The organism is Streptomyces sp. NBC_00075 (assembly GCF_045041225.1).
Lineage (GTDB): Bacteria > Actinomycetota > Actinomycetes > Streptomycetales > Streptomycetaceae > Streptomyces > Streptomyces adonidis.
Map to the genome: position 1 here is coordinate 6714233 of NZ_CP108243.1, position 57201 is coordinate 6771433.

Sequence of the window (57201 nt, forward strand, 5' to 3'; positions counted from 1 at the left end):
AGTCCGCGCTAGCCCTGCACGAACTGCGCGGCCTGATCGCCGCCACGCAGGTAGTAGCCGCGCTCTCCCTCCTCGCCGTCGACGGCTCGCACGAGGCGTACGCCGCCCCCGTGCACGCCGCCCGTCCGCACCGGGGATCGGTCGAGGTCGCGCGCCGGATGCGGGCGTTGATCGGCTCGGCGGACCGGCCCACACCTCCCCTCGGCCGGATCCAGGACCCGTACGGCTTCCGGTGTCTGCCGCAGATCCACGGCCCCGCGCACGACGCGGCGGACGCGCTGGAGGGGGTGCTCGCGATCGAGATCAACGCCGCCGCCGAGAACCCGCTCATCTCCCCCGAGGACCTCACCGCCTACCACCACGGCGGTTTCTACCAGGCCCAACTCGCCCTGGCCCTGGACCACTTCAGGCTGGCGGTCACTCAGGTGGCACGCCTGTCCACCTCTCGCCTTTCCACCCTCAACGAGCCCGCCTTCACCCGCCTGCGCCCCTTCCTCGCCGACCACGAGCCCGCCGCCTCCGGCGTGATGATCCTGGAGTACGCCGCCGGCGCGGCCCTCGGTGACCTGCGGGCCTTCTCCGCGCCCGCCTCGCTCGGGCACGCTGTACTCTCCCGGGGCGTCGAGGAACAGGCCAGCTTCGCCTCGCTCGCCGCCCGCCAGACACTGCGCGCCTGCGACGCGTACCGTCTCGTCGTCGGCTGCGAACTGGTCGCCGCGGTTCGGGCACTGCGCCAGCGCGACCTGCGCCCGGACCCGGACCTGCCGGTCGGCCGGGCAATGGAGCTGGCCGAGTCGGTCCTCGACGCCGACTCGACCGACCGCCCGCTCACACACGACGTGACGGTGGCGTCGGCACTGCTGGACCGGTTCACGGAGATCTGGAGGGGGAGCGGGGAATGAGCACGCCGGGTGCGGAGGAGTGCGGGGGCGCGGGAGCGGGGGCGCGTACTGGTGCCGGTACCGATCGGGGTGCCGGGGCGGGCTCGGGCGTGCGCGCGGACGCAGGTTCGGAGCGGGGCGTGGGTGTGGAGACGGGCTCGGGCGCGGGTGGGGATGCGGGCGTGGGTGTCGGCGGGGGCACAGGCGTGAGCGGGGATGGGGACGCGGGCGTAGGCATGGGCATGGAGGCGGGCGTGGACGGGGACGCGGGCACGGGTGCGGGTGCCGAGGGGGGCGTGGAAGGTCGCGGGGACGCGGGCGTCGGCGGGGAAGTGGGTGCGGGCGGGGCCGCAACCGGCGCCGCCGACAGCGGCCCTGGCCTGGGGGGCGGCGCGGGCACTGGCGGGACAGAGCAGGCGCCTTCTAAGCGCTTGGCCGCAGGAGATGGGGACGCGGGTGCGGGTGGGCCTGTCACCGGTGCCTCCGACAGTGGCCCCGGCCTGGATGGGGGCGTGGGCACGGGTGGGGCCGCCACCGGTGGCCCCGGCAGTGGCTCCGGTCTGGGTGGGGACGCGGGCACCGGCGGGACCCCGCCCGACAGTCCCGCCGGGCGGCTTCAGGCGCTCTTCGAGGGGCATCGGCTCACGCCGACCCAGCGGCGGATCGCGCACAGCATGGTGCGGCGGGCCGCCGACGTGCCCTTTCTGTCCAGTGTCGAGCTGGCCGAGCTGGCCGGGGTCAGCCAGCCGTCCGTCACGCGGTTCGCCGTCGCCCTCGGGTTCGACGGTTATCCCGCGCTGCGCAAGCATCTGCGCGAGGTCGCGCCCGCCGAGCAGAGCGCCGAGCCGGGCTCGTACAACGAGTACCAGCAGGCCGTCGAGGCCGAGATCGAGAACCTGAGGCACCTGGCCGAGGTGCTCGCCGACCCGCGTCCCGTGCACCGGGCCGGGCGGCTCCTCGCCGCGTCCCGCCCGCTGCCCGTCCTCGGGCTGCGCGCCGCCGCCTCCCAGGCGTACGGCTTCGCCTACTTCGCCGCCAAGGTCCACCCGGACGTACGGCTGCTCCACGAGGGCGGCACGATGATCCACGACCGGATCGACGCCGCCGTACGGGCGGGCGCCACCACCCTGCTGTGCTTCGCGCTGCCCCGGCATCCGCGCGAGGTCGTCGACACCCTCGCCTACGCCAAGGCGGCCGGCCTGACCGTCGTCACCGTCGCCGACTCCGCGTTCGCGCCGGTCGCGAAGGTCTCCGACCTGCTGCTGCCCGCCGCCGTCGGCACCGGCCTCGCCTTCGACACCGCCTGCGCGCCGATGCTCCTCGGCCGGGTCCTGCTGGAGGCCATGTGCGACGACCTGCCGGACGCCCAGGCCCGCCTGGAGGAGTTCGACGCGCGGGCCGCGACCCGGAGCCTGTTCGTCGAGTAGCAGTCTCCCGGTGGCTCTCAGACTCGTCTCACGTTCGCTCGTTACTCTCCCGCTCCGACAGGACTGTGCCGGGAGAACGAACCGGGAGGCGGACGTGGCACGCGGAGTTCGCGGGAGGCAAGGTCTGGCTCGGGTGGCCGTGGTGGTACGGGCCGGGGCGGCGCCCATGTGGTGGCTCGGAGTGTTCGCTGCGGGCGTCGGCGTGGTGCTGCCGGGGATCACCGGCCGCCGGATCGGCGTCATGGCGGGGGCCGTGCTGTTCATCGTCACGGCCGGTGCCGTGGCGTGTCTGCGGCGCCGCCGCTACACCGCGCTCGCCGCCGGTACCGCCCGGGCGGGGCGGCACGATGTGCTCCAGGACCGCGCGGTGACCGTGCGCAACTGGCGCCGGGGCCACCGCTGGTGGCTGCTGCTCGCCTTCGCCGCCGCGCTGGGCAGCTCCTTCGCGGTGCCGGCCGCGGGCGGGATGCTGCTCGCCGGGGCCGGTACGGGGCTGTGGCTGAAGGCCGCCTGGCTGGGCCGGCGCGAGCGCGCCGACGACGTACTGCTGTGGGTCCGGGTGGACTGGCTCGGCCCGCGCGCGGGCACCCCGGCCGGCAAGCCGGTCAAGGCCTACCGCTCCACCGGGATCGCCGCGGGCGACGCGACCCCGGGCGGGGCGCGCCGCCGCGGCGACGTCCTGGTCTAGCGGGCCTCAGATCTCGATGTCCGCCTCGATCCGTTTCAGCTGGTGGCGGGCCATCGCCAGGTTGGAACGGTTGATGTCGAGCACCAGGTAGAGGAAGAGGCCGTTGCCGCCGCGCCCCTTCATCATCCGGATCAGGTGGTACTGGCTGGAGAGCGTGATCAGGATGTCCTCGATCTCGCCCTTCAGCCCGAGATGCTCCATCGTGCGCATCTTGGCGCGTACGACATCGGTGTTGCCGGCGGCGGCGACGTTCAGGTCGAACGTCTTGCTGCCGCCCATCGTGCCCAGGGCCATGCCGCTGGTGTAGTCGACGAGGGCGACTCCGGTGGCGCCCTCGATGGAGGTCAGCGCCTCTTTCAGCGCGGTCTCGGTGTTGGCCATGACGGTGTTCCTCTCCTGCTTCCGGTTCAACTTTCCGTGGTGCGCGCGTTGGGCGTGGTTGACGGTGTGCGTGGCGCGCGTGGGGTTCTGGTTCGGGTGGGCATCGGTGCGGGGGCGGAGGCCGGCGTGGGTGCGGGTGGCAGGGCCGGTCTCGGCGTCTGTTCGGCCGCCGCGTCCACCAGCTCCCCGATGCGGGCGCCCGCCCGGCGGCCCTCCAGGTGCAGCCGGCCGACGTTGACGCGGTCCTGGGCGAGCAGCGTCAGGACGGCGCTGCGGCCCGCCGCGTACGTCGCCACGTAGCCGTACACCCCGCGCACCAGCAGCTCGCGGAAGTCGCCCTGGCCGGTCGCGTCCGCCATCCGCACGGCGACGCTGAGCGCGGTGGCGGTGAGCGCCGCGACCGTCTCCGGTTCGACACCCGGGGTGTCGTGGACGAGGACGAGACCGTCGACGCTGGCCGCGAGCGCGCCGGTGAGCTGCGGCACACGGGCCCGCAACCGGCGTAGTTCGTCCATGACTTCGGCCTCGGCTGCCATGAGTTGTCTCCTCTCGGCACGCGGGCGCTGCCGCTCAAAGGGCCTCCAGCGCATCCCTGAGCCTCTTCAGCAGCGTGATGTTGGGGTCGGTGAAGGAAGGCGGCAGCGATCCTGGGGGCGCCGGTGGAGCGGACGACGTGGACGGCGGCAGGGGAGGCGGAAGGGCCGGGACGGCCGCCGGGACTATGACCCCGGCCGCCGCGAGCCGCCGTACGTCCACCAGGGTGTGGAAGGTCGGGCGGGCCAGCGCCAGGGCGATGTCCGCCGCCGTGCGGACACCGTCCACCAGGTCCAGTACGGCGGACTGGCGGGCGCTGATGGTCGGCGCGCCCGGGCTGCCCGAGCGGAGCAGCGGGGCGCTGTCGGGGGCCGCGTCGGGCCAGATGCGGTGGAGCAGGGCGCGGCGGCGCAGGGTCTCGTGCTCCAGCGCCGCCACCGGCACCGGGCGCACCGGGCCGAGCCAGTGCGTGTCCCCGTACCGGAAGTGCCCCGGCGTGCCGCTGGGCGCGAGGGCGAAGTACGCCGCGTCGTACAACGCCCCCAGGTGGCACACCTCCAGGGCGCCCGCGCCGATCCGGCCGCTCTCGACCAGGAACCGCCCTACCCGGTTCCGCTCCCCGGCCGCCCCCACGGCGTCCCGCCAGCCGTCCGCGTCCAGCGTGCCGCGCGCGGTGAGCAGCACGTCGAGCCCCGGCACGGCCGGGCTCTCGGCGTGCACGACCTGGCCGTCGGCGAGATAGAGCGAGCCGCGCTCCCGCACCAGGGCGCCGGTGGCCCGCTCGGTGGCGAGCCGGCCGAGGATCGGGGAGACCCCGCCCCACGCGCGCTGCCGGGCCGCCGCCTTGTCCCGCACCGGCAGGCGCGGCGGCGGGGTCGTCAGATTCGCGTGCACCGCCGTCATCCCAGCACCAGCCGTCCGGCCATCTCGCCGAGCCGGATGCGGGCCAGCGCGAGATTGCCCTCCGCGCGGGCCAGCCACAGGTGCAGGAACACACTGCTGTCGAAGCTCGTCGTCACGAACCGCAGGACGTGATAGCTGTCCCGGTTGCTGATGATCAGATCCTCGACCGGCGGGTCCTGCCCCCAGCCGACGGCCGCCCCGCCCTCTTCGGACTCCCCGCCGTCGCCCTCGGGAGCGAACGCGCGGTGCTCGGCGGCCAGCCGGGCCAGCTCCGCCGCCTCGGCCGCCATCGTCTCCGGATCACCGCCCGGGGAGTCCCCGACGGTGCCCAGTGCCAGCCCGCTGGTCCAGTCGACCAGCGCGGCGCCCCTGGCACCGGGCAGCCGCATGGCTTCCAGCAAGCACTCGTCGATTCCGGGCACCCTTGGCCCCTCCTGCCTGTCCCGCTCGCGTCTGTCCGGCCGGTGTTCGATCGCCCAGCCCGGAGTTCGCCGACCTGACGTTCGGCCAACCTGGTGTTCGGCTGAGTGACGCAGACGCTACGCAACGTGTGCATGAGGAGTGAGAGATCTGGCATTTTCCGGTGGAACATGCGGCGGATGACTAAGGTGGGTCGACTGGCCCTGTTTTAACGGCAGTTGACCTGCATGTTCCCCGAAGTCCGTCAAGGGCGTGCGTGGGGGGAGGTGGTTGCGGGGAGGGTGGTGAGCGCGGAGGCGTGCGCCCCACCGGATTCGGCCACGATCTCGGCGACGGTCTGCGGCTCCCGTACGACCGCGAAGGCGGCGCCCCCGTCCCCGCTGCCGCTCGGCACGAAGCCGTAGATCCCGGGCCGGGCGAGGGAGTTGTACGCGTAGTGGTGCGCGAAGTAGTACGCGCCGGTGTCCAGTGCCGCCGCGTAGTCGCCCTGTTCGAGCAGCGGCAGCGCACGTCCCTCGGCGAGCAGGTCCCCCGAGAAACAGGCAGGCCCGGCCACGTCCTGCACGACCTCCGGTCCCGCCTTCGGCCGCCCCTTCCCGTCGTACGCGGCGATCCTCAGCGGCCACGACCCCGGCGCGTACACCGTCCGCGTCGCGACCTGCACGCCCGCGTGCGTGACCGCGACCGGCCGCCCGCCGGCGCTCTTCGCGTACTCGACCCGCGCCACGATCGTGCCGTGCTTGGCCAGCAGCGACCGGCCGAATTCGGTCACCAGCCCGTACCGCCCGCCGAACAGCCCCGGCACCTCCTCGCTCAGCAGCCGGGCGTACCGCGCGTACGTCGGGCTCGTCGCGTCCGACGCGAAGTTGACCGGCAGCCCGCCGCCGATGTCGATCGTGTCGATCTGCCGCCGCCCGACCCGCCGGTTGATCTCCTCGGCCAGCGCGTACGCCTCCACCACGCCCCGCACCATCAGCGCGAGCGGGATGCCCTGCGACCCCGTGTGCGCGTGCAGCCTGGTCAGCCACGGGCGCTCGGCGTACGCCCCCACGATCCACTCGCGCGCCCCCTCGTCCTGCAACGCGACCCCGAACTTCGAGGTCGCGGTGGCGGTGGACGTGGCCCCGATCGACCCGCCGCCGATCTGTGGGTTCACCCGTATCCCGATCGGGGACCGGCTGGTCGCGGACCGCATCAGCGCGTCGAGACGGTCCAGCTCCTGCGGGTTGTCGGCGTTCACGGCGATGCCCAGGGCCAGCGCGTCGCGCAGCTCGGCGGGCGTCTTCGCGGGCGAGTCCAGCACCGTCCGGGACGGCGCCACCCCGGCCGCCCGCGCCAGCGCCAGCTCCCCCGGGCTCGCCACCTCGGCCCCGATCCCCTCCTCGCGCAGCAGCCGCAGTACGGGTACCAGCGGGGTCGCCTTCACCGCGAAGGCGTGCAGCACGGGCGTGCCGGGCGCCACGACCGCGTCGAAGGCGGCGCGCAGCTCGGTGGCGGACTCACGGATGCCGGTGACGTCGAGGAGCCCGACGATGGGTGCGTCGGCACGGAGCAGTCCCTGCTCCACGGCGGCGCGTACGGCCTCGTCCCGGCGGTTGGTCCGACCGGCCCCGTTGTGGTCCACAGTGTCCCCCGTGGTGTCGATGTCCGTGTCCATGCGTCAAGCGAAACATCCGTGCCGCACACATGCGGACGCCGGAACGTATTGACTAGTTCTATTCAGGAAGTCAGGATGTGAATATCCACTGCAACAGTTCGCCGAGTAGTTCGCCAACAGTCCGCTGGGAGGCAGACCATGTCAGGACCCCGCCCCGTACGAGCCCCGCGCGGTACGGAACTGAGTGCCCTGGGATGGCAGCAGGAGGCCGCCCTCCGGATGCTCCAGAACAACCTGGACCCCGAGGTCGCCGAGCACCCCGACAAGCTCGTCGTCTACGGCGGCACCGGCAAGGCCGCCCGTGACTGGCGCTCCTTCGACGCCATGGTCCGCACCCTGCGGACGCTGAAGCAGGACGAGACGATGCTCGTCCAGTCGGGCCGCCCGGTCGGTGTCATGCAGACCCACGAGTGGGCCCCGCGCGTCCTGATCGCCAACTCCAACCTGGTCGGCGACTGGGCCAACTGGGAGGAGTTCCGCCGCCTGGAGGCCCTCGGCCTGACCATGTACGGGCAGATGACCGCCGGTTCGTGGATCTACATCGGCACCCAGGGCATCCTCCAGGGCACCTACGAGACCTTCGCCGCCGTCGCCGCGAAGAAGTTCGGCGGCACCCTCGCCGGGACGATCACCCTCACCGCCGGCCTCGGCGGGATGGGCGGCGCCCAGCCGCTCGCCGTGACGATGAACGACGGTGTCGCGATCTGTATCGACGTCGACCCGCGTGCCATCGAGCGCCGCATCGAACACCGGTACCTCGACGTGAAGGCCGACTCCCTGGAGCACGCCCTCCAGCTCGCGGTCGAGGCCCGTGACGCCCGCCGCCCGCTCTCCATCGGCCTGCTGGGCAACGCGGCCGAGCTGCTCCCGCGCATGCTCGCCGAGAGCGCCCCCATCGACATCGTGACCGACCAGACCTCGGCCCACGACCCGCTGGCCTACCTCCCCGTCGGCGTCGACTTCGACGACATGGCGTCCGCCGCGGCGAAGGACCCGGCCGGCTTCACGACCCGGGCCCGCGAGTCGATGGCCCGGCACGTCGAGGCGATGGTCGGCTTCATGGACGCCGGTGCCGAGGTCTTCGACTACGGCAACTCGATCCGGGGCGAGGCCCAACTCGCCGGATACGAGCGGGCGTTCGCGTTCCCCGGCTTCGTACCGGCGTACATCCGCCCCCTCTTCTGCGAGGGCAAGGGCCCCTTCCGCTGGGCGGCCCTGTCGGGCGAGGCGTCCGACATCGCGAAGACGGACAAGGCGATGCTGGAGCTGTTCCCCGAGAACGAGTCCCTGCACCGCTGGATCAAGATGGCCGGCGAGCGGGTCCACTTCCAGGGTCTCCCGGCCCGGATCTGCTGGCTCGGCTACGGCGAGCGGGACAAGGCCGGCGAGCGCTTCAACGACATGGTGGCGAGCGGTGAGCTGGCGGCGCCGCTCGCGATCGGCCGCGACCATCTGGACTGCGGGTCCGTCGCGTCTCCCTACCGGGAGACCGAGGCGATGCTCGACGGTTCCGACGCGATCGCCGACTGGCCGCTGCTGAACGCGATGGTGAACGTCGCCTCGGGCGCGTCGTGGGTCTCCATCCACCACGGGGGCGGGGTCGGCATGGGCCGCTCCATCCACGCCGGGCAGGTGTCCGTGGCGGACGGCACGAAGCTGGCGGGGGAGAAGATCCGCCGGGTGCTGACGAACGACCCCGGGATGGGCGTCATCCGGCATGTGGATGCCGGGTACGACATCGCGGAGACGGTCGCTGACGAGCGGGGTGTGCGGGTGCCGATGCGCGAGGGGGACGACGCGTGAGCGAGGGCTCTGCCGGGCGGGACGGCGACTCTTCGGTGGGGGCGGGCGGGTCGTCGCCGACTGCGGGTGGTGCGTCTGTGCCCACCCGTTCCGCCCTGCGGAACGCCTGCCCACAGACGAGTGGCTCCTCCTTCCACGCCATGTGGCGTGACCTCGCCCCCCTCGGTCGGCACCCCGACTCGCGCGGCTATCGGCGTTACGCCTGGACCGGGATCGATCTCGAGTGTCGGGCCTGGTTCAAGGGGCAGGCCGAGTCTCGGGGGCTGTCGTACGAGGTCGATCGGAACGGGAATCAGTGGGCCTGGCTCGGGGATCCCGCTGAGGGGGATGCCGTTGTCACCGGGTCGCATCTTGACTCCGTGCCCGATGGCGGGGCCTTCGACGGGCCCCTGGGTGTCGTGTCCTCCTTCGCTGCTCTCGACGAGCTTCGGGCGCGCGGGGCGCAGTTCAGCAAGCCCCTCGCCATCGTCAACTTCGGGGACGAGGAAGGTGCCCGGTTCGGGCTCGCCTGTGTCGGGTCGCGGCTCACCGCCGGGGCCGTCACCGTCGAGCAGGCTCGGCTGTTGACCGATGGCGATGGGATCACGCTGCCGCGTGCCATGGAGGCCGCCGGGTACGACCCCGACACCATCGGGCCCGACCCCGAGCGCCTCGCCCGTATCGGCGCCTTCGTCGAGCTGCACGTCGAGCAGGGGCGGGCGCTCGATCTGAGCGGCGACCGGGTCGGCATCGCCAGTGCCATCTGGCCGCACGGGCGCTGGCGGTTCGACTTCCGTGGCGAGGCCAATCACGCCGGTACGACACGGCTCGTCGACCGGCGCGATCCCATGCTGTCGTACGCCGAGACCGTCCTCGCCGCCCGCCGCGAGGCCGAACTCGCCGGTGCCGTCGCCACCTTCGGGAAGATCTCCGTCGAGCCCAACGGCGTCAACGCCATCCCCTCCCTCGTACGCGGCTGGCTCGACTCCCGCGCCGCCGACCAGAAGGCCCTCGACACCGTCGTCTCCGGTGTCGAGCAGGCGGCCCGCGAGTACGCCGAGGCGCACGGCGTCGATCTCGACGTCGTCCGGGAGTCGTTCACCCCCGTCGTCGAGTTCGACCACGCCCTGCGCGACGAACTCGGCCGCATCCTCGGCAAGGACACAGCCCTCACCGTCCCCGTCCTCGGCACCGGTGCCGGACACGACGCCGGGATTCTCTCCGGGAGCATCCCGACCGCCATGCTGTTCGTGCGCAACCCCACGGGCGTCTCGCACTCCCCGGCGGAGTACGCCGCCGAGGACGACTGCGTGGCCGGGGTGACCGCACTCGCCGACGTACTGGAAGGGCTGGCCTGCACGTGACCCACCCCCAAGCACGGACGTACTGGCTGGAGCACGCCTGGCTCGACACCAACGTCGAGCCGGGCGTCGCCCTGGACGTCGAGGACGGTCGGATCGCGGCTGTCCGTACGGGAGTCGACGGCCCGCCACCCGGCACCGAGATCCTGCGCGGGCTCACCCTCCCCGGCCTCGCCAACGCCCACAGCCACGCCTTTCACCGTGCCCTGCGTGGCACCGTCCAGGTCGGCTCCGGCACCTTCTGGACCTGGCGCGAGGTCATGTACTCCTTCGCCGACAAGCTGACCCCGGACGCCTACCACGCCCTCGCGCGTGCCGTGTACGCCGAGATGGCCCTCGCCGGCATCACCGCCGTCGGTGAGTTCCACTACGTCCACCACGCCCCGGGCGGCACCCCGTACGCCGACCCGAACGCGATGGGCGAGGCTCTGGTGGAAGCGGCCGCCGACGCCGGTGTCCGCATCACCCTTCTCGACACCGCCTATCTCTCCTCCGGCTTCGGGCAGGTCCCCAACCGCCACCAGCTCCGTTTCTCCGACGGCACCGCCGACGCCTGGGCGGAACGCTGTTCAGTTCTCAAGGAACGGGATCACGCGCGGATCGGTGCCGCCATCCACTCCGTACGGGCCGTGCCCGCCGGGCAGTTGGCGACCGTGGCCCGCTGGGCCGAGGAACGCCGGGCGCCCCTTCACGTCCACCTCTCCGAGCAGACGGCCGAGAACGACGCCTGCCTCGCCGCCCACGGATGCACGCCCACCCGGCTCCTCGCCGACCACGGGGTCCTCGGCCCTCGCGCCACCGGCGTCCACAGCACCCACCTCACCGACGAGGACATCGCGCTCCTCGGCCACAGCGGCACCGGCACCTGCATGTGCCCCACGACCGAACGCGACCTCGCCGACGGCATCGGCCCCGCCGTCGCCCTCCAGCGCGCGGGCTCACCGCTCTCCCTCGGCTCCGACAGCCACGCCGTCATCGACCTGCTCGAAGAGGCCCGCGCCATGGAGCTGAACGAGCGCCTGCGCACCCGCACCCGGGGCCACTGGACGGCGGCAGCCCTGCTCCGGGCCGCCTCCGCCGACGGTCACGCGGCCCTCGGCTGGCAGGACGCGGGCACCCTGGAAGCCGGTGCGCTCGCCGACTTCACGACGATCGCGCTCGACTCGGTCAGAACTGCGGGACCGGTGCCTCGGCTGGGCGCGGAGACGGCTGTATTCGCAGCGTCGGCAGCGGATGTGCGCCATACGGTCGTGGGCGGCCGGCACGTCGTGCGCGACGGGGCCCACACCCTCGTACCAGAGGTGCCGCAGGCGCTCGCGGCAGCCGTCGAAGCCCTGCGCGCCTGACCCCCGTACGCACCCCGGTTCGCATCCCGGCCCTCCGCCCCGCCACCCATGAGGACGCCATGAACAGCCCCAGCACGCCGAGCAGTCCGAGCAGCCCGAACCGGACGAACAGCGCTATCGGCAGCACGACCGACACCACCACCGGCACGACGACCGTCATCACGAACATCGGCAGCCTGGTCACCAACGACCCCTCTCTCGGCGACGGTTCTCCTCTGGGACTGATCCAGGACGCGGCCGTCGTCATCGAAGGCGACCGCGTCGTCTGGACCGGTGAGAACAGCAAAGCACCCACCACTGACAATCGGGTCGACGCCGGTGGCAGGGCCGTCCTCCCGGGCTTCGTCGACTCCCACTCCCACCTCGTCTTCGCGGGCGACCGCACCCAGGAGTTCAACGCCCGGATGTCCGGGCGGAGCTACACGGCGGGCGGAATCCGTACGACCGTCGCCGCCACCCGCGCCGCCACGGACGCGGAACTGGAGGCCAACCTCACCCGCTACCTCCGCGAGGCGCTCCGGCAGGGCACCACGACCTTCGAGACCAAGTCCGGGTACGGCCTGACCGTCGAGGACGAGGCCCGCGCCCTGCGCATCGCCGCCGCCCACACCGACGAGGTCACCTACCTCGGCGCCCACATCGTGTCCCCGGACTACGCCGACGACCCGGCCGCCTATGTCGCCCTGGTCACCGGCGAGATGCTCGACGCCTGTGCCCCGTACGCCCGTTGGGTCGACGTCTTCTGCGAGAAGGGCGCCTTCGACGGCGACCAGGCCCGCGCGATCCTCACGGCGGGCAAGGCGAAGGGCCTGCACCCGCGCGTCCACGCCAACCAGCTCTCGTACGGCCCCGGCGTGCGGCTCGCCGTCGAACTCGACGCCGCCAGCGCCGACCACTGCACCCACCTCACCGACGCCGACGTGGACGCCCTCGCGAACAGCCGTACGGTCGCGACGCTCCTGCCCGGCGCCGAGTTCTCGACCCGCGCCCAGTGGCCGGACGCCCGCCGGCTCCTCGACGCGGGCGTCACGGTCGCGCTCTCCACGGACTGCAACCCGGGCTCCTCCTTCACCTCCTCCGTGCCCTTCTGCATCGCCCTCGCGGTACGGGACATGGGCATGACCCCGGACGAGGCGGTCTGGTCCGCCACGGCGGGGGGCGCGCGGGCCCTCCGCCGCGACGACATCGGCCGCCTCACGCCCGGGGCGTACGCCGACCTGACCCTCCTGGACGCCCCGAGCCACGTCCACCTGGCCTACCGGCCGGGGGTCCCGCTGGTCAGCGGCGTGTGGCGACGAGGCGTACGGATCGTCTGACTCCGGCCTCGGCTCAGAGGCCGTACCGGCTCTTCAGATGGCGCCAGAAGTCACGGAACATCCACTTGTCGAACTCCGTGATCTGCGCCGCGCTGCCCGCCTTCATCAGGAAGCAGCACTGGCCGGTCGGGGTCCAGTCGTAGAAGTCGTCGAGCCCGAACGTGTGGCCGACCTCGTGCAGATAGATGTGGATGTTCTCCTGGTCCAGCGCGCCGGTGAAGTACTCCTGGCCGACCCGCTGGCCCCAGTCGCCGCCCGCGCCGCCCTGGAAGCCCTTCGTCAGCCACAGCGACTGGTCGTAGTGGCGGGCCGCGCCGCCCGGGCAGCGTGAGTAGTTGCCGTCCTGGTGGAAGAAGCGGCCGCAGTCCGGGGAGCACTGCGGGGAGCCGCCGCCGTCGAGGTTCCCGGCGTAGATGTCGACCGAGCTGTCGGTCCACTGGAGGGTCGAGCGGTTCTTCACGGCCCAGCCGACGATGTTGACCGGCACGTTGGTGTACGGCCAGGCGTTGTGGCCCGTGCCGTTGTCGAGCATGGCCGCCGTCCACTTGCCGAACTGCTTCTTCAGCGCCGCGTGGATCCGGTCGCGCAGGGCGGTGCTCACGGGCGCGTCCGACTCCCAGCGGACGCAGTAGTTGACGCTTCCCCGGTTGGCCATGACCTGGTCCCAGCCGTAGTTGCGGAAGCCGTAGAGGTCCGGGTAGGTCGACGAGACGTGGTTCCACACCTCGTTCAGCGGCTGTACGAGGTTCGCGGGCGGGTTCCAGACGTCGGCGGCGGCCCGCACCTGTGCCGTCGTCCCGGCGGGGGCGGCGAACGCGGCCGGCAGACCGGGGGCGGCGATCAACGCGGCCAGTGCGGCCAGCACCGCGAGGAGACGTGCGATGTGCTTGCGCATGGGTGAACTCCCTTTGTGGGGAACGGGATTCACCCTCGGGTCGCCGCCGGTCACGGCCGGGGTTGCCAGCTCTGCCCCGGCGGCTGTTCACTCCCGCCTCGTGTCGCGGAGTGAAATCAGGCGCTGCCCGCCCGCCACCGCTGCCCCGTCCCGCCCGTCAGCGCCACGAACTTCACGCCGCCGTCGGCCGCCGGAACCAGCCCTGTCGCGAAGGCGATCGCCGGGCGGATCACCCCGTCGTCGTCCACGGTGAAGCGCAGATTGTCCCCGTTGTCGCCGTCCACCGACGCGCACTCCCAGATCCCGACGCCCCGGTCCACATCCCCCCGGCTGTCCAGGCACAGGTCGGTGTCGGCGGCCGATTGCAGGACCCCCAAGTCGGCGTCCACACGCCAGCGTTGGGTCTCGGACGACGCGGAGCAGGGTGCCGTGAGAACGTCCGTGCCCTTCTCCAGCACACCGCCCCGGATGTCCAGACAGCGGCCTGAAGCGACGTTCACCACCTGGGCGTACGAGGCTCCGGGCGCCCGGAACACCGGCGTGGGTGTAGGCGTGGGCTTGGGAGTGGGCGTCGGCTTCGGCGCCGGGGCGGAAGAGGTCGGCGGCCGTGAAGTCGGCGACGGGGACGGGGACTCGGCGGCCGTCGGTGAGGAGGGCGCCGTCGCCTCGGGGCTGCTCGGCACGGCGGTGACCGGGAACGTGTTCGACGCGCCCTGCGGGCTCGACGAGCCGTCGCCCGACGACAGCAGCACGATCAGCAGCGGGATCAGCGTCACGCCGAGGACCGCCGAGGCCAGCGCGAAGCGCCGACGGGACGGCGGCGCCGGCGGGGCCGGTGGCTGGGCCCAAGCCCCGCCCGAGGCAGGGGCGTTGGCAAGGGTGACCGTCGGTGCGTCCCGTGCGTATGCCGTTCCGCACCACGGCAGCAGGCCCTCGCCCAGCGCCGTGCGCGGGCTGTCGCGCAGGGCGGCGAGTTCCTCGTAGGCGACCGAGCAGTGCGAGCAGATGACCATGTGGGAGTTCAGGTCCGTGCTGTGGCGGGGGTTGACCGGGCGGACCGACTCCTCGATCAGCCGGCGGAAGTCCTGGCAGCGCGGGTCGTCGGAGGCGGCCAGCCGGGACCGCAGACAGGCCTGGGCCAGGGCCTGGAGCGCCGAGTCCGTCTCATGCTCGACGTCCTCGTGCGTCAGGCCGAGGAGATCGGCGGTCCGGCCCTCGGACTCGCGCTCCACGGTGCCGTACCAGATCAGGCCCTGGGTGCGGGCCGACAGCGACTGGAACGGGCCCAGCATGGGCGGGGGTGCGAACAGGAGCTCTCCGCCCGCCGTGTTGAGCGTGTTCAGGACGAGGAGCAGGCTCGGGTCCAGGCCCGCCGCACGTTCGTCCGTCGCCCAGCCGGCCGCCAAATCTGCGGTCAGCAAAAGGAGTTGATGGCGCCACGGTACGTTCGGTTCGGTACCGCGTGCCGTGTCCCGGGCCGCCGTCGTGAACGCCTGGGCCGCCAACTGCCCCGCCGTGGAGTCGCTCGTCGTGCACAGCCGGGCGTAGGCGAGCACGGACGCGCGGTGGCGGGTACGGAGTTCCTGCAACGCCGAGTACGCGGTGGGGGAGTTGGTGCGCAGCAGCTCGGTGAGGCGGGCGTCGGACACGCTCGCGTACAGCCCGCTGTCTTCGATGTGCTCAGACATCCGTCCGCCTCCTCGGACCCCCGTCCGTCCTGACGTACCAGCCAGTCTGAAGGCGGTGTCCGTGACGCATGAGGCCTTTGGGAAAAGAAGGGAGGGGTTTCTGTGGGTAACCAGAAACCCCTCCCGCAAAGACCGCAATGAGGACGTCAGCCTTCGATCGTCAGACCCTTCCGCAGCCGGTGCAGCGTCCGCGACAGCAGCCGCGACACATGCATCTGCGAGATGCCCAGTTCCTCGCCGATCTCCGACTGGGTCATGTTGGCGACGAACCGCAGCGAGAGGATCTGCCGGTCCCGGGGCGGGAGTTCGGCGATCAGCGGCTTCAACGACTCGACGTACTCGATGCCTTCGATGCCGTGGTCCTCGTAACCGATGCGATCGGCGAGGGCGCCCTCGGAGTCGTCCTCCTCGGGCTGGGCGTCGAGTGAGCTGGCGGTGTAGGCATTCGATGCCGCCATGCCCTCCACCACCTCGTCCTTGGAGAGGTCGAGGCGGTCGGCCAGCTCGCCCACGGTGGGGGCGCGGTCGAGCTGCTGGGCCAGTTCGTCGCCGGCCCGGGCCAGGTCGAGCCGGAGTTCCTGGAGCCTGCGCGGTACGCGCACCGACCACGACGTGTCGCGGAAGAAGCGCTTGATCTCGCCGACGATCGTCGGCATCGCGAAGGTCGGGAACTCGACCCCGCGGCTCAGCTCGAAGCGGTCGATCGCCTTGATCAGGCCGATGGTGCCGACCTGGATGATGTCCTCCATCGGTTCGCTGCGCGAACGGAAGCGGGAGGCGGCGAACTTGACCAGGGCGAGGTTGAGCTCGACGAGGGTGTTGCGGACGTACGCGTAGTCGTGCGTCCCCTCTTCCAGGGACTCCAGCCGCGCGAAGAGGGTCTTGGACAGGGCCCGCGCGTCTACCGCACCCACCTCGTCGTACGGCGGGATCTCGGGGAGCCCGTCCAGGGCGTCCGGAACGCGTGGGCCCGGAATGAGCGGGTCCTGGTGCAGCTGGTGGGAGTCCGTGTGTTCCGGAGGGGGTGTCGACGTCGCCCTCTGGGTATGCGATGCGTCGAGCCGGGGTGACATGGTGTCCTCCATGGTTCTCGGCATGAGGCTGCCGAAGCCGGTGCGTGTGCACGTGCGGTGTGCGGCGCCTCCAATGCCGGCCGTGTCGGGTACGTGTATCTAGCCCTACCCGGTTTCCCGAGCCTGCCGCAAGTGCGTTCCATTCCCATATGTCCGGATATGGGCGTTAGTTCAGGTGTCGGAGAGTGTGAGGAAGGCGTAGTGTTCGAGGACGTCAGCGGGCGCGAGTGGGCGCCGGCGAACAGCCACGACCTCGGGAGAGAGACGGCATGGACCGCGGGACGGTCGGCAGCGCACAGTCTGGCCGGCTACTGGTCGAGGTGCGGCGGGAGGGTTCCAGCGCCGTCGTGACTCCGGCGGGTGAGCTGGATCACCACACCGCCGACCTGTTGCGTGAACCACTTGAGGACTGCCTCGCGAAGGGTCTCGCGCGGCTGGTCGTCGACTGCGCGCGGCTGGAGTTCTGTGACTCCACCGGCCTCAATGTGCTGCTCGGTGCCCGTCTGAAGGCGGAGGCCGCCGGCGGCGGGGTGCACCTGGCCGGAATGCAGCCGGTGGTCGCACGGGTGTTCGAGATCACGGGCGCGGACGCGGTGTTCACCGTGCACGAATCGCTCGCCGACGCCCTGGCCGACGAACCGCCCAAGTCCTCCTAGCTCTCCCGGTCCTTCTGGCCGAGTCTTCCGGGTCGGCCGGGCGGGCTGTCGAGTGTGCCGCCTTCGGGGGGTGTTCTGTCGGTTCCGCCGGGCAGGAGACATCCTGAATATGCGCACAAGGGCGCGCGTAATGAACAGTGTGCAATGACGACCGTGTACGTGAACTGGTGAATCGGTGAGGTGAAGCGCTGATGAGCACCACCCGGCCCGACTCGCCGGGCTCTCCGGAATCCCCGGAGTCCCCCGAGTCCAGCGGCGCTTCCGGGGGTCGGCAGACCCGCAGCCTGAGTTTCGGCGGCGAGAGCGGTGTCGTTCCGCTCGCCCGGGACTTCGCCCGGCAGGCGCTGTACGCGTGGGGCTGGCTGCCCGCCGCGACCGCCGACCGGCGCGCCGCCGCCGAGGACGTCCTGCTCGTCGTCTCCGAACTCGTCACCAACGCCTGCCTGCACGCCGAGGGTCCGGACGAGATGTGGATCACCTGCGACAACAAGGTGATCCGCGTCGAGGTCGCCGACCGGGGCACGGGTCAGCCCGCCCCGCGCACCCCGCACAGAGCCGGCCGCCCGGGCGGCCACGGCATGTTCATCGTGCAGCGGCTGTGCCTGGACTGGGGAGTCGTACGGACCCCCGGTGTCGCGGGCAAGAAGGTGTGGGCGGAGCTGGGCGCTCCGGCGTAGTTCCCGCCGATGTGGCGGCAAAGCACCGCCGGGATCCGGTCGATTTTCCGCCGATCCGGTGTGCGTTGTGTCTTCCTTCTCTCAGTCCCCCGGCGTACCTTGACGGCCGATCCGAGATCTGATGTGCCGTCAGAAATGCTGACAGGACCGCCAGGAATGGGGGACGACGATGTCGTACCACCGGACATGCCGCAGCACGCACCCGAAACGAAGCGCCGCGCTCGCGTCCGTCGCGGCCCTGGCCGGATCGGCGGTGCTGCTGGCCGCCCCCGCCGCCCGCGCCGAGGTCGTGGACGTCAACTACCAGTGCAAGACGCCGATCGGCGACAAGAGCGCCCTCTCGCCCATCGACATCAAGGCGGTGGAGAGCGACGGCGGCTACAAGGTCACGATGTCCTGGCAGAAGGGCGTCTCGTCCAGCCCGGTGGAACTGGGCAAGGGCGCGATGAACCCGAGCGCCACGATCAAGCTGGGCGGCGCGGACAGCGGCACGCTGAACGTCAGCGGCCCCGCGAACGCCGAGGCGGTACCCGCCAACACCCCGATAAAGATCAGTGACTTGAGCGGCACGTACAAGCCGTCGAAGAACGGCAAGGTCACCTTCACGGCCGGCGTCCTCACCATCAAGGCCCTCGGTACGACCACCACGTGCACGCCCACCAACAACCCGGGCCCGTCCCTGACGCTCGACGTCATGGGCGTCTCGGACGGCGGCAGCACCGGCGGTACGAGCAGCAGCGGCGGTTCGGACGGCGGCGCCGAACTCCCGCAGACCGGCCCCGAGGACTCGATGATCGCGCTGGGCACCCTCGGCGGCACGGTCCTGCTCATGGGCGCGGCGGGCGCGTTGTGGCTGACGCGCAGGAACCAGACCGCACGGGACGAGCGGGCAGTACGCCGCTGAGGCACGGCCAGTCGACCACGGGAGCCGCCGATGCGTGCCGTCCTCTGTCTCTCCTTCTGCCTCGTCGTCCCGCTGCTGTGGGCCACGTCGTCCACAGCGGCGGCCGACGAGGAGCGGGACGGCTGGTCCGCCGCGCCCCTGGGCACCGACCGGCCCTACTTCTACGCCGAGGGCACCCCCGGGACGGTCCTCCAGGACACGCTCTCCGTCCGCAACCCGACGGACCGCGTCCTCGATGTCCGGCTGTCCGGCGGCAGTTGGGTCACCCTCGCCGCCCCCGAGGTCGACGTCCCCGCCCGCACCCGCGCCGACGTGCCCTTCACGGTGCGCATCCCCGACGGCACGCCTCCTGGCGACCGCACCGCCACGATCACCGCCCGCGCCTCGGGCCGGACCGAGACGGTACGCGTGCAACTCCGGGTCGGCGGACCCCGGTTGCCCGCGCTGACCGTCGAGCACGTGCGGGTACGCGGCGACCGCATCGCGTACGAGCTGGTCAACCGCGGCACCACCGACCTGACCCCGACGCTCACCGTCCGCGCGGACGGTGTCCTCGGCCCCCTCCTCGACCGGCCCGCACGCACCCTCCCCGTACGCCTGCCCCCGGGCGAGCGCGTCGCCCTGACCGAACCCTGGCCCGGGCGGCCCGAGTTCGACGCGGTCGACGTACGCCTGACGGTCACGGCGGCCGACGGGACGGTACGCGCCGAGGCGGGCACGTCGGCACGGTTCGTGCCGTGGGGCGGGGTGGCGGGAGGCGCGGGGGCGCTGGTGGCGGGCGGCGCCCTGATGGCCGTACGACGGCTGGGGCGCCGTAGGGGCCACGAACAGCCGTGCGGACATGAGGAGTTGGCCGAACAGCTGACGGGGGCGATGAAGTGAAGCGGCGGATTCCCGCACTGGTCACGGCGGCGCTCGCGCTCGCCTTCCTCTTCCCTGTCTCGCTGCTGCCCACGACCGCCACCGCAGCCGACGGGCCGACCGTCAAGGTTTCCAAGTCGCAGGCGGGGACCGGGAGTTCGATCATCGTGACCGGGACCGGCTGGCCGCGGAAGGCGCTGCTGATGATGCTGATCTGCGGCCGGTCCAGCCCGTCCCGGGGAGTGATCGGCGGCACCAACTCCTGTGCCAACGCGGACGGAAGAGCCGTCACCACGGACACGCAGGGCGCCTTCAGCCAGAGCCTGCCGGTGGTCGAACCGCCGGTGCCGTGCCCGTGCGTGGTGCATGTGGCGACGGTGACCGGGTCGTCCGACACGGCGGCCGACGCGGTGTTCCAGGTGGCGGGCCACCCGGTCGAGCCACTGCCCGAATCGGACGGCACCGGACGTCTCTCGGTCCTCACGGACCCCCGGCTCGACGGTTCGAGCGGGCTGCTGACCTGGTTCGGGGCGCCGCCCACCCGCACCCTCGTCCTCACCGTCGGCAACCTCGGTACGGCGGCCGTCAAGGACCCGGTCTTCCAAGTCGGCACCTCCCACGGGGTGTTCGCCCCGCAGTGGGACGAGCAGCAGTGGCAGGGCACGATCCAGCCGGGCGGGAAGGCACGCGTCGAGCTGCCGGTCTCCCTGGCGAGCGGGGCGCACGGCGACTACTCGGTCTCGCTGAAGTACGACGGCAAGGTCCTCGCCGAACAGCCCTGGGGCGTGGGCCGGCCCTGGGGCGTGACCCTGTTCTGGGTCCTGGCCGGAGTCGTCGTACCGGCGGCGCTGTTCCGCGTCGGTATGGCGGTGGTGGACCGGGTACGGCCACGCGGGCCGGGCGGACAGCATGCGGTACGGCGTGACCGGGGGCCACGAAGGCTTCGGCTGCCCGAACTGACCCTGAGGATGCCGAAGGTGGGCGAGCGGGATGGCAACTCCCCACCCGCGGGCGCCTCTTCGACCCTGCCGTGGTTCACCCCGGACGCGGACCCCGGCGCGGTCCCGGACCCACGCACGGACACGGAGGCGGACACGGACGCGGACACGGATACGCACCTGAACCTCGGCGACCTGGACCCGGGCACTCCGACGACGAACGCGATGAACACGACGAACTCGAAGGGGAACACGTGAGAACGCAACGGAGACGGAGCGCGAGTGCGGCAGGGGCCCTGTTGCTGCTCGGCGGAGCGGGCGGTGTCCTGCTGGGCATGGCCGCGGCGGGGCCCGCCCAGGCGGCCGAGGTGTCGTACGCGACCAAGTGCGTGCCGCCGGCGGCCTCAGGACTGGACCCCGTCAACGGCACGACCAAGGTGGAGATCACCGCGCCCGCGACGGCCAAGGTGGGCGACGAGGTGGACGTGGTCTGGAAGTTCACCCAGGCCGCCTCCAAGAACCCCGACCTGATCGACCTGCCCGCCAACTCGGTGCAGCCGAGCGGGGTGTTGAAGGCGGGCGGTGCGCAGACCGCCGACATCGCGATGGTCGGGCCGCGCGAGAACCCGGCGATCCCCAAGGGCGCGGCGATGGTCCTGTCCGACATGAAGGGCAAGGTGAAACTGACGACGGCCGGAGACGTGACACTGACCCCGGACGCCTACACGATCAACGCCTTCGGGACGGACACGAAGTGCGCGCCGACGGAGACGGTCCAGCCGTCGGTGACGATCAAAGTGACGGCGGGGGGCGGCAGTTCACCCTCACCGAGCCCGACCCCGACGACATCGACGTCACCGTCGTCCTCACCCACGCCGACCGACTCCGCGTCCCCGAGCCCGAGTTCGACCCCGACGGACGAGGAGAGCGAGTCGCCGAGCCCGACGGACGGCGGTCAGACGGACTTCACCGGGAAGCTCGTACAGGTCCCGTACAAGTGCGTGACGCCCATCGGCGACAAGGAAGTGACCTCCCCCATTCAGATCAACGCCAAGAAGAACGGCGGGAGTTACGACATCACGGTCCAGTTCAAGGGCTCGGTGATGGACAGTCCGGCGGACCTCCCGGCGGACTCGGTGAAGCCGTCCATGGAGGTCGTCCTGGGCGGGTCCGACACGGGCACGGTCCATGTCGAGGGCCCGGCCAACACGGAGCCGATCAAGACCGGCGACGCGATGACGATCTCCGACATGACGGGCACCTACAAGCCGGGCGCGACCGGTGAATCGACCCTGGCACCAGGCGTGTTGACGGTGAACGCCCTCGGCACGACGACCACCTGCACCCCGACCACGACGATGGTCTCCCTGACCCTGGACACGGAGGAACAGGCCAGCGGAGCGTCCGGCGGTTCCTCGACGTCGGGCGGCACGACGTCCGGCTCCGGCGGTACGTCGACCAGCGGCGGCCTCGCGAACACGGGCGCCGAGAACAACGGCGCCCTGAAGGCGCTCGGCCTGGTGGCCGGTACGGCGGTACTGCTGGGCGTGGCGGTGTTCACGTTCATGCCGGGTCGCCGACGCCTGCGCTGACCGGCGGAAACGTCAGGACCCCGCTCCGGAGCACATCACCGGGCGGGGTCCGGCACTCTGGGCAGCCGCCGCTCACCGGCTGAGGGCGGGACGGGCAGGGCCCGAGGTCACGGCGAGCACTCCTGACCGTGTCGGCCGTGCTCGCTCAACTCCCGTTCACAGTCACCGACTTCACCGGTACGCCCGGCCTCCCGGGCCGCGTCCCGCTGAGCGGCCAGCGCCTCGCACACATCGCAGGGCGCCGCCTCCGCCCCGGCGGGCACCGTCGTCACGACGACCACCTGGCGAGCGCTGCCTCCAGCGAACGCAGGACCTCGCGGGTGGGCGCGGCCCAGGCGCCGGGCGAGGGAACGGACGTGGGGACGGGGGCGATGCGGTGGGCGGCAGTGGCAGGAACGCGGCGGGGGAGCAGGGGGAGGGTGGTCGTCGTCATGCGGGTTCACTCCTCGGGTGGGCGGTACCGGCGAATGCCTGGGCCACGAGCATGACGCCTGAACCGGGCGAAAACGTCGCGGACAGGGCCGGGTTGACACGTTCGGCGGGGGGCGCATTTCCGCATGCCCTCGGCCGCCGACCGACGTACGGCCGGAACGGACAGAACGGCCGGGGCCGCCGCGCCCCTCCGGACACGGCGACCCCGGCCATGTACAGCCAACCGGTACAACCGACCGACGAACACCGTCAGTTGACCCTTAGTTAACGCTGCCCATGAGCTGCTTGACCTTGCCGCGGTACGACCACACCGCGGCGCCCGCTGTCACCGCGAGCACGGCTTCCAGGGCCACCACGCCCATCCGGTCGAGGTTGACGCCCGCGACCGAGAGGAGGCCGGTCGTCGCGTCGCCCGCCGTGACGGCCAGGAACCAGACGCCCATCATCTGGGAGGCGTACTTCGCCGGGGCCATCTTCGTCGTGACCGACAGACCGACCGGGGAGAGGGTCAGCTCGCCGACGGTCTGGACGAAGTAGATCGCCACGATCCACATCGCCGCCGCCTTGTGGCCGTCCCCGGCGATCGACAGCGGCGCCAGGAAGAGGAAGAACGAGACACCGACCAGGACCAGGCCCGAGGCGAACTTCACGATCGTGCTCGGCTCCTTGCCCATCCGGTTCAGCGCCAGCCAGAACCAGGCGAAGACCGGCGCCAGCGCCATGATCAGCACCGGGTTCACCGACTGGTACCAGGAGACCGGGAACTCCCAGCCGAAGACCGTGTTCTCGGCCTTGCCGTCCGCGAAGATCGACAGGGTCGTGGCGCCCTGGTCGTAGATCATCCAGAACACGGCCGCGGCGACGAAGAACCAGATGTACGCCGACATCGACGACTGCTCGGCCCTGTTCAGGTCCTTGTCGCGCTTGATGCGGGCCAGCACGACCACCGGGACGATCAGCCCGAGCAGGATCAGCGGGACCATGACCCAGTTCAGCGTGTAGTGGCCGGAGAAGCCGACGAACGCGTAGAACACGGCCGCTGTGCCCGCCCAGACCGCCGCCTTGCGGAGCGTCGCGGACTTCTCGGCGGCGGACAGCGGGGTCGGGACGACGCTGGAGCGCGCGTCCAGGTGCCGGCTGCCCAGCAGGAACTGGGCGAGACCGAGCGCCATGCCGAGCGCGGCGAGGGCGAAACCGAGGTGCCAGTCGACCTTCTCGCCGATCGTGCCGATCACCAGCGGCGCGGCGAACGCGCCCGCGTTGATGCCCATGTAGAACACGGTGAAGCCGCCGTCGCGGCGCGGGTCGTCCGGGCCGTCGTACAGATGGCCGACCATGGTGGAGATGTTGGCCTTCAGCAGGCCCGAGCCGATCGCGACGAGCCCGAGGCCCGCGTAGAAGGTGCCCGCCGTCGGCAGGGCCAGCGTCAGATGGCCGAGCATGATGATGCCGCCGGCCACGGCGACGGTCTTGCGGGGGCCCCAGACCCGGTCGCCGAACCAGCCGCCCGGCAGGGCGAGCAGATAGACGAGCGAGACGTAGACGGAGCCGATCGCGGTCGCGGCCGTCGCACTGAGGTGCAGGCCGCTCGGCGCGATCAGGTACAGGGGGAGCAGTGCCCGCATGCCGTAGTAGGAGAACCTCTCCCACATCTCGGTCATGAAGAGCGTGGCCAGTCCGCGGGGGTGGCCGAAGAAGGACCGTTCGGAGACGGGGGAATCCTTCGTCAGGCTGGACGCCATGGGTCGTTCCTTGCTGTCGGGGCGCACAAAAAAGACCTTCGGCAGAAAACTCGCCAAAGGTCCCCGGGTGCCGTTAAGAGCTCCAGTCACCATACGACAGTTCACTGTCGTAAATAAAAGGACTTGAGACGTGAATCACAGGTGATGAGTGCGAAACAGTCGCTTATTCGAAGGTAAGAGACAGGATCTCATCGCAGAGGCACAGGTTCACGCGTGGGCGTACGGCGGGCACCGGCCGCGCCGTCCCGGGTGCCCTCGTCCTGGCGTCCGAAGGTAAGAATCAAGAACGCCTGGTCACACCCCAGACGGCGTCCACGGCGGTCTACCATCAGTTCATGACCCGTGTACTGCTCGCTGAGGACGACGCGTCCATCTCGGAGCCGCTGGCCCGCGCACTGCGCCGGGAAGGTTACGAGGTCGAGGTCCGCGAGGACGGCCCGACCGCGCTCGACGCCGGCGTCCAGGGCGGTATCGACCTGGTCGTTCTCGACCTGGGACTGCCCGGTATGGACGGCCTCGAAGTGGCCCGCCGGCTGCGTGCCGAGGGACTGACCGTCCCGATCCTCATCCTGACCGCGCGCGCCGACGAGGTGGACACCGTCGTCGGCCTCGACGCGGGCGCCGACGACTACGTCACCAAGCCCTTCCGGCTCGCCGAACTGCTCGCCCGGGTCCGGGCCCTGCTCCGGCGCGGCGCCGCCGAGCCGCAGCAGCCGCCCGCCACGCACGGCGTGCGGATCGACGTCGAGTCGCACCGGGCGTGGATGGGCGAGGAGGAGCTCCAGCTCACGGCGAAGGAGTTCGATCTGCTGCGGGTGCTGGTGCGTGACGCCGGGCGGGTCGTGACCCGCGACCAGCTCATGCGTGAGGTGTGGGACACGACGTGGTGGTCGTCGACCAAGACGCTCGACATGCACATCTCCTGGCTGCGGAAGAAGCTGGGCGATGATGCGGCGAATCCTCGGTACATCGCGACGGTACGGGGTGTTGGTTTCCGTTTCGAGAAGAGTTAGCGGAGCTGGACGCGCGTAACGCCGTGGGGGTTGCGCTTGGCGCGCGGCTGGCGGCCGGTGGGGGCTGATCGCGCAGTTCCCCGCGCCCCTGGAGCGCCCCTGCGGGGCGCCCAGGGCGGTCTCGCAGCGCACCGCCCGTCGTCCGTCAGTCATCGCCCGGAGGGGCCGCCGTGCGTCGCCGTCTAATCCAATCCACCCTTGCTGTCGTGCTCGTCGTGATCGCCGTGTTCGGGGTGTCCCTGGTCATCGTCGAGACGCGGACGATCAGTGCCAGTGCGCAGGAGCGGGTGGATTCCGAGGCTGTGCGGCTGGCCAGCATTGTGGACAGCCGGATACTCGGCGACGAGCAGATCAACGCCAAGGTCCTCGGCGGCCTCGTCACCGGTGACCGGTACGCCGTCGTACGCATCCCCGGCCGCGCGCCGATCGAGGTCGGGGACAAGCCCGTAGGGGACGTCATCTCCGCCGAGGAGGACGGGGAGGAGGGGGAGACCGTCCGGGTCGAGGAACCCCGTTCCTCCGTGACCCGTGAGGTCGGCCGCACCCTGCTGATCATCGGCGCCGTCGCGCTGCTCGCCGTGATCGCCGCAGTCCTGCTCGCCGTACGCCAGGCCAACCGCCTCGCCTCACCCCTGACCGACCTCGCCGAGACCGCCGAACGCCTCGGCTCGGGCGACCCGCGCCCCCGGCACAAGCGGTACGGCGTCCCGGAGCTGGACCGGGTCGCGGATGTGCTGGACGGCTCGGCGGAACGTATCGCCCGCATGCTCACGGCGGAACGCCGCTTGGCAGCCGACGCCTCGCACCAGCTCCGCACCCCCCTCACAGCCCTCTCCATGCGCCTGGAGGAGATCACCCTCACCGACGACCCGGACACGGTGAAGGAGGAGGCCACGATCGCGCTCACGCAGGTCGAACGCCTCACGGACGTCGTGGAACGGCTCCTGACCAACGCCCGCGACCCGCGTACCGGCTCCGCCGTCTCCTTCGACCTCGACGAGGTCATCCAGCAGCAGCTCGCCGAGTGGCGCCCTGCCTACCGCAGCGCGGGCCGCGCCATAGTCAGCTCGGGCAAGCGGCACCTTCAGGCTGTGGGCACCCCAGGAGCCGTCGCCCAGGTACTGGCCGCCCTGATCGAGAACTCCCTCATGCACGGTGGCGGCACGGTCGCCCTGCGCACCCGCGTCATCGGCAACCAGGCCGTGATCGAGGTCACAGACGAGGGCGCCGGCGTCCCCGCCGACCTGGGCGCCCGGATCTTCGAGCGCGCGATCAGCGGCCGCAACTCCACAGGCATCGGCCTGGCGGTAGCCCGAGACCTGGCAGAGGCAGACGCAGGCCGCCTGGAACTCCTCCAACAGCAACCCCCGGTCTTCGGCCTCTTCCTCTCCAGAACCCCCCTGAAGAAGCCACAGGACGGAGAGGAAGAACGCACGGTGCGCTGACAGCCAACGGCCAGGGGGCGCCCCCCTAAGGGGCGCGAGGAACAGCGCGACAAGCCCCACCGGCGCCGCACGGACCGACCAGCTCAACCCACCCGCTGCTGTCTTTAGGGGCGCGGGGAACTGCGCGAGAAGCCCCACCGGGCGCCGCACGGACCGATCAGCTCAACCCACCCGCTGCTGTCTTTAGGGGCGCGGGGAACTGCGCGAGAAGTCACAACGGCGCCGCACAGAACTAGACCGCTCAGCCCACCCACCCCTAGGGGCGCGGGGAACTGCGCGACAAGCCGCAACGGCGCCGCACCGAACCGACCAGCTCAACCCACCCGCTGCCGCTGACTCCGCCGCCCAGGAATCGCCCCACCCTCGGGGAGCCCCGCGTCCTCCAAGAACGACTCCGCACTCGCCACAGCCTCCCGCGCCGGCAACGTACGGAACACCCACGTCCGGTACGACCAGAACCGGAACAGCGTCGCGACCCCGATCCCCACGAACTTGAAGACGTTGCTCTGTAGCGGGCTGTCAAGACCGAAGCCGTACGTCGCCGCGTACAGCACACCGTTCTCGATGACCAGCCCCACCGCACTGAACAGCAGGAACAGCGTCAGTTCCTTCGTACGCCCGCTCTTGTCCCGGTCCCGGTAGGTGAAATACCGGAAGCCGATGTAGTTCGTGCAGATCGCCACCACCGTCGCGACCACACTCGCCCGGACCACCTGGAGGTCGGTCGTGTGGCGGACCAGGTTGAACACGAGCAGGTTGACGAGAAGCCCCGCCGTGCCCACCGCCCCGAACTTCGCGACCTCGGCCGCGAACTGGTCGAAGCGGCGTCGTACGGCGCCCCGGGGCGCCGTACGACGCCCGTCGGAACCACGTTTGGAACCACGTTCCATGGTCTGTCGGCCCCCGTCTGTGGGATCGCCCTGTGGGATTTCGTCAACTCAGCCATGCTAACCACCCCCTCTGGGGCTCGCCTGTGTGTACGGGGTCACAGGCGTGTAATCAGGCCGCGACGACCGGGCCGATACTCTTGGAGGGTGACGTTCCCGGTAGTCGGCATGGTCGGCGGGGGGCAGCTCGCTCGTATGACACACGAGGCGGGCATCCCGCTCGGCATCAGGTTCAAGCTCCTCAGTGACACCCCGCAGGACTCCGCTGCGCAGGTCGTCGGCGATGTCGTCATCGGCGACTACCGCGACCTGGAGACGCTGCGCGCGTTCGCCCAAGGGTGCGATGTGATCACTTTCGATCACGAGCACGTCCCGACCGAGCACCTACGGGCCCTGGAGGCGGACGGCATCCCCGTCCGCCCCGGCCCGGACGCGCTCGTGCACGCCCAGGACAAGGGCGTGATGCGGGCGAAGCTCGTCGAGATCGGGGTGCCGTGCCCACGGCACCGGATCGTGGCGGACCCCGCCGACGTCGTCGCCTTCGCGGCCGAGGGGGACGGCTTCCCGGTCGTCCTCAAGACGGTCCGCGGCGGGTACGACGGCAAGGGCGTGTGGATCGTCCGGTCCGAGGCGGACGCAGCCGACCCCTTCCGGGCCGGCGTCCCGGTCCTGGCCGAGGAGAAGGTCGACTTCGTACGGGAACTGGCGGCGAACGTCGTCCGCTCCCCGCACGGCCAGGCGGTCGCGTACCCGGTCGTCGAGTCGCAGCAGGTCGACGGCGTGTGCGACACCGTCATCGCGCCGGCGCCCGGCATAGACGAGGAGCTGGCGCTCCAGGCCGGGGAACTGGCCCTGCGCATCGCCAAGGAACTCGGCGTGGTCGGCCATCTGGCCGTCGAACTCTTCGAGACCCGCGACGGCCGCATCCTCGTCAACGAACTGGCGATGCGCCCGCACAACTCGGGCCACTGGACCCAGGACGGCGCGATCACCAGCCAGTTCGCCAATCACGTCCGCGCGGTCCTCGACCTCCCCCTCGGCGACCCGCGCCCCCGCGCCAAGTGGACGGTCATGGCGAACGTCCTCGGCGGCGACTACCCCGACATGTACTCCGCGTACCTGCACTGCATGGCCCGCGACCCCCAGCTGAAGATCCACATGTACGGCAAGGACGTGAAGCCCGGCCGCAAGGTGGGCCACGTCAACACCTACGGCGACGACCTCGACGACGTGCTGGAGCGCGCCCGTCACGCAGCCGGCTACCTGAGAGGCACGATCACAGAATGAGCCCCGTTGCAGAACCCGGTGCGGGACCCCTCGTAGGCATCGTCATGGGGTCGGACTCCGACTGGCCCGTCATGGAGGCCGCCGCCCAGGCCCTGGACGAGTTCGAGATCGCGTACGAGGTCGACGTCGTCTCCGCGCACCGCATGCCGCACGAGATGATCGCGTACGGCGAGCAGGCCGCCGAGCGCGGACTGAAGGCGATCATCGCCGGGGCGGGCGGCGCGGCCCACCTGCCCGGCATGCTGGCGTCGGTGACCCCGCTCCCCGTGATCGGAGTCCCCGTCCCCCTCAAGTACCTCGACGGCATGGACTCGTTGCTGTCGATCGTCCAGATGCCGGCCGGGGTGCCGGTCGCCACGGTCTCGGTCGGCGGCGCGCGCAACGCGGGCCTGCTCGCGGCGCGCATCCTCGCCTCGCACGACGAGGAACTCCTCGGCCGGATGCGGGAGTTCCAGCAGGAGCTGAACGACCAGGCCACCGAGAAGGGCAAGCGGCTGCGCGCCAAGGTCGAGAGCGGCGCGGGCAACGGCGGCGGCTTCGGCTTCGGGAAGTGACGCCCGTGAGCGGCTCGTTGGAGGAGGCCCGGGAACTCCTGCGCGAGTTCCCGGTCGTCGACGGCCACAACGACCTCCCGTGGGCGCTGCGCGAACAGGTCCGCTACGACCTCGACGCCCGCGACATCGCCACCGCCCAGAACACCCACCTGCACACCGACCTCCCGCGCCTGCGCGAGGGCGGGGTCGGCGCGCAGTACTGGTCGGTGTACGTCCGCTCGGACCTGCCGGACGCGGTGCCCGCGACCCTCGAACAGATCGACTGCGTACGTCAGTTGATCGCGCGGTACGGGAACGAGCTGCGGCCGGCCCTCACGGCCGCCGACATGGAGGCGGGCCGGCGTGAAGGCCGTATCGCTTCGTTGATGGGCGCGGAGGGCGGTCACTCGATCGCCAACTCCCTCGGCACCCTGCGGGGGTTGTACGAGCTGGGCGTGCGCTATCTGACCCTCACCCACAACGACAACGTGGCGTGGGCGGACTCGGCGACCGACGAGCCGGGCGTCGGCGGTCTGTCGGAGTTCGGCCGCGAGGTGGTCCGGGAGATGAACCGCCTCGGCATGCTGGTCGACCTCTCGCATGTCGCCGCGACGACGATGCGGCACGCGCTGGACACGTCCGTCGCGCCGGTGATCTTCTCCCACTCCTCCTCGCGCGCGGTGTGCGACCACCCGCGCAACATCCCGGACGACGTCCTCGAACGCCTGCCCGTCAACGGCGGAATGGCCATGGTGACCTTCGTACCGAAGTTCGTCCTCCAGGCCGCCGTCGACTGGACGGCCGCCGCGGACGACAACATGCGCGCCCACGGCTTCCACCACCTCGCCACGACCCCCGAGGCGATGAAGATCCACCGGGCCTTCGAGGAGCGGAACCCCCGCCCGGTCGCGACGGTCTCGACGGTCGCCGACCACCTGGACCACATGCGCGAGGTGGCCGGAATCGACCATCTGGGCATCGGCGGCGACTACGACGGCACGGCGTTCACCCCCGACGGGCTGAACGATGTCTCCGGCTACCCGAATCTCATCGCGGAACTCCTCGACCGGCACTGGTCGAAGAGCGATCTTGCCAAGCTGACCTGGGGGAACGCGGTGCGGGTGCTGGGGGCGGCGGAGGATGTGGCACGGGAGGTGCGGGAGAGGCGTGGGCCGTCCAACGCCACGTTGGAGGGGTTGGACGGCTGAGGGGTGGTCCGACCCCTCAGAACGCGCCAGAGAGACGACTGTCTGTTGAACCGTGGCCACAACGGGTAAGAACCGTAGGCGCGTTCAGCGTTTCTCGGAGCGGGGCGAGAGCGAGAGGGGGCTGCGTTGGCCGGGGGTCGAGGTGCGGTTGTCTGGCGGCGGAGCAGCTACAGCGGCGGCAATTCGGGTGATGACAATTGCTGCGAGGTCGCGGTGCTCCCCGGGGCGGTCCGGGTGCGCGATTCCAAACAGCCGGACACCGCGTCGGTGAGCTTCACCGCGGATGCCTGGCGTGCGGCGACAGCGTTGTTCCTCATACCGGACATCGCCGACGGGGACCACAGGTGACATACGGCTGAAGCGGACCGAGCACAGGATGTGAGATGAGCGGCGAACGCCGAGAGCAGACGGTGACCAGGTACCCCGGGCTGGCCGGGTACTGCATGGTGACCGGTGTGCTGGCCACGGCCGCCGGGGCGGGTGTCTCCCTGCTGGGCGGAAGTCCGTGGGTGCGGCTCGTGATGTGGCTGGCGGTGCTGGTCGCGGTGTCCGCGGCCGCCGGCTGGTGGTGGGTGCGCTCGCCGGCTATGGCCCGCCACTGGACGGTCGATCTTCTGGTCCGTCCGACAGCGAGGAACGGCGTATCTTCTCGAAGGCCATGACGAACGCCCAGGTCGTGAGCGGTCCGACGCCGAAGGCGACGACCAGGCAGATCCAGGGCGATACGCCCATCCCGATCCCGGCGAAGGCCACCATGGGCAACGTGGCCGAGGAGAACACGATCAGGACGCAGAGAGTGCGCAGGAGCCTGATCGTGTCGTCGACATCGGCTCGGCCTCGCGGGGGGTCGGGCGGCCGGGCGGGCGCGGCCGGTCCGAGGAAGACGTTGTAACCGGGCCCGGGGCGCCGAGAGCGGCCGGGATCCAGCTCCGGTCCTCTGCTCTCGTCGTCGCTTTTCATAGCGTCCCCCGGGCCTTGATGCACGCCGACTGGATGTCAGGTGCGGTGGAAGTTCTCGATGAGGTCGTCGAACATGGCGATCGTGTCCTCCTCGTTGAGCGCCTTGTTCTCCAGATCCTCGAAGCATTCCTGGAAGCGGGCCACCAGCTTGCGGTCGTCGCGGTTGGTGACCGTGCCGCGGGGTCCGGCGAGGTACAGGACGTCCTCGTCGTCGCGGAAGCCCAGGAGGGTGAAGCTGGTGTCCACGCTGTCGTGCGCGCCGGCCGAGAAGGGCAGGACACGCAAGGTGGCGCGCTGCTCGGTGACGAGCGACTTGAGGAAGGTCAGCTGGCGCCGCATGGTCGTCGGGCCGCCGATCTGACGGCGCAGGGAGGCCTCGTCCAGGATCATCTCGACACGGGGACCGCCCTCCTGGAGGATCCGCTCCTGTCGGGCCAGCCGCAGGTCGGTGAGCTGCCCGGCCTTGGCCACGGGCTCACCGACCTCGAAGATGGCGGAGATGTAGTCCGAGATCTGGAGTTGGCCGGGGATGAGACTCGGGTGGTAGCCCCGGATGGAGTTCGCCGCGCTCTCGTAGCCCAGGTACTGGTTGAACGGCTGGCTGACGACATCGCTGTACTCGGACCACCACGACTGTCCCTTGCTGCCCCGGGCCGCCTCCTCCAGGTCCGCGACGACCTCGGGGTCCTCCACGCCGTACTCGAGGAGCATCGCGCGCAGGTCCGTGACGGACAGGCTGACCGTGCCCGCCTCGATGCGGATCAGCTTGGACAGCGACCACTCCAGCGCGTCGGCCGCGTCACGCTGCGTCAGGCCGCGACTGTCGCGGGCTGATTTCAGCGCCAGTCGCAGCTTGCGGCGATTGAGACTCGGGTCCACGGCCGTGGGCATTGATGCTCCTCAGGATCTTGACAGCGGCGGTCGGGCACTGGTCGTGCCGAAACTTTGCCATCGTAGTAGGTCGACTCGCGTCACATCCATTCGCCCCTACTCCAATAGGAGTACGCCATCCAGAAGTACTCCATGTCGCCGCCGTCTGTATGGGCCTACCCGAACGACACATGTCTAATCGACGGAGGGCTGTTGGAGCATGGCGAAGTTGTGTAGGTCACACGCACCTGGGGGTCGTGCGCGGCGGGTGAGGCGAGGGGGACGTGTGTGACGTACCCCCGAACGCCCCACCCACCAGGAAGCCCCCTCGCCCCCGTGCGACGGTGACCGTATTGCGATCACGAGGTAGATCACGACGTACGGAGCCCGCCATGGCCGATCTGCAGGACGAACTGCACACCACAGCCGAGGTCGGGGAACTCGACCCGCCCCTCCCCTTGCCGGAGCCCGACGACGACACAGCGGCGGAGGTCGACTTCTCACCCGTCTCCGACCCGGACGCCGACCCCCTCGACCGCGCCCACGCCATCCTCGCCGCGCACCCCGTCGCCGACGGCTACAGCGGGCTGCCCTGGGCGTTGCGACACCTGCCCTGGTACGACCTGGAGCTGGGAGAGAGCACCATCGACACCGATGTGCCCCGCATGCGACGAGGCCATGTGGCCGCGCTGTTCTGGGCGCTGCACCTGCCGGACGGGCTCGTCGGTGACCGGGCCGTCGGGGCCACCCTGGAGCAGCTGGACCTCGTGAAGACGGTGGCCCGGAGCCATCCGGAAGGGCTGCGGCTCGCGGGCACCGCCGGGCAGGTCACCGACGCCCGTAACTGCGGACGGGTCGCTGTCGTGCTCGGGCCCGCCTCGGCCGCCGCCCTCGACGACTCGCTCGGCATCCTGCGTGTCCTGCACTCCCTGGGCCTGCGCGTGCTCACCCTCGCCGGTACGTCCTGGGCCAGCGAGGCCGGGCTCACCCGGTTCGGCGAGGAGGTGGTCCGCGAGATGAACCGGCTCGGAGTGCTGGCCGACCTCTCGGGCGCCTCCCCGGCCACCATCCACCGCGCCGTCAGGATCTCCAAGGCGCCGGCCCTGTGCACCCGCTCCGCCGCCCGCGCCCTGCGCCCCCACCCCGCCAACCTGCCCGACGAGACGCTCGCCGAGCTGGGCGCGGCCGGGGGCCTGTGCCTGGTGCCGCTGACGGCCGAGCAGACCGGACCGTCCGTCCGTGACGTGGCCGACCATCTCGACCACGTCCGTGCGGTCGCGGGCCCGGAGTGCGTCGGCCTGTCCGGCACGTACGACTCGGGCAGCGCCCACCCCCAGGAACTCGGCGACGCCTCCTGCTACCCGAACCTGATCGCCGAACTCCTGCGCCGAGGCTGGACCGAACCCGACCTGGCCCTCCTCACCTGGGGAAACGTCCAACGCGTCCTGCGCAACGCCGACTTCACGGCCAAGGCGGCACAGCAGCGCCGCGAACCGTCGACGGCACGGATCGCGGAACTGGACGGCTGACCCGCCTCAGGGCCTCAGGGCCTCGGAGTCCTACGGGCTCAATGGCGCTCGATCCGGCAGAGGCAGAACGGATGCCCTGCCGGATCGGCGTACACCCTGAAATCCCGCCGCCCGTCCTGGTCGTCCAGGTCCAGCGGGCGGGCGCCCAGCGCCAGGACCGCCTCCTGCGCCGCGTCCAGCTCCGCCAGGGTGGACCCGGCGTCCAGGTCGAGATGGAACTGCTGGGAGCCGTGGCCGGCCCGCGGCCACTCGGGCGGGGAGTACCCGGGCGCCCGCTGGAAGGCCAGCCGCGGCCCGCCGGGGACGTACAGCACGACCCAGTCCGGGTCCTCGTCCGCCGGTGTACCGCCGACGACACCCGCGTAGAAACGGGCCAGCGCCCGCGGGTCCGGGCAGTCGACGACGACGGTACGGAAACGGGCCACGGGTGCCACGGGTGCCACGGGACCATCCTGGGCCATCCGGGATCAGCCCGCGCAGAGACAGAACGGGTGCCCCGCCGGGTCCGCGTAGACACGGAAGGAGCGGGCCCGGTCCTCCGTCTCCAGCGGCCTCGCGCCCAGCGCGAGCACCTCCCGCTCGGCCGCGTCCAGGTCGGCCACGGTCACGTCCAGGTGGAACTGCTGCGAGGCGTCGGGCGACGGCCACTTCGGCGGTACGTGGCCGGGAGCGGCCTGGAAGGCCAGTGTCGGCCCGTCCGGGAGCCGCAGGTCGATCCAGTCCTCCTCGACCTCGGGCGTGCCGCCCAGCAGCGCGGCGTAGAAGGCGGCGAGGGCGCCGGGGTCGGGACAGTCCAGGACGACGGCACCGAGCTTGGCGATGGGCATGGCTTCCTCCGTTGATTGCCTTTGCTTGTCTTGCTTCTCGGTTTCCCTGTTACCTGTTGATGGTGCCCATACGGTAACGGTCACACGCTAGCGGTTACCGTATGCCCGTGCCTAGGAGGTAACGTCACCTGTGTGAGTGAGAACGCGTCCGCGCCCGGTGGACTGGCCCTCGTGGAGGCCCTGGTCAACACCAGGAGCCTGGACTCGGACCGGGACGCGCTGAACACCGCCGAGGGGCGGGCCGCGTTCGGCGTCCAGGGGATCGGCGAGCGGGAACTGGCGGCCGTGAAGGAGCTACGGGAGTCCCTGCGGGCCGTCTGCCTCGCACACGCCGGACATCCGCCGCACGACGACGCCGTCACGCCCCTGGGCCAACTGCTCTCCCGGGCACCGCTGCTGGTCACCGTCGACGACCAGGACGGCTCGGCCCGGCTCACCGCCGCCGACGAGGGGCCACTGCTCTCCCGGGTGGCGGCGGCCGTCGCGGAGGCGCTCACCGACGGCACCTGGCTGCGCCTCAAGGCGTGCGAACTGCCCGACTGCCACTGGGCGTACTACGACCGCAGCCCCGCCGGGAAACGCCGCTGGTGCTCCATGTCGGTGTGCGGGGCCCGCGCGAAGATGCGCCGCTATCGCGCGAAGTAGGCTTCTGCGTACGGGAGTTGGATCACGCGTCGACGGAACGGAGCCCCTGTCATGCCGAACCCCGGTCCCCGTGACGTCCTCGCCCGCTACCAGCAGGCGATGCTCGACGGGTCCGCGGACGACCTGGCCGACCTGTACGCGGTCGACGCCGTCCACGAGTTCCCGTTCCTCTTCCCCGGCATGCCCGAGCGCTACCAGGGCCGCGAAGAGGTCCGCGCCGGATACCGGGCGGCCTGGGGCGCGAGCCCGGCGCGGCCGGAGGAGATCCGTGACGTCGTCGTCCACGACAGCACGGACCCCGAGGTGATCACCGTCGAGCAGGTCGTCACCGGGACCGTGACCACGACCGGCCGCCCCTTCGGCTTCCCCGGCCTGCTGGTGATCCGGGTCCGCGACGGCCTGATCGTGCACGTCCGCGACTACATGGACGGACTCCGCGTCGCCCACACGATGAACCGCCTGCCGGCCGTGGTCACCGCCCTCGGCGACGACTCCCGCCGCTGAGCGCTTCGCCAGCGCCCCGAAGGGGGCGGTGCCGTACGGACATGCGGCTCCGCCGCGTGGGCGCGACCAGCCACGACGGCGCGGCAGCTGAACGACGGCACATCACGGCACAGCCGGCGGAGTACTCATGCCTCGCTCTCGGCCCCGCCGCCCTTCCCCCGCGGCGCGGCGGCCCGCGACCCCACCAGCAGCAGGCACAGTACGGCGATCCCGGCGACGATCCCCGTCAGGAGCAGCAACGGGTCCAGCGGCCGTACCGAGGCGACGGTGGCCGTGGAGGTGGCGGGCTGGGCCTGGGGAGCCGTCCCGGCGGGCGCCGAGGCGGCGGGGGACGGGGAGGTGACCGGACTGGGCGTCGTTCGGCCGGAGGCGGCCGGTGCCGAGGCCGCCGAGGTCGGGCGCGTCTGTGTTCTGCCGCTCGATGCCGTCGACTGGCTCGTACCGGTCCCGTGATGCGCCGTGCCCGAGCCTGTGCCGGATCCCGAGCCCGATCCCGACGTGGGTTCCGTGTGGGTGTGGGAGTGCGTCGGGGCCGCCGAGGTCGCGGGGGCCGGTGCCTGGACCGTGATTCCGGCCGTCATGTTCGGATGGACGGTGCAGTAGTAGGCGTACGAACCGGCCGTCGTGAAGGTGAAGCTCCAGCTCTCGCCCTTGTCGAGCATGGGGGAGTGGATCTGGACCGGGCCCGAGGTGGTCTTCACATCGTGCGGGGCCGTGTCCTGGTTGGTCCAGGTCACCGTGGAACCGGCGGGGACGGTCAGGGTCGCCGGGGCGAAGTCGTACCCCTGCATGGTGACCCGGTAGGTGGCCGCCGAGGCCTGCCCGGGCAGGGCCAGCAGCAGCGCGACGAGGGCCAGTACGGGGACGAGTGCCGCCCGGCCGGCCGCCCTCACGCGAACTCCGCGGCGACCAGCAGCCGCAGCCGGGTCGCCGGGCGCGGCAGCCGGCCGGGACGGAACCCGGTCGCGCGGCGCAGGAGGCGGTACGGCAGCCGGGCCGTGCCCACGACGAGCAGGCGGTCGTCGGCGCGCTCGACGACCCGGAACCGCAGCAGGGCGGGGAAGCGGACGCCGCGCAGATTCAGGTCGCCGGTGACTTGCAGCTTCCCTCCGCCGTCGAGGAGTTCGACGGTGTCGGAGGTGAGGGTGGTGAGGGCTACGTGGGTGGCGGGTGTGCCGTCTGCCTGGTCGAGCCCTGCGAACTCGAAGCGGAGGGAGGGGAGGTCTTCGGGATCGGTGAGGGCGTCGGGCACGGTCAGGGAGGCGTCGGTGAGGGTGACACGTCGGCGGCGGGTGGGCAACGGGCCGTACCAGCTGGTGAGTTCGACGAGCGAGCGGTCGGGGGCCACGGCGTACCGGCCGGGAAGCGGCAGTACGGAGGCGGTGGCGGTGGGCAGGGTGACGGTTGTCATCCCGGGTCTCCTTGGAAAGCGGTTCCCGAAGTGTGGCGGGGTTGTGGAGAATGGGGCAGGCGCCGGTCCGGCCGACTGAGCCTCGGCCGGACCGGCGTCCTTCTTCTCGGGGTGAGCCCTGGGCGAGCCCTGTCAGCAGCTGCCGGTGAGGAAGTCCTCGGTGGGCGCGAGCAGGTGCTCGGCCCAGACCGTGTGCATCTTCACGTAGCTGTCGACGTCGAGCAGATCGGTGATCTGCTGCCCGAGCGACTCCTCCAGGTGCGCCGAGTTGATGTGGGCCAGCAGCACACTGAGCGTCTCGTCGAGAACCGTGCCGCCACCTTCGAGGGCGGGCGTCAGGATCGTCTCGACCCACACCGTGTGCAGCTTGATGTACGAGTCCAGCGCGAGCGCGTCCTGCACCTGCTGGCCCGGGGACCGCTCCAGGTGCGCGGCGTTGATGTGCTGGAGGATCGGCAGCAGCACGTCCTGGACGCTGGCGCACTGCTCGTCGCCGCCGTCACCGCCGCCGGTACCGCCCGTGCTGCCGGTGCTGCCACCGGTCGAGCCGCCCGTGCTGGTACCGCCGGTGGTCGTGCCACCGGTGCTGCTGCCGCCCGAGGTCGACCCACCGGTCGTTCCGCCGGTCGAGCCACCCGTCGTACCACCAGTGGTGGTGCCACCGGTGGAGCCACCCGTCGTACCCCCGGTCGTACCGCCCGTCGAGCCACCCGTGGTGCCGCCCGTCGTGCCGCTGTCGGCCGCGACGACCTTCACCGACGCGACCATGTCCGGGTGGACCGCGCAGTAGTACTCGTACGTGCCGGCCGTGGTGAAGGTGTACGACCAGGAGTCGCCCTGCGCCAGCGTGCCCGAGTCGAACTTCTTCGGGCCCTTCGTGGTGGTGACCGTGTGCGGCACGCTGTCGTGGTTGGTCCAGCGCACGGTCTCGCCGACCTCGACGACCAGCTGCTTACCGTCGCCGAACTTGTTGTTCATGATGTCGATCTGTTGGTCGGGCGCTGCCGCCGCCGCCTGCTGCACCTCGGCCGCCGCGGCTGCGGGCGCCTGAGCCGCGCCCGCCGCCGTGTCCGAGGTGCTGGTGGCCGTGGTGCTGCCCGAGGCCGCCTGGAGCAGTCCCAGGCTGAGTACGGCGGCGAAGGCCGCGCCGAGCCCCGCGACCAGCAGGGGCCGGTTCCCGGCGGGCGACCCGCGACGCGATGCGCGCTCGCCGGTTTCGTCGGTGCGTTTCACAACAACTCCTTGTTTTTCAGGGGGGTTTCAGGGGGGTTCACTGGCCGGGATCGGCAGTGACCAGCAGACTCGTCACGGCGAGCACGACGAGGACGAGCCCCGTCTCGGCCGCGACCGAGTAACCGAAGGGCCGCACGGTGGCGGCGTCGCCGCGCAGCAGCACGGCGAGATCGAGGCGGGTGCGCACCCACTGGCGGCTGCACTGGGCGGCCAGCAGGACACCCCCGAGCACGGCGGTCTTGACCAGCAGCAACTGCCCGTACGAGGTGTGCAGCAGGGCGTCGTACGACCCCACGACCTGCCACGCGAGCACCAGCCCGGCGACGGCGATCGCGGCGACCGAGCCGGCGGCGAGCCGCGAGTAGCCGGGCACCACCGCCGCCAGTTCGACGGGCTCCCGGCGCGGCAGCACGGCCACCGTCAGCATGACGAGGCCGCCGATCCACAGGGCCGCCCCGAGCAGATGGACGAGGTCGGCGACCGCACCCCAGGTCGGGTCGCTGCCCTCCGAACTGTGTCCGCGCATACCGGTCGTCCGCAGCAGCCCGAGCGCCACGGCGAGGGCACCCACCCGCCAGCCGGGCGAGCGCGAGGTGGCGGCCCCGCCCTGCAACAGCGCGCTCAGCACGACCGCCGCGAGCACCCAGAGCAGCCCGCGCGCGGCGAGCGCGACCCCGGGCTCGGTGGTGAGCACCTCGGTGTACGACGCCGGGCGCAGCGCGTCCCGCAGGCCGCCGAAGGGTGGGGGTCCCCCCGCGCGAGCGAAGTCGAGCGTGGGGGAGTACGCGCCCTGGAGGCCGATGCCCGCGACCGTCGACAGCAGCCCGCAAACCCAGGCCAGCGTGAGCAGCGCCCGCGCCCGGGACGCCTCCGCGCCGCGCGGCCACAGCAGCGCGACGAAGGCGAGCCCGCCGACGAACACGGCCAGCGAGAGATACCCGGTCCAGCGAGCGGCGACGAGGCCCTTCCGCACCAGGGGCGAGGGGGAAGGGGCGGCTGCGGCCTCGTCGCCGCGGTCCTGGGCGCCCGCCGCACTCGCCGTCGCACCGATGGCGAAGGCGAGCCGGCCGGAGGAGGCGTGCCCGTCCTCCATGTCGACGACCGACCAGACGACGAAGAGCGTGCCGCCGGCCGGGCTGCCGGTGGCGATCCGCACGGTGTCGGCGCTGCCGTGCGGCGGACGGGTCACCGGGAGCCGGTCGCCGTCGGGGGTCATGGCGCGTACGTCGGCGAGGTCGACGGGCTCGTCGAAGGTGAGGGTGAGGTGGTCGGGGGCCTTGGCGAGCTTCGCGCCGTCCTTCGGGACCGAGCGGACCAGCTCGGTGTGGGCGGCGGCGGGGGTCGCGCCGACTACCAGGCCGCAGAGGAGGACGGCGAGGAGGAGCGGGAGGAGCGTGCGGAGGCGGGTCACGGGGTGGCCTCCGGCAGCGGGGACGCGGAGGGGGAGGCCGGGGCGGAACCGCCGAGGAGGGAGGAGAGCGGGGCGAGCCCGATGCACGGGGAGGCCGTCGGCTCGGGCGTCTCGTCGGCGTCCGTGCCGTTGAGGAGGCCGAACAGCGGCTGGGTGATGCCGGTGAGGATGGGCGCCACGAGCCGTACCTCGCCGTCGGCGCAGGTGGCGTCGTCGGTGGGCGGCGCGGAGTCGGAGGGCGACGGGGAGGGGGAGGAGGAGACGGGAGGAGTGGTGGGCGTCGGGGTCGGGGAGGTGCCGTGCCCGGTATGGCCCCCGTGACCGGCGGTGCCGTCGCCGGAGCCCGTGCCCGTGTCGCCGTACACCGGCAACTGCCCGGTACCGACCGGCACTTGGCCCGCCCAGCCGCTGCCGCTGCCGGTGCCCCCGCCCATGTCCATGCCCGTGCCGCTGCCCGGTGCCTGGGCGCCGGAGTCGCCCGGCGCGGAGTTCGGCGGTGCCGTGGCCGCGGGGAGCGACGACGGGGGAGCGGCGGCCTCGGCGGAGCCGGAGGCCGTGGAGGCGCCGATGCCCGACGCGTAGCCGAGCACGATCACCACCGCCCCGACCAGAGCCCCCGCGACGAACTCGTCACGATGGTCCCTCGGCCACTCCGCCCTGCGGAACACGGGCATGATCACGCTCCCTGGCATGGTCCGGTCATTCCGATCGGTGAATGCGGACCATTGGAGGGCGGTGCGGATTCCACTTGACTACGCGCCAGTTAACTAACTGTTGCCCACCTCTCTTTCGGGGGTGTCCCCGCTGTGAGATGGGTCGAGAACGCTGTCAATACGCGCAATGTGATCGTGGAGGATTCGCGCAGACGGAATACCAGTTCCCACACATTGCTCGAATGGAATTCGAATCAGTTCTGGGGATTCTGCGGAGATGGCATATGCCAGGTCGCGGGCCGTCGCGCCTGGGCCCCGGAGGATCCGCCGCGAGGGTGAGGTGCCCGAGTGTGCGGTTTATCGGGACCTCAGGGCGCGACGTCCACCCCGGAATTTGCCAACCGTTGGGAATTCGGCGAGGTCGAGAATTCCGTGCGACCGCGAAAAACCCGATCGGTGAACGTCAGGCGGTAGGACGCCCCATTGCCCGGTACGTCCACCCGGCCTTCCGCCACAGTTCCGGGTCGAGGGCGTTGCGCCCGTCCAGGACCAGCCGGTGGGCCACCGCCTCGCCCAGCGCCGCCGGGTCCAGCTCGCGGAACTCGCGCCACTCGGTCAGGTGGAGTACGGCGTCGGCGCCCCGTACGGCCTCCAGGGCCGTGTCGGCGTACGCGAGCGTCGGGAAGAGCCGCCGGGCGTTGGTCATGCCCTTCGGGTCGTACACCGTCACCTGGCCGCCCTGGAGGTGGATCTGGCCGGCGACGTTGAGGGCCGGCGAGTCACGGACGTCGTCCGAGTCGGGCTTGAAGGTGGCGCCGAGCACCGCGACCCGCTTGCCGAGGAAGGGGCCGCCGCCCAGCGCCTGCCGGGCCAGCTCCACCATCTGGCCGCGCTGGCGCATGTTGATCGAGTCGATCTCGCGCAGGAAGGTCAGCGCCTGGTCGGCGCCCAGCTCACCGGCGCGCGCCATGAAGGCGCGGATGTCCTTGGGCAGGCAGCCGCCGCCGAAGCCGATCCCGGCCCGCAGGAACTTCTTGCCGATCCGGTCGTCGTACCCGATCGCCTCCGCCAGCTTCGCCACATCCCCGTCGGCGGCCTCGCAGACCTCCGCCATGGCGTTGATGAACGAGATCTTGGTGGCCAGGAAGGAGTTCGCGGAGGTCTTCACCAGTTCGGCGGTCGGGAAGTCGGTGACGATGAACGGCGTGCCCTCCTCGATCGGCGTGGCGTACACCTCGCGCAGCAGCTTCTCGGCCCGCTCGCTACGGACGCCGACCACGAGCCGGTCGGGGTGCAGCGTGTCCTGGACGGCGAAGCCCTCGCGGAGGAACTCCGGGTTCCAGGCCAGCTCGGCGTCCGCGCCGACGGGGGCGAGCCCGGTGATCATCCTGGCGAGCCGGTCCGCCGAGCCGACGGGCACGGTCGACTTGCCGACGACGAGGGCGGGGGAGGTGAGATGCGGGGCGAGGGACTCGATCGCGGAGTCGACGTACGACATGTCAGAGGCGTACTCGCCGTGCTTCTGCGGGGTGTTCACGCAGACGAAGTGGATGTCGCCGAAGGCGGCGACCTCGGCCCAGTCCATGGTGAAGCGCAGTCGCCCGGTGGACCCCTCGATCCCCGCGACATGCTTGCGCAGCAGCTCTTCGAGCCCGGGCTCGTACATGGGGGCCTGCGCGCGCCGCAGCAGGTCGATCTTCTCCTCGACGACGTCCAGCGCCAGCACCTCGAAGCCGAGTTCGGCCATGGCGGCGGCGTGGGTGGCGCCGAGATATCCGGTGCCGATCACGGTGATCTTGAGAGCCATGGGTTGCTCCTGGGGTCTGGGTCGTACGTGCCGTCGGGTCGAACGTGCGATGGACGAGCATAGTCGGGGCGTTTCAGGGCCCCTCACCGGGCAGATTTCCCCTGTGATCTCCCCCTGTCGCCAAGCTCACGTATCACTCACGTGGACAGGCCCCTAAAATTTGGGTTACCGAGCGTGTTACTTAACGGTAGTTAGCGTCAGTCATACAGTTACAGCGTCTTTGGAGCGTGAGAGACCTTGGCCGGATCGGCTGATTTCGACCTGTACCGCCCGTCCGAGGAGCACGACATGCTCCGCGACGCGATCCGCTCCCTGGCCGAGGCGAAGATCCTGCCGTACGCCGCAGCCGTGGACGAGGAAGCCCGCTTCCCGCAGGAGGCCCACGACGCGCTGGTCGCGGGTGACCTGCACGCGGTGCACGTACCGGAGTCGTACGGCGGCGCGGGCGCGGACGCGCTGGCGACCGTGATCGTGATCGAGGAGGTGGCGCGTGTCTGTGCCAGCTCCTCCCTGATTCCCGCGGTCAACAAGCTGGGCTCCCTCCCGGTGATCCTGTCCGGCTCGGAGGAGCTGAAGAAGAAGTACATGACGCCCCTCGCCAAGGGCGACGGCATGTTCTCGTACTGCCTCTCGGAGCCCGACGCGGGCTCGGACGCGGCCGGCATGAAGACGAAGGCGGTCCGTGACGGCGACTTCTGGGTCCTCAACGGCGTGAAGCGCTGGATCACCAACGCGGGCGAGTCCGAGTACTACACGGTGATGGCGGTCACCGACCCCACCAAGCGCAGCAAGGGCATCTCGGCCTTCGTCGTCGAGAAGTCCGACGAGGGCGTCTCCTTCGGCGCCCCCGAGAAGAAGCTCGGCATCAAGGGCTCCCCGACCCGCGAGGTCTACCTCGACAACGTCCGTATCCCGGCCGACCGCATGATCGGCGAGGAGGGCACGGGCTTCGCCACCGCGATGAAGACCCTGGACCACACCCGCATCACGATCGCCGCGCAGGCGCTGGGCATCGCGCAGGGCGCCCTCGACTACGCCAAGGGGTACGTCAAGGAGCGCAAGCAGTTCGGCAAGCCGATCGCCGACTTCCAGGGCATCCAGTTCATGCTGGCCGACATGGCGATGAAGCTGGAGGCGGCTCGTCAGCTGACGTACTCGGCGGCAGCGAAGTCGGAGCGGGGCGACAGCGACCTGACCTTCTTCGGGGCCGCCGCCAAGTGCTTTGCCTCGGACGTGGCGATGGAAGTGACCACGGATGCTGTCCAGCTCCTCGGCGGCTACGGCTACACGCGTGACTATCCGGTGGAGCGCATGATGCGCGACGCGAAGATCACGCAGCTGTACGAGGGGACGAATCAGATCCAGCGGGTGGTCATGGCCCGCAACCTGCCGTAAGGGGACGTGCGCGAAGGCAGGCGCCCTTCGGGGCGCCTGCCTTTGCCTTACAGGAGGACACGAAACCTGGATGGAGTCGTGTTTCACGTCGTATGCTTCATGTGTGTCCGGGGGCCACCCGGCACGTGGCGGCTGCTGTGTGTCGCGCTACGTTCGAGAGGTGACCAGCGAACGCGAAGACGACGTCGAACTGCCCGAGGGATGGCGCGTGGACGGAGAGCAACTCGTCCATGAGGCCGAGTTGCACGGCTGGAGGCTGACCGTGGTGAGCATCCTGGGTGCACCGTGGGACGGTCCTTCCAGCCTTCGTATTGATCCGCCGACTGATCTCGATTCCGTGGTCGGAACGGACGGCATCACGGCGGAACTCATGCGGTCCATCTCCATGGCGGAGATCCGCAGGACGACGAAGGAGCTACGCGCGCGACTGGGCGGTGCGATCGACGGTTCGCAAGCTGGTGCCGTACTCGACAGGGTCGAGACCGATCACGACTACGCCCTGATGTCTCGCGAGTACATCCGTTTGGTGGAGCAGGGATACCGGAGCCCGATCACGCGGTTGGCGACAGCGTGGGGGATGAGCCGGAACACCATCAGCGGCCGTATTCGCCGGGCGCGCGCAATGGGGTTCCTCGATGGGTCGCCGGGGAAGCCCGCTGACCGTCTGACCAGTAAGGCCAGGCGATGTCTGGAGGGGGAAGAACGTGAGCCGAACCGAGACCGGCCCGACGGGAAATGAGTTACTTGTCGTGGTCTTCGAGCGATGGGCGACAACACGTGGCTTGGAGAACAGCAGTGTCAAGCAGTACAGGACGATGCTGAGCCGAAGCATTGCCCCGTTCTTCGGGACGCGAGCCATAGGGACGCTCGTTCCGGCGGATATCGAGGAGTGGGTCACATGGATGATGCATACGCGGGCGTACAAACCGTCCACGACGAGGTTCCGCTTCAACATCCTCATGTCCGTTTTCGCGTGGGCCAAGGATGAGGGAATGGCTGCGACCAATCCTTGCAAGGGAGTCGGCCTCCCGTTTAGTCGTGCGAGGGAGCATCGGGATCAGCGGGCCGAGGTGCACATTCCTAGCCCAGATGTGGTACACGCTGTCATCGGTGCGGCGCCTGACCGGTATCGCGGCATGTTCTGGCTCATGGCAGGGTGCGGCCTCCGGCTCGGCGAGGCCATGGGTGTCGGGCGTGACCGGATCCACTTCAAGGACAGGACACTTGTCGTCGACCGGCAGGTCGCCTGCGACGGCGACACCGGATCGGGGAAGTGCGGCAGGATGCAGCTTCGTCACGTCAAATGGCGCGAGGAAGGGGACAGGGGACGTAGCGTCCCACTTCCCGAGGTGGTGTCCATGGCCGTACGCAGGCACCTCAGGCAGTACGAAACCTGGGGTCCGGAAGAGCTGTTGTTCAGCAACGTCACCGGCACCGGCTTGTTGTACCAGCAATACTGGTACTCCAGGATCTGGAAGCCCGCATTGGCCGCAGCCGACGTCGACTACTTCAAACCGCACAGTTTCCGGCACTTCTACGCTGCGTCTCTGCTGTCTCAGGGCGTGCCGGTGACAGAGGTCTCCGCGTGGCTCGGCCACTCATCCGTCACTTTCACGGAGCGGTATTACGGGGACCTCATGCCGGATGCTCTGGACCGCGCTCGGTTGGCCATGGACGGCGCGCTCGGGCTTGCGCGCCCAGCGGAAGGTGTGGGGCGGACAACAGGGCTGTTCAGCGTGGCGTGACAGTCGCTCACCATGACCCTGCTTTGCGGACCGACACCGACCGGCTACGCCAGTGGACGGGCACCCCTGAACTCGACGGCGCCCTATTGTTCATGGGCTCAGAGAACGAGCGAGGCGGCCTCGGCGACCTCCCTACCGTCGTACCTGGTGAGCAGAGGCCGCAGGCTTGCCAACCTCGGGTATTCGCCCTGCCTGGGAGGTCTGACGGCCAGTTGAGATGAAGGTGCCTCTGGCCTGCAAGGATGCGATTGTGACGTTGTATCCGCTGCGAGAACAGGTGCACGTTCCCGGCGGGTGAGTACAGGGTGGGATCGGCGGATGTCCGTGGCTGCCGACGGGAAGGGCCTGGTCGGGCAGGCTGAGGTGGCGCAGCACCATGTCGCAGGCCGGGTCGGACTGACCGACGGACTGCGGCGACTGTGGCCGGTGCGCGACTTGGCGCGACCGCGCGGATGTGCTGCTCGGCTTGGCCGGGGCAATCGCACGTAGGGCGAAGAACTTGTCCGAGGCCGAACACTTCCAGGCCCACCACACCGCCCTGCTGCGGCCGCGGCCTCGGACTCCACCGTGCACAGGACGCCGGCCGCGCTCGACGAGCCCGCCCTGAACCGCATCACCAAGGCCCGTGCCCAGGTCCGCCGCCGTGTTCGGTCGCTGCTGTACCGGCGACCCGGCGGCTTCCCCTGGCTGGTTGAACCATCACCGAGGACGACGAGACCGCGATCACCAAGCTCCCGGCCAAGGCATGGGAGGGCTCCCTGCGCCAGGACAGCGACATCCAGGAGGGCTACAGCGTCGCCGAGTTGACCAGGCTTGAACACGCGCTGCTGGCCGCAGGGGAAGCGGCTGCTGTCTGCCGGGTCCGCCCCTCGGGGCGGCACACCAAGAAACTGACCGCGTTGGAACTGAAGAGCGGCTGGAGGTACTTGGTGGTCGCCACGAACATCCGGCACATGCGGGGCATCGCTTGCTCACCCTGTACGACCTGGTGCGCGTCGAGCCCGACACCATCCGATTCCGCCTCAACAGCGTTCCCGCTCACCTCGCCCGACGCCGATGGCTGCGGATCAACTGCACCTGGCCCTGGGACCAGATCTTCGCCCCGGCCTGGCACCGGCTCATCATGCGGGATCCGGTTCGTGGAAGCGGGCGTCTCCGCAGCATCATGAGACGGCTCACCCCGACACCCTCGGGAACATTGCGGGCAAACTGCCAGGAGGCTCACCGGGAACGTCGTGGTGACCTCTATGGCACCTTCGTGTGCCGACCTCAAAAAACGTGCAAGATGAACAATATCCGATAGATCGGGGCATTTCGTGGGCCGGTGTCGGCATTTTTCAATTCATTTGACAATTTCCTTGCTTGCGCTAAGGTGATTGTCGAAATTGGAAATTTTCTCAGGGAGGATGTATGCGCAAGAGGCGCATAGCGGCGGTCGTTTCTGCCGCAGTAGGAGCTTTTGTGCTTCTTTCCACTCAGGCGTCTGCCATTACGTGGGAGAAGGACTTCGCCACCGCACTCAGTCCAGCCGCTAGCGGGTCGGCCGTCTGGTCCTATGGTCCCAACGAAGACTCGAATGCGGCGTTTCAGAAGAATGGAGACTCGTTCTTCGTCTCCGACAATAGAGCAGATGGCTTTTCTGCTGTCGCCCAATGGCGTCTCTACAACAGGAGTGGCACGCTCGTGCGGGGTGGAGATATTTGGATGAACTTGGGGGCCGGTGAGTCCCGGTGGAAGTTCAAGGACTTGACGGAAGGCTACAACCTGAAGTTCAGGGCATGCCGAGGGCACTCTGGCGGTACCTCTGTCGAACATTGCGATGGCTGGGTGTCTACAACAGCCTGAGTACTGTTTTAGCTGCAACTGACTTGTGTGCTGACCTCCTTGGGCTTCCTCTGGTGGGCGGCAGTGAATAGCCCTGAACAGAGCGCCGATCGGCGGAATGGAAATCGACGCGCGAGCCTGCGCGACTCGCTGAGTGTTCCCAGCGCTCCGCCACCACTACCAAGGGCCCGACGTGAAACGTCGGGCCCTTGGTAGTGGTGGCGGAGCGCGCACACGACTGCTCCGGTCACGGAAGTTCCAGTCGATGGTGGATGCTGATCGTCACTGTGTTCTCAGTTAGTTACCGGTGACCGTGACCTTCTCGTCGTTCTTCAGTTCGGTCACCAGGGTCTTCACCTTCGTCTTGTCCCAGAGGAGGTTGCCGCCGGTCGAGCCCGCGAGCGGCATGTTCATGGACTTGCCGTTGCCGCCGGTGACGCCCTTCATCGCCCAGAACATGTCGGCCAGGTCGAACAGGCTCATGTCCTTGTCGACGACCAGGGTGTCGAGGCCCGCGCTCATCGTGGGGTACAGCTTGAAGGGGTTCAGCAGTGTGCTCGGCGTCGCCGTCTGGCTCGCCAGGGCCGCGAGGAACTTCTGCTGGTTCTTCGTACGGTCCAGGTCGCTGCCCGCGAGGGCGTACCGGGTACGGACGAAGGCCAGGGCCTGCTCGCCGTTGAGGGTCTGCTTGCCCGCCGTGAAGTTGGCGCCGGACTTGGTGTCCTTCATCCCGCCCTTGGGGATGGTCAGCTCCACACCGCCCACGGCGTCCACGATGTTCGCGAAGCCGGCGAAGCCGATCTCGACGTAGTGGTCGATGCGCAGCCCGGTGTTGAACTCGACGGTACGGACGAGCAGTTCGGGCCCGTCCTCCGCGTACGCCGCGTTCAGCTTCACGTGCCGGCCCGTGCCCTTGAAGGTCTTGCCGGACTCGGAGCCCACGAAGGTGGGGATCTCCACGTCCGAGTCACGGGGGAGGGAGATGAGGGTCGGGCCGTTGTCGCCGGTGTGCAGGATCATCATCGAGTCCGTGCGCTGGCCCGCGGCGGAGCCCGTACGCAGCTTCTTCTTCTCCTCGTCGGACAGCCCCGCGCGGCTGTCGGAACCGACGATGAGGTAGTTCGTGCCCTTGCCCGTGTCCGGCCGGTCGATGACCTTCGACAGGTCGACCTCGCGGTTCAGCTTGGAGTCGGCCCAGAAGTACGTACTGACGGACACCACGACCAGCAGCGTGACCAGGGTGATCGCGGTCCACTTGATCCGCTTGCGCCAGTTGGGCGCAGGACGGCCGCCATGACCATTGCCCCCCACGGCACCGGCACCACCACCGCCGTAGACCTGCCCGGTGTTGTAGTCGCTGCCGCTCGGGTTCCCGTAGGAGTCACCGCCGTACGGCTGCTGCTGCGGGACCCCGCCACCGTACGGCGGCGCCGAGGGCCCCTGTCCGTACTGGTTGCCCTGGACCTGCCGCATCACGCGCGCACCCTCGGGCTGTGCGTTCGCGCTGCCGCGACCGTACCGGTTGTTGCGGTTGTCGTCGGACCACGCGTCAGGCCAATCGTTCATGCCGACCAGTGTGCAGTGCCGGGGTGTGTCCTATACAAGGGTCGAAGGAAATTAGGAGCAGGGCTGTTGCGAAGCTGACACAAATCGCCCATGTGTACGTCCGGCATAAGGTGAGGGCCATGACAGACCAGGCCACCGGCGCAGATGCGGCGCCCCCGGGCAAGCCGACCTCCGCCTCCCGGACGACCCTCAGCCACATCATGACCCACGCCGACACCAACCTTCTCGGTACGGTGCACGGCGGGGTGATCATGAAACTGGTCGACGACGCGGCGGGCGCGGTGGCCGGACGTCATTCGGGCGGCCCCGCGGTCACGGCGTCGATGGACGAGATGGCGTTCCTGGAGCCGGTGCGGGTGGGTGACCTGGTCCACGTCAAGGCCCAGGTCAACTGGACCGGCCGGACCTCCATGGAGGTCGGGGTACGGGTCCTCGCCGAGCGCTGGAACGAGTCGACGCCGGCGACGCAGGTCGGGTCGGCGTACCTGGTCTTCGCGGCGGTCGACGCCGAAGGCAAGCCGCGCCGCGTCCCTCCGGTCCTCCCGGAAACGGAACGCGACGACCGCCGCTACCAGGAGGCCCAGATCCGCCGCACCCACCGCTTGGCGCGGCGGAGGGCGATCGTGGAACTGAGGGAACGCAGAGCGGCGGAGGGCTTGGACGACTGAGGGGACTTTTCTTCGCCCCCGCCGCCCCTACCCGTTCCCATCCCTCGGGGGCTGCCGCCCGGCCCTGAAGGGGCCTTGTCCTCAAACTCCCCCAGAGGGGGGACCCCCAACGGGCTGACTATCCAGCCCGTCCGGCGTTTGAGGACAAAGGGGGGTCTGGGGGCGCAGCCCCCAGGGATGGGAACGGGTAGGGGCGGCGGGGGCGAGAAAAATGCCTACCGGCACCCCACCTCATCCCCCGTAGTAACCCCGAACTCCCCCACCCGAACCTTCCGCACCCCCCGATAATCCACCCCCACAGTCACCCGCATCACAGCCCCCTGCCCCCGCACCACCCGCAACGAACTCCCCGGCAACGCAGCCGCCAACGACCTGGCCGACCTATCCCACCGAGGGTCGTACGCGACCACCGTCCGCCCCGCCTCCCGCCCCCGCGCATTCACCGGCACCCGAGTAGTCCGAAACCCGGCCCCCGCCAACTCCCGATCCACCTTCCGCCCCAGCCCCGCCGTACGCGTCCCGTTCTCCACCTGCACCCGAATCTGCTGCGGCGCCACCTCCACCCGAACCGGCGCACCGCCCTTACCGTGGCCGCCCCCGCCCCCGGGCGCCCGCCGCACCGCAAGCGGCTCGTCCTCCCGCAGCGCCCGGAACAACCGCCCCGACTTCGCCGCGTCCCACTTCAACGTCGACCCGATCCCCTTCACGGCGAACCCCATCCGCCCGATCGGCACGGTCGTGAACTCCGACGACGCCGGCGAGAAGTTCCGCATCGCCCGCCCGAGGTCCAGCAGCTCACCCGTACCGAACTCCTTGTCCGCCCGCACCGACCCGAGCACCGCCCGCGTGATGTCCCGGAACTTCATCGGGTTCAAGAGGACACCCGACGACGTGGACTGCGCGATCAGCGCCGCCATGAAGCGCTGCTGGCGCTGCATCCGCCCCAGGTCGGAGGACCCGTCGGCGTGCCGGGAGCGGACGTACTGCAAGGCCTCGCCGCCATTCAGCTCATGCTTTCCGGCAGCCAGATTCAGGCCCGTGTACGAGTCCTTCAGCGGACGCGTCGCACAGATCTCGACACCCCCCAGCACATCCACCGTCTTCATGAAGCTGGTGAAGTCGATCTCCAGATAGTGGTCGATCTTCACGTGCGTCATGTGCTCCACCGTCCGCACGGTGAGGTTCGGCCCGCCCTCCGCGTACGCCGCGTTCAGCTTGATGACGTGTCCGCCGTGCCGGTGCCCGGTGGTCCGGTCGGTGTGCGGGGGCGTCACGGCGTACGAGTCGCGCGGCAGGCTGACGACACTCGCCCGCTCCCGGTCCTCCGAGATGTGCACGATCATCATCGTGTCGGTGCAGTGACAGGGCGCGCCGCCTAGCCGGTACCTGCGCCGCTCCCGCTCCGAGATCTTCTCGCGGCTGTCCGTGCCGACGAGCAGCACGTTCATGCCGTGGCCCGCCCGTGGCCGGTTCTTCATGTCCTTGAAGGGGTCGACCCGAGCGATGTCGGCGTCGAGGCTGCTGACCACCGAGTGCCCGATCCCGGCCGCGGCGAGCACCACGACGGACAGCGTCGTCACCGCCCGCATGGCCCAGCGTGGCTTCTTCCGCCGTACGGGGGGACGCGGACGCCCGGACGACGGCCGTGGCCGGCGCTGGGGGGAACCGGGGGATGCGGGCATGGGGGGACACCTCCGCGAAGGCTGCTGGCCGGGGGGAGTGGGGCCGAACGTGGGATCCGCGAGCACCGTAGGCCCATACGATCTGCGGCCCGGCTCAGGGAGCGGGCGGCGCGCGTCGGTGTCCCCCGTTCGCGGTAACGTGAGCCCCCTATGAACGCCAAGCCCGACGTGCAGCTGCCCGCCGTGTCCGTGATCATGCCCGTCCTCGACGAGGAGCGGCATCTGCGCGGAGCCGTCCAAGCGATCCTCGCCCAGGAGTACGCCGGCGAGATGGAGGTCGTGATCGCCCTCGGTCCGTCCACGGACCGCACGGACGAGATCGCCGCCGAGCTGGTACGGGAAACGGCCGGCACGAACAAGCGTGTCCATACCGTCCCCAACCCCACCGGCCGTACGCCCGCCGCGCTGAACGCCGCGATCAAGGCCTCCCGCCACCCCGTCGTCGTACGCGTCGACGGCCACGGCATGCTCTCGCCGGACTACATCGCGACCGCCGTCCGGCTCCTCGACGAGACCGGCGCGCAGAACGTCGGCGGGATCATGCACGCCGAGGGCGAGAACGCCTGGGAGGACGCGGTCGCCGCCGCGATGACCTCGAAGATCGGGGTCGGCAACGCCGCCTTCCACACGGGAGGCACGGCGGGGCCCGCCGAGACCGTGTACCTCGGTGTCTTCCGCCGGGCCGCCCTCGAACAACAGGGCGGCTACAACGTGGAGTTCATCCGCGCCCAGGACTGGGAGCTGAACTTCCGCATCCGGGAGGCGGGCGGCCTCATCTGGTTCTCGCCCGAGCTGCGGGTGTCGTACCGCCCGAGGCCCTCCGTGCGCGCCCTGGCCAAGCAGTACAAGGACTACGGCCGCTGGCGCCACGTCGTGGCCCGGTACCACGAGGGCTCCATCAACCTGCGCTACCTCGCCCCGCCCACCGCCCTGTGCGCGATAGCGGCGGGCGTGCTGCTGGGCGCCGTACTGACGCCGTGGGCCCTGCTGGTGCCCGGCGGCTACCTCGCGGCGATCACGGCGGGCTCGGTTCCGGCCGGCAAGGGGCTCTCGCTGAAGGCGCGGCTACAGATCCCCGTCGCCCTCGCCACCATGCACATGTGCTGGGGCTGGGGCTTCCTCACCAGCCCCAAGTCCCTTGCCCGGAAGGTGATCGCGGCCCGCCGGCCGGCGGTACTGGACGGCGCGAACGCGAGCGCGAATTCGAACCAAGCCTGAACCACAACGAGTCGGGGCCCGCGGTCAGATGACCGCGGGCCCCGACTCATGTGCCCCTACCAGCGGTAGGGCGAGTACACCTCCATGCACGCACTGGTGTCCGAACCCACCACCGCGTCGGCCGTGTCGGGCAGTTGGCCCGCCTTCGGCGCGGTCTGCTTCGGATACGTCGTGCCCTCGCGCCAGTCGGCGCCCACGGTCACCGTCACACCGGAGACATCCGTCGACTTCTTCACCGAACTCGTCGGAATCCCCAGGGACTTGGCGACGAGCTGGGCGTCGCCCGCGAGGTCGGCGCTCGGGTAGTACACGACCGTCTTGTCGACCGACAACGATGCCGACCGGTCCGCCGCCGCGTTCGTGAAGCCCTTGCCCGCGAGGATCCCGCTGATGCTGCTCGCCCGGCCGCTGACCGCGGCGAGCGTGGCCGTCCGCGTGCCGTTCTGCACGAGGACGCCGATCTTGCCGGGGTCGGCCGCCGGGTCCGTCGAAGCCGTCGCCGAGGGCGAGGCCGTCGGGGACTTGGTCGCCGTGGTGCCGCCCTTGTCGTCGAAGGAGATGTCGTCGCGGAGCATCGTCCACATCGTCTCGGCGTCGGCCTCGGCCGCCACCAGATGATTCGGGTTCTGCGGGTCCACGACGGTCGGCATCGTCGTCATCGTGATGCGGTCGGTCGGCACCGACTTGAGCTGCATGCCCAGGTCGTACAGCTCCTTGACCGAGCCCAACTCCTCCGACACCGTCAGGGACTTGGTGGCTGCCTCGGCCAGACTCGTCAGCCGCGGGGCGTCCGTGAAGACGTTCTGCGACTTCAGCGTGCGGATCATCGAGTTCATGTACATGTGCTGGGCCTTGGCCCGCCCGAGGTCGCTGTAGAAGGCGTGCCGGGTACGCAGCCACTGCAACGCCGACTTGCCCTGGACCTTCTGCTTGCCGGCCTTGAGCTTGAGCCCCGAGCCGCCGGGTACACCGGGCAGCGCGTGGTCCCACACGTTCTGCTTCACACAGACCTCGACACCGCCGATGGCGTCGGCCATCTGCACGACGCCCGCGAAGTCGATCGTCATCCAGTGGTCGATGTAGACCCCGGTGAGGTTCTGCCAGGTGGCCAGCGTGCAGCCGGCACCGCCCCGGGCCAGCGACGTGTTGATGATGTCGTTGGTCGCCGCGAACGTCTCACCGGTGTCGGGGTCCGTGCACTTCGGGATGTCGACCCGGGTGTCGCGCGGGATGCTCACCACGGCCGCGCTCTTGCGGTCGGCGGAGAGATGGATCAGCATCTGGACGTCGCCCAGCGGCGGGTTGCCCCGGGTGTCCTTGCTCCCGCCCAGCGCCACGTTCGCGTCGGAGTTACGGCTGTCCGAGCCGATCAGCAGGATGTTCAGCGGAGTCTGCCCGGCCGCGTTGGGCTCGGTCTTCTGCGCCTTCGAGTCGCCGCTGCTGCGCTTGCCCTTCTGGATGTTGCTGTTCAGATGCTCGTAGTAGAGGTATCCGGCGCCGGCCGTGCCGAGTATCAGCACCGCCAGCGTCATCGCCGACCAGCGCAGCACCTTGCGCTTGCCGGGCCGCCGCGGTCTTCCCCCCGGACGGTCACCGCCGCCGCCACTGCCGCCGGCCGAGCCGCCGCCCCCGTCCCCGGAGTCCCCCTCCTGCTGCTCGTGCGAGCCGTCCCGCTGACCCGGAACCCGAGCAGGCCGGACGCCCGATCGCGTCCCCTCCCCGTGCACACTGCTCTGTGTCATTCCCCTGCCTCCCCACCCTTGCGCCGTCGAACAGGCCTGCCTTGCGTCCGGTAAGACGCAAGGCAGGCCTGTCAGGTCAACCGGCGCACCCAAATCAACTGGCGCAGACGCTCGCTCGATCAATCGACCCGCCGATCAAAAGATCAATCGGCCGATCGGTCGGCGTACTCAGCTCAGCTGGCGCACTGCACCTTGTCCGCCGTGGACTGCCCCTCCACGGTCGGTGCCTTCGCCGGCGCGGTGAGCGAGACGCCGGCCCCCTTGAAGTCCTTGCCCAGGGTCAGCGTCATGGTGGGCAGCCCCTGGGAGTTCGTCACACTCTTTCCGGGCTTCATCGCCGAACCGGACAGCCCCATGATGGCGGCCAGTCGCCGGGCCTGGTCGGCCTGGTCGGGCGCGTACTCCAACGTCGTCTTCGCAAGCTCCGCCGAGGCGTTGCCCGCGTTCTCGGACTTGGACACGCCCTCATCATTCTGCAGATAGTTAAGAGTCTCCTGTGCGGAGCCGGCCGGGGCACCGCCGTTCAGGATCCGCACCCGTACGTCGGAGGCCGCGGACTTGGTGCCCTTGAGGCGGGCGGCGACGGCGGCCGCCTCCTTCGCCTTCTGCTGCTTGACCGCCGTGAACGACACGTCGTTGATGATCGCGTCGAACACCGACTGGGCCGTGGGGCCGACGGTGACCGTCGCCCGGACCACCTCTCCCGGGGTGTCGATCACCGGCACGGTCATGAAGGTGATGTTCTTCGTCGGCACCTTCTTCAGCTCCAGCGCCACGTCCTTGAGCGTGGAGACCTTGCCGAGACCGGTGTCCACGGTCAGCGCCTTGGTGGCCGCGTTGGCGATCTTCAGCAGCTTGGCCGGGTTGGTCAGGGTGTCACTGGAGGCCATCTTGCGCATCAGCGAGCTGAGGAACTGCTGCTGCACCTTGATCCGGTCCAGGTCGCCCTGGTTGCCGAAGCTGTGCCGCGTACGGACGAAGGCGAGCGCCTGCTCCCCCTCGACCGTCGACTTCCCAGCCGGCAGCTTCAGCTTGGACTCCTTGTCGTTGACGGCCTTCTCCACACAGACCTCGACCCCGCCCACCGCCGTCGTCAGCGTCTTCACGGCGTTGAAGTCGGCCATCATGAAGTGGTCCGGCGAGATGCCGGTGACCTCCTTCACGGTGCGCATGGTGCAGCCCGGGTCGCGCTCGAACTGCCCGAGGCTGGTGTTGAAGCGGACGCCCTGGGTACCGGCGATGACCTTCTCGGTACCGTCCGCCAGCTTGGTCGGACAGTCCGGGACGTCGACGATCAGGTCACGCGGGATGCTGAGCGCGGTCGCGTTCGTCCGGTCCTTGGAGACGTGCAGCAGGATCGTCGTGTCCGCGTGCCCGACGCTGCCCGCGTCGCCGTACTTCTCGTTGCCCGCACCGGTGCGCTTGTCCGTACCGATGATCAGGATGTTGAAGGCCTCGTCCTTGCTGAAGCCGTCCTTGGCCGCCGTACCGACGTCGGTCGTCGTGACGTTGCCCTCGAGGTGCTTGAGATAGAAGTAGCCGGCCGTCGTGGCGGCCACCATGACGAAGGCCATGGTCCCGCCCGTCCAGAGCAGCACCTTCTTGGCCTTCGACTTCTTCTTCTGCGGGGCACGCGAACGCCGCCGCCCGGGCAGCGGGTCCTCAGGCTCCGGCGCACCCCGCCGCCTTCTCGGCGGCGGCACCTGCCCGGGTGACCCGGGCACGCCGTGCGTCTCTCGGTCCTGCTCCCGCTCCGGCGCCGCCGAACGCCCGCGTACCGCACCCGCGTTGGCGGGTGTGGCTCGACGAGGTCCCGGGACCGCTGATTGCGGTGCGGAGGGAGTCAGTCGCAGTTCGTATTCGCCAGTGCTCGGGTTGAGCACCCACTGGTCTGCGGGGTCGATGTCGTCCGCCCGCCCACGGCCTTGCGCGTCCACGGTTGTCTGAATCCTCCGTCGGGGCCACGCGGCGCCTTTCCCCCTCCAAAGGCGCTCGGGTCTCGGTCTCCGGTGTGCACACGACACTCGTCCTGACGCACCGGATCGCTCACACTATCCGTCCAGTTGGGCGTCAAGCGACGACGGTGACAAATTCCACGTCCCTACAACCGGGCAATCCGCCCAATTCTTTGAACTAAAGTTCGCCGACTTGGCAATCGCTTTACCCGCAGGGGTCCTGGGCGGCCGTGTTCCCGCGAAAAGTGGGTACGGGGGAAGGGGTGGGGAGTTGGGCGGACGGCGACCCTCCGGACTGCTTGCCGGCAGAGCCATCCTCGAACTCGTATCCAGAATTGTGTTGCACTTCACTGCTTTGTGCGAAGGAATCACCCTGAACCGGGATTTCCTCCGCCACGGCGACCGGCGCGTCGGACCGCAGCCGCTCGAACAACCGCCCGGCGTCCGGCTCCACAAGCTGATCGCGATTGACGTCGTACGCGTACGACTCCCGTGGAACGGTCAGAAACCGCACACGTTCGGTAGGGATGTCGCGCATACTGCGCACCAACTCGTACAAACCACGCAGACTGGCCAGCGCCGGGTCCGTGGTGAGCGAGGACGTGGCGGCGTCGAGCACGGGGTACAGCTTGACCGGGTTCAGCAGGACGTCATCGCTCTGCACCTTGTTGACGAGCGCCCCCAGAAAACGCTGCTGCCGGTCCATCCGCGCGGTGTCGCTCCCGTTGCCGAGGGATTTCCGCGCCCGCACATACCCGAGCGCCTGCTCGCCATTGAGCGTCACCTTCCCGGCGGGCAGCCGCAGTTTGGCCTCCCGGTCGACGACCGGCTCCGCCAGACACACCTCGACCCCGTCCACGGCATCGACGATGTCCTTGAAGCCATGGAAGTCGACGACCATGTGATGGTCGATCCGAATGTCCGTCAACTTCTCGACGGTACGGATCGTGCAGGCCGAACCCCCCTGCTGGAAGGCGTGGTTGAGCATCGCGAACTCGGGTTCGCCCCGACTCCCGTCCGGCCGCCGGC

Annotated in this window: 55 protein-coding genes (2 of these 55 only partly in view); 27 read left to right on the forward strand and 28 right to left on the reverse strand. The window is 70.2% G+C overall.

Features of this window, described 5'->3' with window-relative positions; translation table 11 throughout:
• From OG787_RS29345 to OG787_RS29355, 3 genes are all read left to right on the forward strand, one after another.
• Positions 1-902, forward strand: partial view of an aromatic amino acid ammonia-lyase gene (locus OG787_RS29345; RefSeq protein ID WP_369034583.1) — the 3' portion only. 664 nt of this gene lie to the left of the window's left edge; 902 of the gene's 1566 nt are visible here — the last part of the coding sequence; the start codon falls outside the window, past its left edge; it ends in the stop codon at positions 900-902.
• Between the two features lie 539 nt (positions 903-1441).
• Positions 1442-2308 carry a MurR/RpiR family transcriptional regulator gene (locus OG787_RS29350; protein ID WP_369034631.1) on the forward strand — a complete coding sequence of 289 codons (867 nt, stop codon included), beginning with the start codon at positions 1442-1444 and terminating at the stop codon, positions 2306-2308.
• Positions 2309-2402: 94 nt separating this feature from the next.
• Entirely contained in the window at positions 2403-2996 is a 594-nt protein-coding gene (locus OG787_RS29355) for a hypothetical protein (RefSeq protein WP_405537074.1), read from the forward strand.
• 6 nt (positions 2997-3002) lie between these two features.
• Here OG787_RS29355 and OG787_RS29360 read toward each other — a convergent pair whose 3' ends face one another.
• The 5 genes from OG787_RS29360 to OG787_RS29380 all read right to left on the reverse strand — a co-directional run bounded on the left by OG787_RS29360 (position 3003) and on the right by OG787_RS29380 (position 6891).
• Positions 3003-3377 (reverse strand): hypothetical protein, encoded by a 375-nt coding sequence (locus OG787_RS29360; protein ID WP_235478158.1) that lies wholly within the window; start codon positions 3375-3377, stop codon positions 3003-3005.
• A 26-nt stretch (positions 3378-3403) separates the two neighbouring features.
• Positions 3404-3913, reverse strand: coding sequence for a roadblock/LC7 domain-containing protein (locus OG787_RS29365; protein ID WP_369034585.1), 510 nt, complete (start codon positions 3911-3913; stop codon positions 3404-3406).
• Positions 3914-3947: 34 nt separating this feature from the next.
• Positions 3948-4814 (reverse strand): transcriptional regulator, encoded by an 867-nt coding sequence (locus OG787_RS29370; protein WP_405537076.1) that lies wholly within the window; start codon positions 4812-4814, stop codon positions 3948-3950.
• A complete protein-coding gene (locus OG787_RS29375; RefSeq protein WP_369034587.1) occupies positions 4811-5236 on the reverse strand; it encodes a hypothetical protein in 426 nt (141 codons plus the stop codon). The genes OG787_RS29370 and OG787_RS29375 overlap by 4 nt, the downstream gene beginning before the upstream one ends.
• Before the next feature lie 242 nt (positions 5237-5478).
• Positions 5479-6891 carry a diaminopimelate decarboxylase gene (locus tag OG787_RS29380; protein ID WP_405537078.1) on the reverse strand — a complete coding sequence of 471 codons (1413 nt, stop codon included), beginning with the start codon at positions 6889-6891 and terminating at the stop codon, positions 5479-5481.
• Positions 6892-7029: 138 nt separating this feature from the next.
• Here OG787_RS29380 and hutU point away from each other — a divergent pair, with 138 nt between their 5' ends.
• The 4 genes from hutU to hutI all read left to right on the forward strand — a co-directional run bounded on the left by hutU (position 7030) and on the right by hutI (position 12696).
• Positions 7030-8694 (forward strand): urocanate hydratase, encoded by a 1665-nt coding sequence (hutU, locus tag OG787_RS29385; protein ID WP_369034589.1) that lies wholly within the window; start codon positions 7030-7032, stop codon positions 8692-8694.
• 140 nt (positions 8695-8834) lie between these two features.
• Entirely contained in the window at positions 8835-10037 is a 1203-nt protein-coding gene (locus tag OG787_RS29390; RefSeq protein WP_405540621.1) for an allantoate amidohydrolase, read from the forward strand.
• A complete protein-coding gene (locus tag OG787_RS29395) occupies positions 10034-11380 on the forward strand; it encodes a formimidoylglutamate deiminase (protein WP_405537080.1) in 1347 nt (448 codons plus the stop codon). The genes OG787_RS29390 and OG787_RS29395 overlap by 4 nt, the downstream gene beginning before the upstream one ends.
• Before the next feature lie 59 nt (positions 11381-11439).
• Complete coding sequence (gene hutI / locus OG787_RS29400; protein ID WP_405537081.1) at positions 11440-12696, forward strand: imidazolonepropionase; 1257 nt, start codon at positions 11440-11442, stop codon at positions 12694-12696.
• A gap of 13 nt (positions 12697-12709) precedes the next feature.
• Here hutI and OG787_RS29405 read toward each other — a convergent pair whose 3' ends face one another.
• From OG787_RS29405 to OG787_RS29415, 3 genes are all read right to left on the reverse strand, one after another.
• A complete protein-coding gene (locus tag OG787_RS29405; protein ID WP_369034592.1) occupies positions 12710-13591 on the reverse strand; it encodes a hypothetical protein in 882 nt (293 codons plus the stop codon).
• A 116-nt stretch (positions 13592-13707) separates the two neighbouring features.
• On the reverse strand, positions 13708-15279 hold the full coding sequence (locus OG787_RS29410) for a ricin-type beta-trefoil lectin domain protein (RefSeq protein ID WP_405537084.1): 1572 nt from the start codon (positions 15277-15279) through the stop codon (positions 13708-13710).
• A 146-nt stretch (positions 15280-15425) separates the two neighbouring features.
• A complete protein-coding gene (locus tag OG787_RS29415) occupies positions 15426-16352 on the reverse strand; it encodes an RNA polymerase sigma factor SigF (RefSeq protein WP_235480091.1) in 927 nt (308 codons plus the stop codon).
• Positions 16353-16621: 269 nt separating this feature from the next.
• On the opposite strand from OG787_RS29415, the gene OG787_RS29420 reads away from it, so the two are divergent.
• The 6 genes from OG787_RS29420 (at position 16622) to OG787_RS29445 (ending at position 21980) form a co-directional block, all read left to right on the forward strand.
• Positions 16622-17008, forward strand: a complete 387-nt coding sequence (locus OG787_RS29420; protein WP_369034594.1) for an STAS domain-containing protein — start codon at positions 16622-16624, stop codon at positions 17006-17008.
• A gap of 191 nt (positions 17009-17199) precedes the next feature.
• Positions 17200-17685 carry an ATP-binding protein gene (locus tag OG787_RS29425; RefSeq protein ID WP_369034595.1) on the forward strand — a complete coding sequence of 162 codons (486 nt, stop codon included), beginning with the start codon at positions 17200-17202 and terminating at the stop codon, positions 17683-17685.
• A 169-nt stretch (positions 17686-17854) separates the two neighbouring features.
• Positions 17855-18589 carry an LPXTG cell wall anchor domain-containing protein gene (locus OG787_RS29430; RefSeq protein ID WP_405537086.1) on the forward strand — a complete coding sequence of 245 codons (735 nt, stop codon included), beginning with the start codon at positions 17855-17857 and terminating at the stop codon, positions 18587-18589.
• A 30-nt stretch (positions 18590-18619) separates the two neighbouring features.
• Entirely contained in the window at positions 18620-19471 is an 852-nt protein-coding gene (locus tag OG787_RS29435) for a hypothetical protein (protein ID WP_405537088.1), read from the forward strand.
• Entirely contained in the window at positions 19468-20646 is a 1179-nt protein-coding gene (locus OG787_RS29440; RefSeq protein WP_405537089.1) for a hypothetical protein, read from the forward strand. Before OG787_RS29435 ends, OG787_RS29440 begins: the two co-directional genes overlap by 4 nt.
• A gap of 44 nt (positions 20647-20690) precedes the next feature.
• Positions 20691-21980, forward strand: coding sequence for a hypothetical protein (locus tag OG787_RS29445; RefSeq protein WP_405540623.1), 1290 nt, complete (start codon positions 20691-20693; stop codon positions 21978-21980).
• Positions 21981-22087: 107 nt separating this feature from the next.
• Here OG787_RS29445 and OG787_RS29450 read toward each other — a convergent pair whose 3' ends face one another.
• From OG787_RS29450 to OG787_RS29460, 3 genes are all read right to left on the reverse strand, one after another.
• Entirely contained in the window at positions 22088-22252 is a 165-nt protein-coding gene (locus tag OG787_RS29450) for a hypothetical protein (protein WP_369034599.1), read from the reverse strand.
• Positions 22249-22413: a hypothetical protein gene (locus tag OG787_RS29455; RefSeq protein WP_369034600.1), complete on the reverse strand. Its 165-nt coding sequence runs from the start codon at positions 22411-22413 to the stop codon at positions 22249-22251. The genes OG787_RS29450 and OG787_RS29455 overlap by 4 nt, the downstream gene beginning before the upstream one ends.
• A gap of 259 nt (positions 22414-22672) precedes the next feature.
• On the reverse strand, positions 22673-24154 hold the full coding sequence (locus tag OG787_RS29460) for an oligopeptide:H+ symporter (protein ID WP_369034601.1): 1482 nt from the start codon (positions 24152-24154) through the stop codon (positions 22673-22675).
• A 335-nt stretch (positions 24155-24489) separates the two neighbouring features.
• Between OG787_RS29460 and OG787_RS29465 the strand changes: the two genes are divergently transcribed.
• The gene (locus OG787_RS29465; protein WP_235478175.1) at positions 24490-25167 is read left to right on the forward strand and encodes a response regulator transcription factor; all 678 of its coding nucleotides are present in this window, start codon (positions 24490-24492) and stop codon (positions 25165-25167) included.
• Between the two features lie 170 nt (positions 25168-25337).
• Positions 25338-26612 (forward strand): ATP-binding protein, encoded by a 1275-nt coding sequence (locus OG787_RS29470; RefSeq protein WP_369034602.1) that lies wholly within the window; start codon positions 25338-25340, stop codon positions 26610-26612.
• A gap of 314 nt (positions 26613-26926) precedes the next feature.
• Here OG787_RS29470 and OG787_RS29475 read toward each other — a convergent pair whose 3' ends face one another.
• Complete coding sequence (locus OG787_RS29475; protein WP_405537090.1) at positions 26927-27502, reverse strand: GtrA family protein; 576 nt, start codon at positions 27500-27502, stop codon at positions 26927-26929.
• Between the two features lie 144 nt (positions 27503-27646).
• On the opposite strand from OG787_RS29475, the gene OG787_RS29480 reads away from it, so the two are divergent.
• The 4 genes from OG787_RS29480 to OG787_RS29495 all read left to right on the forward strand — a co-directional run bounded on the left by OG787_RS29480 (position 27647) and on the right by OG787_RS29495 (position 30875).
• Positions 27647-28786 carry a 5-(carboxyamino)imidazole ribonucleotide synthase gene (locus OG787_RS29480; RefSeq protein WP_369034604.1) on the forward strand — a complete coding sequence of 380 codons (1140 nt, stop codon included), beginning with the start codon at positions 27647-27649 and terminating at the stop codon, positions 28784-28786.
• A complete protein-coding gene (gene purE, locus OG787_RS29485; protein ID WP_369034605.1) occupies positions 28783-29340 on the forward strand; it encodes a 5-(carboxyamino)imidazole ribonucleotide mutase in 558 nt (185 codons plus the stop codon). Before OG787_RS29480 ends, purE begins: the two co-directional genes overlap by 4 nt.
• 5 nt (positions 29341-29345) lie before the next feature.
• Entirely contained in the window at positions 29346-30527 is a 1182-nt protein-coding gene (locus OG787_RS29490; RefSeq protein WP_405537091.1) for a dipeptidase, read from the forward strand.
• Positions 30528-30653: 126 nt separating this feature from the next.
• Positions 30654-30875: a DUF397 domain-containing protein gene (locus tag OG787_RS29495; RefSeq protein WP_369034607.1), complete on the forward strand. Its 222-nt coding sequence runs from the start codon at positions 30654-30656 to the stop codon at positions 30873-30875.
• A 237-nt stretch (positions 30876-31112) separates the two neighbouring features.
• Here OG787_RS29495 and OG787_RS29500 read toward each other — a convergent pair whose 3' ends face one another.
• Both OG787_RS29500 and OG787_RS29505 read right to left on the reverse strand, forming a co-directional pair.
• On the reverse strand, positions 31113-31487 hold the full coding sequence (locus tag OG787_RS29500; protein WP_405537092.1) for a hypothetical protein: 375 nt from the start codon (positions 31485-31487) through the stop codon (positions 31113-31115).
• Between the two features lie 36 nt (positions 31488-31523).
• A complete protein-coding gene (locus tag OG787_RS29505) occupies positions 31524-32378 on the reverse strand; it encodes a helix-turn-helix transcriptional regulator (RefSeq protein WP_369034610.1) in 855 nt (284 codons plus the stop codon).
• Between the two features lie 371 nt (positions 32379-32749).
• Between OG787_RS29505 and OG787_RS29510 the strand changes: the two genes are divergently transcribed.
• Positions 32750-33886, forward strand: a complete 1137-nt coding sequence (locus tag OG787_RS29510) for a dipeptidase (protein WP_369034611.1) — start codon at positions 32750-32752, stop codon at positions 33884-33886.
• 38 nt (positions 33887-33924) lie between these two features.
• On the opposite strand, the gene OG787_RS29515 is transcribed toward OG787_RS29510, so the two are convergent.
• Positions 33925-34320: a VOC family protein gene (locus OG787_RS29515; RefSeq protein ID WP_369034634.1), complete on the reverse strand. Its 396-nt coding sequence runs from the start codon at positions 34318-34320 to the stop codon at positions 33925-33927.
• A 33-nt stretch (positions 34321-34353) separates the two neighbouring features.
• Complete coding sequence (locus tag OG787_RS29520) at positions 34354-34713, reverse strand: VOC family protein (protein ID WP_369034612.1); 360 nt, start codon at positions 34711-34713, stop codon at positions 34354-34356.
• A gap of 132 nt (positions 34714-34845) precedes the next feature.
• Here OG787_RS29520 and OG787_RS29525 point away from each other — a divergent pair, with 132 nt between their 5' ends.
• Complete coding sequence (locus OG787_RS29525; protein ID WP_369034613.1) at positions 34846-35358, forward strand: CGNR zinc finger domain-containing protein; 513 nt, start codon at positions 34846-34848, stop codon at positions 35356-35358.
• Between the two features lie 51 nt (positions 35359-35409).
• Positions 35410-35862: a nuclear transport factor 2 family protein gene (locus OG787_RS29530; RefSeq protein ID WP_405537094.1), complete on the forward strand. Its 453-nt coding sequence runs from the start codon at positions 35410-35412 to the stop codon at positions 35860-35862.
• A 125-nt stretch (positions 35863-35987) separates the two neighbouring features.
• Here OG787_RS29530 and OG787_RS29535 read toward each other — a convergent pair whose 3' ends face one another.
• From OG787_RS29535 to OG787_RS29560, 6 genes are all read right to left on the reverse strand, one after another.
• A complete protein-coding gene (locus OG787_RS29535) occupies positions 35988-36755 on the reverse strand; it encodes a plastocyanin/azurin family copper-binding protein (RefSeq protein ID WP_369034615.1) in 768 nt (255 codons plus the stop codon).
• Positions 36752-37273, reverse strand: a complete 522-nt coding sequence (locus tag OG787_RS29540; RefSeq protein WP_369034616.1) for a hypothetical protein — start codon at positions 37271-37273, stop codon at positions 36752-36754. Before OG787_RS29540 ends, OG787_RS29535 begins: the two co-directional genes overlap by 4 nt.
• 132 nt (positions 37274-37405) lie before the next feature.
• On the reverse strand, positions 37406-38506 hold the full coding sequence (locus OG787_RS29545; protein WP_405537095.1) for a plastocyanin/azurin family copper-binding protein: 1101 nt from the start codon (positions 38504-38506) through the stop codon (positions 37406-37408).
• 37 nt (positions 38507-38543) lie between these two features.
• Positions 38544-39917, reverse strand: a complete 1374-nt coding sequence (locus tag OG787_RS29550) for a copper resistance CopC/CopD family protein (RefSeq protein ID WP_369034618.1) — start codon at positions 39915-39917, stop codon at positions 38544-38546.
• The gene (locus OG787_RS29555) at positions 39914-40591 is read right to left on the reverse strand and encodes a hypothetical protein (protein ID WP_405537096.1); all 678 of its coding nucleotides are present in this window, start codon (positions 40589-40591) and stop codon (positions 39914-39916) included. Before OG787_RS29555 ends, OG787_RS29550 begins: the two co-directional genes overlap by 4 nt.
• A 442-nt stretch (positions 40592-41033) precedes the next feature.
• The gene (locus OG787_RS29560) at positions 41034-42377 is read right to left on the reverse strand and encodes a UDP-glucose dehydrogenase family protein (RefSeq protein WP_405537098.1); all 1344 of its coding nucleotides are present in this window, start codon (positions 42375-42377) and stop codon (positions 41034-41036) included.
• A gap of 237 nt (positions 42378-42614) precedes the next feature.
• Here OG787_RS29560 and OG787_RS29565 point away from each other — a divergent pair, with 237 nt between their 5' ends.
• The 3 genes from OG787_RS29565 (at position 42615) to OG787_RS29575 (ending at position 45517) form a co-directional block, all read left to right on the forward strand.
• Complete coding sequence (locus OG787_RS29565; protein WP_369034621.1) at positions 42615-43772, forward strand: acyl-CoA dehydrogenase family protein; 1158 nt, start codon at positions 42615-42617, stop codon at positions 43770-43772.
• 160 nt (positions 43773-43932) lie between these two features.
• On the forward strand, positions 43933-44511 hold the full coding sequence (locus tag OG787_RS29570; RefSeq protein ID WP_405537099.1) for a hypothetical protein: 579 nt from the start codon (positions 43933-43935) through the stop codon (positions 44509-44511).
• Positions 44477-45517 carry a tyrosine-type recombinase/integrase gene (locus tag OG787_RS29575; protein WP_405537100.1) on the forward strand — a complete coding sequence of 347 codons (1041 nt, stop codon included), beginning with the start codon at positions 44477-44479 and terminating at the stop codon, positions 45515-45517. Before OG787_RS29570 ends, OG787_RS29575 begins: the two co-directional genes overlap by 35 nt.
• A gap of 787 nt (positions 45518-46304) precedes the next feature.
• On the opposite strand, the gene OG787_RS29580 is transcribed toward OG787_RS29575, so the two are convergent.
• Together OG787_RS29580 and OG787_RS29585 are read right to left on the reverse strand one after the other, a co-directional pair.
• The gene (locus tag OG787_RS29580) at positions 46305-46481 is read right to left on the reverse strand and encodes a hypothetical protein (protein ID WP_369034624.1); all 177 of its coding nucleotides are present in this window, start codon (positions 46479-46481) and stop codon (positions 46305-46307) included.
• A 1157-nt stretch (positions 46482-47638) separates the two neighbouring features.
• Positions 47639-48907: an LCP family protein gene (locus tag OG787_RS29585; RefSeq protein ID WP_405537102.1), complete on the reverse strand. Its 1269-nt coding sequence runs from the start codon at positions 48905-48907 to the stop codon at positions 47639-47641.
• 119 nt (positions 48908-49026) lie between these two features.
• Here OG787_RS29585 and OG787_RS29590 point away from each other — a divergent pair, with 119 nt between their 5' ends.
• Complete coding sequence (locus tag OG787_RS29590; RefSeq protein ID WP_369034626.1) at positions 49027-49575, forward strand: acyl-CoA thioesterase; 549 nt, start codon at positions 49027-49029, stop codon at positions 49573-49575.
• 215 nt (positions 49576-49790) lie between these two features.
• Here OG787_RS29590 and OG787_RS29595 read toward each other — a convergent pair whose 3' ends face one another.
• Positions 49791-51164 carry an LCP family protein gene (locus OG787_RS29595; RefSeq protein WP_405537103.1) on the reverse strand — a complete coding sequence of 458 codons (1374 nt, stop codon included), beginning with the start codon at positions 51162-51164 and terminating at the stop codon, positions 49791-49793.
• 243 nt (positions 51165-51407) lie between these two features.
• Between OG787_RS29595 and OG787_RS29600 the strand changes: the two genes are divergently transcribed.
• Positions 51408-52475 (forward strand): glycosyltransferase family 2 protein, encoded by a 1068-nt coding sequence (locus OG787_RS29600; RefSeq protein WP_405537104.1) that lies wholly within the window; start codon positions 51408-51410, stop codon positions 52473-52475.
• 56 nt (positions 52476-52531) lie between these two features.
• Here OG787_RS29600 and OG787_RS29605 read toward each other — a convergent pair whose 3' ends face one another.
• The 3 genes from OG787_RS29605 to OG787_RS29615 all read right to left on the reverse strand — a co-directional run.
• Complete coding sequence (locus OG787_RS29605; RefSeq protein WP_405537105.1) at positions 52532-54217, reverse strand: LCP family protein; 1686 nt, start codon at positions 54215-54217, stop codon at positions 52532-52534.
• Positions 54218-54390: 173 nt separating this feature from the next.
• Positions 54391-56154, reverse strand: a complete 1764-nt coding sequence (locus OG787_RS29610) for an LCP family protein (protein WP_369037156.1) — start codon at positions 56152-56154, stop codon at positions 54391-54393.
• A 223-nt stretch (positions 56155-56377) separates the two neighbouring features.
• Positions 56378-57201 carry the 3' portion of an LCP family protein gene (locus tag OG787_RS29615; RefSeq protein ID WP_369037157.1) on the reverse strand. It continues 358 nt past the right edge of the window, so 824 of the gene's 1182 nt are visible here — the last part of the coding sequence; the start codon falls outside the window, past its right edge; it ends in the stop codon at positions 56378-56380.

Excerpts from the sequence above, each read along its gene's own strand:
- OG787_RS29360 (WP_235478158.1), bottom strand. The coding sequence starts at position 3,377 with ATGGCCAACACCGAGACCGCGCTGAAAGAGGCGCTGACCTCCATCGAG.
- OG787_RS29365 (WP_369034585.1), bottom strand. The coding sequence starts at position 3,913 with ATGGCAGCCGAGGCCGAAGTCATGGACGAACTACGCCGGTTGCGGGCC.
- OG787_RS29370 (WP_405537076.1), bottom strand. The coding sequence starts at position 4,814 with ATGACGGCGGTGCACGCGAATCTGACGACCCCGCCGCCGCGCCTGCCG.
- OG787_RS29380 (WP_405537078.1), bottom strand. The coding sequence starts at position 6,891 with ATGGACACGGACATCGACACCACGGGGGACACTGTGGACCACAACGGG.
- hutU (WP_369034589.1), top strand. The coding sequence starts at position 7,030 with ATGTCAGGACCCCGCCCCGTACGAGCCCCGCGCGGTACGGAACTGAGT.
- OG787_RS29390 (WP_405540621.1), top strand. The coding sequence starts at position 8,835 with ATGTGGCGTGACCTCGCCCCCCTCGGTCGGCACCCCGACTCGCGCGGC.
- hutI (WP_405537081.1), top strand. The coding sequence starts at position 11,440 with ATGAACAGCCCCAGCACGCCGAGCAGTCCGAGCAGCCCGAACCGGACG.
- OG787_RS29405 (WP_369034592.1), bottom strand. The coding sequence starts at position 13,591 with ATGCGCAAGCACATCGCACGTCTCCTCGCGGTGCTGGCCGCACTGGCC.
- OG787_RS29410 (WP_405537084.1), bottom strand. The coding sequence starts at position 15,279 with ATGTCTGAGCACATCGAAGACAGCGGGCTGTACGCGAGCGTGTCCGAC.
- OG787_RS29415 (WP_235480091.1), bottom strand. The coding sequence starts at position 16,352 with ATGTCACCCCGGCTCGACGCATCGCATACCCAGAGGGCGACGTCGACA.
- OG787_RS29420 (WP_369034594.1), top strand. The coding sequence starts at position 16,622 with ATGGACCGCGGGACGGTCGGCAGCGCACAGTCTGGCCGGCTACTGGTC.
- OG787_RS29425 (WP_369034595.1), top strand. The coding sequence starts at position 17,200 with ATGAGCACCACCCGGCCCGACTCGCCGGGCTCTCCGGAATCCCCGGAG.
- OG787_RS29430 (WP_405537086.1), top strand. The coding sequence starts at position 17,855 with ATGTCGTACCACCGGACATGCCGCAGCACGCACCCGAAACGAAGCGCC.
- OG787_RS29435 (WP_405537088.1), top strand. The coding sequence starts at position 18,620 with ATGCGTGCCGTCCTCTGTCTCTCCTTCTGCCTCGTCGTCCCGCTGCTG.
- OG787_RS29455 (WP_369034600.1), bottom strand. The coding sequence starts at position 22,413 with ATGACGACGACCACCCTCCCCCTGCTCCCCCGCCGCGTTCCTGCCACT.
- OG787_RS29460 (WP_369034601.1), bottom strand. The coding sequence starts at position 24,154 with ATGGCGTCCAGCCTGACGAAGGATTCCCCCGTCTCCGAACGGTCCTTC.
- OG787_RS29465 (WP_235478175.1), top strand. The coding sequence starts at position 24,490 with ATGACCCGTGTACTGCTCGCTGAGGACGACGCGTCCATCTCGGAGCCG.
- OG787_RS29475 (WP_405537090.1), bottom strand. The coding sequence starts at position 27,502 with ATGGAACGTGGTTCCAAACGTGGTTCCGACGGGCGTCGTACGGCGCCC.
- purE (WP_369034605.1), top strand. The coding sequence starts at position 28,783 with ATGAGCCCCGTTGCAGAACCCGGTGCGGGACCCCTCGTAGGCATCGTC.
- OG787_RS29500 (WP_405537092.1), bottom strand. The coding sequence starts at position 31,487 with ATGAAAAGCGACGACGAGAGCAGAGGACCGGAGCTGGATCCCGGCCGC.
- OG787_RS29505 (WP_369034610.1), bottom strand. The coding sequence starts at position 32,378 with ATGCCCACGGCCGTGGACCCGAGTCTCAATCGCCGCAAGCTGCGACTG.
- OG787_RS29510 (WP_369034611.1), top strand. The coding sequence starts at position 32,750 with ATGGCCGATCTGCAGGACGAACTGCACACCACAGCCGAGGTCGGGGAA.
- OG787_RS29520 (WP_369034612.1), bottom strand. The coding sequence starts at position 34,713 with ATGCCCATCGCCAAGCTCGGTGCCGTCGTCCTGGACTGTCCCGACCCC.
- OG787_RS29530 (WP_405537094.1), top strand. The coding sequence starts at position 35,410 with ATGCCGAACCCCGGTCCCCGTGACGTCCTCGCCCGCTACCAGCAGGCG.
- OG787_RS29540 (WP_369034616.1), bottom strand. The coding sequence starts at position 37,273 with ATGACAACCGTCACCCTGCCCACCGCCACCGCCTCCGTACTGCCGCTT.
- OG787_RS29555 (WP_405537096.1), bottom strand. The coding sequence starts at position 40,591 with ATGCCCGTGTTCCGCAGGGCGGAGTGGCCGAGGGACCATCGTGACGAG.
- OG787_RS29560 (WP_405537098.1), bottom strand. The coding sequence starts at position 42,377 with ATGGCTCTCAAGATCACCGTGATCGGCACCGGATATCTCGGCGCCACC.
- OG787_RS29580 (WP_369034624.1), bottom strand. The coding sequence starts at position 46,481 with ATGCCCCGCATGTGCCGGATGTTCGTGGCGACCACCAAGTACCTCCAG.
- OG787_RS29585 (WP_405537102.1), bottom strand. The coding sequence starts at position 48,907 with ATGAACGATTGGCCTGACGCGTGGTCCGACGACAACCGCAACAACCGG.
- OG787_RS29590 (WP_369034626.1), top strand. The coding sequence starts at position 49,027 with ATGACAGACCAGGCCACCGGCGCAGATGCGGCGCCCCCGGGCAAGCCG.
- OG787_RS29595 (WP_405537103.1), bottom strand. The coding sequence starts at position 51,164 with ATGCGGGCGGTGACGACGCTGTCCGTCGTGGTGCTCGCCGCGGCCGGG.
- OG787_RS29600 (WP_405537104.1), top strand. The coding sequence starts at position 51,408 with ATGAACGCCAAGCCCGACGTGCAGCTGCCCGCCGTGTCCGTGATCATG.
- OG787_RS29605 (WP_405537105.1), bottom strand. The coding sequence starts at position 54,217 with ATGACACAGAGCAGTGTGCACGGGGAGGGGACGCGATCGGGCGTCCGG.